The sequence below is a fragment of the Pseudomonas sp. MD330_10 genome, assembly GCF_042610415.1.
Lineage (GTDB): Bacteria > Pseudomonadota > Gammaproteobacteria > Pseudomonadales > Pseudomonadaceae > Aquipseudomonas > Aquipseudomonas rhodesiae.
In genome coordinates this window covers 1-57,472 of record NZ_JBHGZU010000021.1, presented here as the reverse complement: position 1 = coordinate 57,472, position 57,472 = coordinate 1, and the positions used below count along the sequence as shown (strand labels likewise).

Here is a 57,472-nt window from a genome sequence, read left to right as displayed (position 1 = left end):
TGCAACGAGTTCGGCGTGTCGGTGAGTTCGAGCGCGGCGCACACGCGCTGGCGGGTCGGCCTATCCAACACCTGGTCGTCCAGCGGCAGGGGTTGGCTGCCTACCGGTGTGGGATTGAACACCTGGTCGAACAACGGCTGCGCAGTGGCGCTGGCCTGCAACGGCACGCGATCAAGCCAGGCGCTGAATGCCAGGGGCGTCAGTGCATAGCGGCGATTGAGGTAGCGAAACACTCCCAGCGCACGCAGGGTGCCGTGGCTGATACGCAGGTCGGCGTTGATCGGCCGTTCACAGGCCATGGCGCTGACGATCAAGGTATCCAGTTCGGCAAATGGCAAATCGACCCCGTGTTGCAGGCGAATCATGCGCTGCAGGCGGTCGAAGCGCTCATCCGTGATATTGAGCAACTGCGCGTTATTACTCGCCACTGTCATCGGCGACTCATCGGTGCCGTTGACATAGCGAGCCCCGTAAAGGGGCAACGGCATATCTTTGACCGAGGGGGAGGCATGGGGGGCGAAACGTTCCTCTGCCAGCAACGCGTGCAACTGGGCGGTATTCAGGGCAGTGGCGTCGAGCAGCGCTTGCAGGGTCTGCGGTGCGCCAGCCAGGCCGAAGCAGGTTTGAAACAACGTGCCGGCTTCAAGGGGCGGTTGCAGCAGGAGCGTTTGTAGCCCGGGGTTCAGGTCGCTTAACAGGCATTGCACATCGGGGTTGTGCGTCTGCACCCAGCCATATTGCGCGCTGCCGGCGGCATCGAACGGTAGCCGTTTGCTGATGCGGTAATTCAATTCGCCCACGCGGTGCCGGGTGCCGTCCAGCCCGAGGCGGCATTGATAGTGGTGATGGTGATACGGCAGCGTCAGGGGGTAGTGCTGGGTACTGAGCAGGCGATACAGCTTCTGGCGCGGATGGTGGTATTTGATGTGTTTGCGCAGCATGTCATCGACCAGCGTCAGCAGGGGGCGCTGGGTGAAGGTGCTGTCGTGGTCGATCACCAGTGCTTCCAGATCCGGGCGACGTTGGCTCAGCAGGACTTTATCGCAGGTGCCCACGCCGTTCTGTTCCAGCTGCCGCGCGAACAGGTACAGCGTGCGCAGATAAGCCACCGGCGAATCGAGCGCGGCGAGCGCATCGGGCGCGCAGGCATTGGCCCAGTCTTCAGCCAGCAGGGATGACCCGCTCGCGTCCAGCTCGCGCTTGCTGCGTGCGGGCGGCGTGTCGGTCGGCTGCAGCTCGTACAGCCATTGCAGCTGGGTGGCGTAGGCCAGCGCGGTGTCGTAGGCCTGGGCGCCATCGTCATCGTTGACGCGGCCCAGTTGCCGGATGAAGTCGGCGCGGGGCAGGCGCACAATGTCAAAGACGCTGGTAACGCCGAGTTGATGCAGGGCCGTGCTGAAGTCGACCTTCCCCTCGCCGGGAGGGGCGGGCCGTTCCAGCAGTCTGGCCAACAGGGGACTGCTTAGAGTGTGCATGACAACGATCTTCCAGTGAGCCCACCGGTGGATCCAATGGGCAACGCCTGACGCTATCACGCAGGTTTTACGGCCGAGGTCGGCCAATGCCGCGCGGGTGTCGAGGAAATATCGGCGACTGAGTGTCGATGCGGCGCCGCCGGGGTTTTGCTAGAATGCGCGCCGCGCGGCCTGGCCCGCGTTTTTTTGCATCCGGTTCACCCTTTACGAGGGTAGCCACCTGGAGAGAACACCCATGACTCAACCGATTGTCGTGGCGGCACTGTATAAGTTCGTCACCCTCGAAGATTACGTTGCCTTGCGCGAGCCCCTGTTGCAGGCGATGGTCGACAACGGCATCAAAGGCACCCTGCTGATCGCCGAAGAAGGCATCAACGGCACCGTTTCCGGCAGCCGCGAAGGCATCGATGGCCTGATCGCCTGGTTGAAGACCGACCCGCGCATGGTCGACCTCGACCACAAAGAGTCGTACTGCGACGAGCAGCCGTTCTACCGCACCAAGGTCAAGCTCAAGAAAGAGATCGTGACCCTGGGCGTCGAAGGCGTCGACCCCAACAAGCAGGTCGGCACTTATGTCGATCCCAAGGACTGGAACGCGCTGATCAGCGATCCGGAAGTGTTGTTGATCGACACCCGCAATGACTACGAAGTGTCCATCGGCACCTTTGAAGGCGCGATCGACCCGAAAACCACCAGTTTTCGCGAATTTCCTGACTACATCAAAGCCCACTTCGACCCGGCCAAGCACAAGAAGGTCGCGATGTTCTGCACCGGCGGCATTCGGTGCGAGAAAGCCTCGAGCTACATGCTCAGCGAAGGCTTCGATGAGGTGTACCACCTCAAGGGCGGCATCCTGAAGTACCTCGAAGAGGTGCCGCAGGAAGAAACCAAGTGGCAGGGCGACTGCTTTGTGTTCGATAACCGCGTGACCGTGCGCCACGACTTGAGCGAAGGCGACTACGATCAATGTCATGCCTGTCGTACACCGGTCAGTGTCTCCGACCGCGCATCCGAACACTATGTGGCCGGCATCAGTTGCCCGCACTGCTGGGATAAGCTGCCGGAGAAAACCCGTCGCAGCGCGATCGACCGGCAAAAGCAGATTGAGCTGGCCAAGGCCCGCAACATGCCGCACCCGATTGGCTACAACTACAAGCAAACCCCTTCCGAGGCCTGAGCCATGTCCGCGCGCCTGCTCTACGTAATGGACCCGATGTGTTCCTGGTGCTGGGGCTTTGCCCCGGTGGCGCAGGCCCTGGTAGAGCAGGCCCAAGTGGCCGGCGTCGACGTACATCTGGTGGTGGGCGGCCTGCGCACCGGCAGCGGCGCGGCGCTGGAACCGACCACGCGGCGCTATATTCTCGAACACTGGCAAGCCGTCACCGACGCCACCGGCCAGCCGTTCAAGCGCGAAGGGGCGCTGCCCGATGGCTTTGTCTATGACACGGAGCCTGCGTGCCGCGCCATCGTCACCGCGCGTAGCCTGGCGCCGGATTGCGCATGGAAGCTGTTGGGGCTGATCCAGCAGGCGTTCTATGTCGAAGGCCGCGACGTGACCCTGGCCAAGGTGTTGGTGGAGCTGGCCGAACAGGCCGGCATCCCGCGTATCGAGTTTGCCGGCGAGTTCGATCGCGCCGAGCAACACGCCGCCACGGCCGCCGATTTTACCTGGGTGCAGGATTTGGGCATCGCCGGTTTCCCGACGCTGCTGGCCGAGCGCGACGGCCAGTTAGCGCTGCTGACCAATGGTTATCAGCCGCTGTCCGAGTTGTCGCCCTTGCTGGCCCGATGGCTGAAGCGAGGCGCCTGTGCATGACCAGCCCGCCACGCCCGAGCAGCCCAAGCGCACCGACCGACTGACCTGGGCGGAAATTCGCCGCCTGGCCCTGCGTCACAAGAAATCCCTGTGGATCGCCAATGGCGTCGCCGTGCTGGCGACCCTGTGCAGCGTGCCCATCCCTTTGCTGTTGCCGTTACTGGTGGACGAAGTCCTGCTGGGCCGTGGCGATGCTGCGCTCAAGGTGATGAACCACGCGCTGCCCCTGGGTTGGCAGAAAGCCGCCGGCTACATAGGCCTGATGCTGCTGGTGACCTTGCTGCTGCGCTGCGGCGCGCTGCTGTTCAACGTGGTGCAGGCGCGGCTGTTCGCACGGTTGGCCAAGGACATCGTGTACCGCATTCGCGTGCGCCTGATCGAACGGCTCAAACGCATCTCCCTGGGCGAATACGAAAGCCTGGGCAGCGGCACGGTGACCACGCACCTGGTCACCGACCTGGACACGCTGGACAAATTCGTTGGCGAAACCCTGAGCCGTTTCCTGGTGGCGATGCTGACGCTGGTCGGCACCTCGGCGATCCTGGTGTGGATGCACTGGCAACTGGCGCTGCTGATCCTGCTGTTCAACCCGCTGGTGATCTACGCCACGGTGCAATTGGGCAAGCGCGTCAAACACCTGAAGAAACTCGAAAACGACAGCACCTCGCGTTTCACCCAGGCCCTGACCGAAACCCTCGACGCCATCCAGGAGGTACGCGCCGGCAACCGCCAGGGCTTCTTTCTAGGGCGGCTCGGCCAGCGCGCCCAGGAAGTGCGCGACTACGCCATCCACTCGCAATGGAAAACCGACGCCTCCAGCCGCGCCAGCGGGTTGCTGTTCCAGTTCGGCATCGACATCTTCCGTGCGGCGGCGATGCTGACCGTGCTGTTTTCCGACCTGTCCATCGGCCAGATGCTCGCGGTGTTCAGCTACCTGTGGTTCATGATCGGCCCGGTGGAGCAATTGCTGAACCTGCAATACGCCTATTACGCAGCGGGCGGTGCGCTGACGCGCATCAATGAACTTTTGGCGCGTGCCGATGAACCGCAGTATGTCGGCGGCGAAGACCCGTTCAGCGGGCACGACACCGTCGGCATCGAAGTGCGCGGGCTGGATTTCGGTTACGGCGAAGAGTTGGTGCTCGATCAGTTGAACCTGAGCATCGCGCCGGGTGAGAAAGTCGCCATCGTCGGCGCCAGCGGCGGCGGCAAAAGTACGTTGGTGCAACTGCTGCTGGGGCTTTATACGCCCCAGGCCGGCTCCATCCGTTTTGGCGGCGCGACCCAGCAGGCGATTGGCTTGGAGACCATCCGCGAGCACGTCGCGGTGGTGTTGCAGCACCCGGCGCTGTTCAACGACACGGTGCGCGCCAACCTGACCATGGGCCGCGAACGCAGTGACCAGGCTTGCTGGCAGGCGCTGGAAATCGCCCAGCTGGACGCCACCGTCAGGGCCCTGCCTCAGGGGTTGGACAGTGTGGTGGGGCGTTCCGGGGTGCGTTTCTCCGGCGGCCAGCGCCAACGCCTGGCGATTGCGCGGATGGTGCTGGCCGAGCCCAAAGTGGTGATCCTCGATGAAGCCACCTCGGCTCTGGACGCCGCCACCGAATATAACTTGCATCAGGCGCTGGCGCGGTTTCTCAGTGGCCGTACTACACTGATCATCGCCCACCGTCTGTCGGCGGTAAAACAGGCGGACCGGGTATTAGTGTTTGATGGCGGGCACATTGCCGAAGATGGCGACCACCAGCAGCTGATCGCCGATGGCGGCCTTTACGCCAAGCTTTATGGACACTTGCAACAAGTACGTTGATTTAGCTTAGGCTGTGGCAGGGAAGCGGGTTTTAGCGTGCGTATTGAGCAGTGCATATGCAAGGGACTTCATGAAGCGAAAGCGGACTTTCGGAACGCCTCGGCTGCTGGGCATTGTGTGGCCCTTTATCGCAGTCGTGCTGTTTCAGGCATTGCTGGGCTGTGGCAGCCTGTATGTGCTGTCGGCTGTGCGTGGTTACGTGGGCGGCGAGAGTCTGTGGTCCAAGGGCCAGAAAGACGCCATCTATTACCTCACGCTGTACGCCGATAACCGCGACGAAGCCACCTACCTCAAATACCAGCACGCCATCGCCGTACCTCAGGGCGGGCACGAACTGCGCGTTGCCCTGGACCGCCCAACCCCTGACCTCGATGCCGCACGCCTGGGAATACTCAAGGGCGGCAACCACCCGGACGATGTGTCGAGCGTGATCTGGCTGTACCTGAACTTCCGGCATTTCAGCTACCTGGAAAAAGCCATCGAGTTGTGGACGGTGGGCGATGGCTACCTGGTGCAGCTGGATAACCTGGCCCAGGAGATGCACGCCGCGATCAGCGCCGACCAGGTCAACGCCAACGATGTGCGCCAATGGAAGGCCCGTATCACCGCCATCAACGACGGCGTGACCCCCGCCGCCAAAGCCTTCAGCGATGCCTTGGGCGAAGGCTCGCGGGTGATCCTGCGCCTGCTGTTGATCACCAACCTGACCACTGCCCTGGGCTTGATCGTGCTGGCGTTGTTGCGCACCCACAAGTTATTGAGCCAGCGCCATGCGTTCGCTACAGCGCTGCAGGTGGAAAAGGAACGGGCGCAGATCACTCTGGCGTCGATTGGCGACGGGGTGATCACCACCAACGTCGACGGTGCCATTACCTACATGAACCCGGCGGCCGAGGCACTCACCCATTGGAAGTCGAGCCAGGCCCAGGGCTTGCCCCTGGCGGCGCTGTTCAACCTGCTGGACGACGATGCCCAGCCTGACGGCTTCACCCTGATCGAGCAAATCGTAAAGGGCCAGCTCAGGGGCGGTAGCGAGCATGCCAAGACCATCCAGCGCCTGGACGGCAGCACGGTGTCAGTCACCTTGGTAGGCACGCCGATTCGCAGTGGCGATCGGGTCAGTGGTGCGGTGCTGGTTCTGCACGACATGACGCAGGAGCGGCAGTACATCGCCAACCTGTCGTGGCAGGCGACCCATGACGCCCTGACCGGCCTGGCTAACCGGCGTGAATTCGAATTCCGTCTGGAGCAGGTATTGTACCCGTTGGCGCATCAGCAGGTTGGGCGCCACGCCTTGATGTTCCTCGACCTGGACCAGTTCAAACTGGTCAACGACACCTGCGGGCATGCGGCGGGCGATGAACTGTTGCGGCATATCTGCGCGCTGCTGCAATCGGACCTGCGCGAGGGCGATACCCTGGCGCGCCTGGGCGGCGATGAGTTCGGCATCTTGCTGGAGAACTGTCCACCGGCGGCTGCGGAAAAGATCGCCGAGAGCCTGCGCCACACTGTGCAAAGCCTGCATTTTGTATGGAAAGGCCGGCCATTCGTGACCACCGTGAGCATCGGTCTGGTGCATATCTCCCATACCCCGACCACCCTGGAAGCGTCGCTGCGCGCTGCCGACATGGCGTGCTACATGGCCAAAGAGAAGGGGCGCAACCGCGTGCAGGTGTATCACGCCGACGACTCCGAGTTGTCCGTGCGCTTCGGCGAAATGGCCTGGGTGCAGCGCCTGCACATGGCCCTGGAAGAAAACCGCTTCTGCCTGTATTCCCAAGAAATCGCTGCCTTGAACCACACCGAGGGCGGCAGCGGGCATATCGAGATTCTGCTGCGCCTGCATGACGAATCCGGTCGCATCATCCTGCCCGAGAGTTTTATTCCGGCGGCCGAGCGCTATGGCCTGATCACTTCTCTGGATCGGTGGGTGGTGGAGAATGTGTTCGCGATCATTGCCCGCTGCCTGCACGAGCGTCCGGGCCGGCCCATGGCCATGTGTGCGATTAATCTGTCAGGTATTACCATCGGCGATGACGATTTTTTAGGATTTTTACGAGATAAGTTCGCCTCCTATCGCATCCCGCCAGAAATGATTTGTTTTGAAATTACCGAGACTAGTGCGATTGCCAATTTGGCCAGTGCAATTCGTTTTATTAATGAACTCAAAGCCTTAGGTTGCCATTTCTCACTTGATGATTTTTGTGCCGGAATGTCCTCATTCGCGTATCTGAAACATTTACCTGTAGACTTCCTGAAGATCGATGGAAGTTTCGTAAAGGATATGCTGGACGACCCGATTAACCGCGCCATGGTCGAAGTGATCAACCACATCGGCCACGTCATGGGTAAGCGCACAATTGCCGAGTTTGTCGAAACACCCCAAATCGAACAGGCACTGCTCGAAATAGGAGTGGATTACGCTCAGGGTTACCTGATCGAACGACCGCAGTTGTTTACCTTTGATAGCTTGCAATGTCGACCTGTGCGGCCGCAGCCCCTGTTATTCAAGGCGCCCGGCACATTCCGCTGAAACATTTGCCGGTCTGTAAACATCACACTTAAAAAGGAGCCTTATAGTGATCGACACATTCAACAGAACCGGCCCGCTGATGGAAGCCTCAAGTTACCCAGCCTGGGCACAGCAATTGATCCAGGACTGTAGCGAGAGCAAGCGCCGGGTTGTCGAACACGAACTGTACCAGCGCATGCGCGACAACACGCTCAGCGCGCGGACCATGCGTCACTACTTGATCGGTGGCTGGCCCGTGGTAGAACAGTTTGCCCTGTACATGGCACAGAACCTCACCAAGACTAAGTTTGCCCGCCATCCTGGGGAGGATATGGCGCGGCGCTGGCTGATGCGCAATATTCGCGTGGAACTCAACCATGCCGACTACTGGGTCAATTGGGCGCACGCCCATGGGGTGAGCCTGGAAGAGTTGCAGGCCCAGCATGTGCCGCCGGAGTTGCATGCACTGAGCCATTGGTGCTGGCATACCAGCTCGGCCGATTCGTTGATCGTGGCAATTGCCGCCACCAACTACGCAATCGAAGGGGCGACTGGGGAATGGTCAGCCGTGGTCTGCTCCACGGGTGTCTACGCCGCGGCCTTTCCTGAGGAGGAGCGCAAACGGGCAATGAAGTGGCTGAAGATGCACGCCCAGTACGACGACGCGCACCCGTGGGAAGCCCTGGAAATCATCTGCACCCTGGCCGGGATGAACCCGAGCAAGGCCTTGCAGGTGGAACTGCGCCAGGCCGTGTGCAAAAGCTACGACTACATGTACCTGTTCTTGGAAAGCTGCATGCGTCTTGAGAAAGACAAGCCTGTCAGCCTCGCCAGCGCCGCCGTGCGCGAGCGCCAGGAGCGTGTCGCCAGCGAAGCCTGATGTAACGCGGTGGCGGGGTGCTTACCCCGCCATTGCCAAGCGGTTGCGGCCTTCGCGCTTGGCCACGTACAACGCATTATCGGCCCGGCGCAGCAGGCTTTCGGCCGACTCGGCGGCCAGCAATGTCGAGCAGCCCAAGCTCACCGTCAATTCAATCCGTTTACCATCGGCCCAATAGTCCTGGGCCTGGGTCGCTTTGCGCAGGCGTTCCCCGACCACCGCCGCCGCCTCCCGGCTGGTGTTGGACAGCAGGATCAGAAACTCTTCCCCGCCGAACCGGAACACCATGTCCACGTTACGCAGCTGCGCCTTGATGACAGCCGCCACCTCGCGCAATACGTCATCGCCGGCGGCGTGGCCGTGGGTATCGTTGATGTGCTTGAAGTGATCGATGTCCAGCATCAGCAAGGACAGTGGGTTCAGGTGCCGGCGAGCCATGTCGATTTCCCGTTGCAGCGTCTGATCCATGGCGATGCGGTTGCCGGTCTGGGTCAGCGGGTCACGCAGGGCGCTGCGAGTGGCCGCGCGGTAGAGCAGGGCATTGCGCATGGGATAGAGCAGGGTGGCCAGCAGCGATTCGAGCTGGCCGAGTTCTTCTTCGCTCAGGCGTTGGTTACGGCGAAAGATCAGTTCTCCCAGATGCTCGCCCTCGTGGCTCAGGCTGTAGCTCACCGAGTGATGGCCGCGCTGGCCGAACTCCAGGCGCAGGTCTGCGGCGTCGTGACGATAATGCAGGGCATCCAGGGGCACCAGGCGTTGGATCTCACGGAAGAACACACTGAGGATGCGCTCCGGTTCCAGACTGGTCTGCAATTGCAGGCCCAGTTGCTGGCGCAGTTGAGCAACGGTAGTGGGGCGGCGGGGTGGCGGGAGCGGCTGGCCGAAGCCCAGACGTTGCAATTTGGCTGTGTCGAAATCAATTGCGTTGGTCTGGGTAGGTGTTTTCATAACCGTTCGGCCTCTAAGAGTCTTACAGGCCCGATGCGTGTGGCGAGTGCCGGGGTCTTACTGTTCCGTCAGTTTCGTAAAACATTGAAACAGTCTAAACCGCTTTACAGAGGGTTTTAACCCCTGGGCACCGCCGCACGTCTTGTCATCGCTGGACCTGCTTGGAACAGGTTAGAGCGAGATTCATGCCACTTCGTTTAATTTAATAAAAAACCTTACGAATCAATGGTCGCTGTAGCAGGCCAGCCCCAGGTGTGGAGGGCCCGCGCCGGTTATTTGGCTGCTTGTACCAAGGTGTCGGCGTTAATCTGCTCGATTGAAGTCACACCGGTCAGGGTCATGGCTACGCGCATTTCCTTAGCGAAAATATCCAGCAGGTTTTCGACCCCGTGCTGGCCGTCGGCGGCCAACGCGTAGGAGGGCGCGCGCCCCAGCAGGCACGCTTTGGCGCCCAGGGCGAGCATGCGCACTACGTCGAGGCCGGAGCGGATGCCGGAGTCCACCAGCACCGTCAGGTCATCGCCCACGGCCTCGGCAATCGCCGGCAACGCTTTGGCGGTGGACAGCACGCCATCCAATTGGCGGCCGCCATGGTTGGACACCACGATGCCATCGGCGCCGAAGCTCACGGCGTCCTTGGCGTCCTGGGGGTCAAGGATGCCTTTGATGATCATCGGACCTTTCCAGAATTCGCGGATCCACTCCAGGTCGCTCCAACTGATCGACGGGTCAAAATTGTTGGCCAGCCAACCAATGTAGTCTTCCAGATGAGTGGGTTTGCCCAGGTACTTGGAAATATTGCCCAGGTCATGGGGGCGACCCATCAGGCCCACGTCGAAGGCCCACTGCGGCTTGGTCACAGCCTGCAGCATGCGCCGCGAGGCCGCGTACGGCCCGGACATGCCCGAGTGAGCATCGCGATAGCGCGCCCCCGGCGTGGGCATATCCACGGTGAACACCAACGTCGTCACCCCGGCTGCCTGCGCGCGTTCCAGCGCGTTGCGCATGAAACCGCGGTCCTTGAGTACATAAAGTTGGAACCAGATGGCCTGCGGACTTTGCGATGCCACTTCCTCAATGGAGCACACCGACACCGTCGACAGGCAGAACGCAATGCCCTTGTTGGCGGCGGCCTTGGCTGCCTGTACTTCGCCACGGCGCGCGTACATGCCGGTCAACCCTACCGGGCTGAGAATCACCGGCATCGCCAGCTTCTGGCCGAGCACGGTGGTGTTGAGGCTGAGGTTATCCACATTGCGCAGGATGCGCTGGCGCAGGCTGATGTCGGCCAGGTCCGCGCTGTTGGCCCGCAGCGTGTGCTCGGCGTAGGCACCGCCGTCGATATAGTCGAACAGAAAACGCGGCAGTTTGCGTTGGGCGGCGGCGCGGTAGTCGGAGGCGGACGAAATGATCATCAACGGTCAATCCACAGGGCAAGGTGGCTCCACCATAAGCGAACTTCTGGCATGATAAAAACAACTTTTATCACTGGCTTCCAGTCGCCAAAGGAATACCGATGAATCTGCGAACACTGCGCGCCTTTGTCGAGGTGGTGCGCCAGGGCGGTTTTTCTCAGGCAGCCGAGGTGGTGTCTCTGACACAGTCCACCGTGAGCAAGGCGGTCAAAACCCTCGAAGAGGAACTGGGCATGCCGCTGCTCAACCGCCTTGGGCATCGTAACCAACTGACCGCCGCCGGCGAAATTGCCTACCGTCGCGCCCAGGTGTTGTTGGCCGAACACAGCGACCTGCTCGGCGAAATCAACGACCTGCGCGGCCTCAAGCGCGGCATGTTGCGCATCGGCTTGCCACCGGTAGGCTGCGGCGTGCTGTTTGCGACCATGTTCGCCACCTACCGCAGCCGCTACCCGGACATTGACATTGAGCTGACCGAATACGGCAGCAAGCGCCTGCGCGAATGCCTGGAAGAAGGGGAGGTCGACCTGGCGGCACTGTTGTTACCGATTGACGAGGGCTTCGACTATCAACCGGTGCGCAATGAGCCGCTGATCGCCGTGCTGCCCATGAACCATCCCCTGGCAGGGCGTGAGTGTATCGACTTCACCGACCTGGCAGACTCGCCCTTCATCCTGTTCGAAGCCGGTTTCGCCCTGAACGCCAAGATCCTCGCGGCCTGCGAGCGCAAAGGCGTAACCCCCCGCGTGACGGCACGCAGCGGGCAGATCGATTTTATTGTCGACCTGGTCGCGGCTGGCCTGGGCGTCGCCTTCCTGCCACGAATGTTGGCGCACAAGCATCAACACGCCGGCATTGCCTTGGTCGCGTTGGACGAGCCCCATACCGATTGGCACATCGCCCTGGCCTGGCGCGCCAACGCCCACTTACCACCGGCCGCCCGCGCCTGGCTGGACCTGGCTGCAGAACAGCCGCTGACGGGCGAGCCGGGGAATTAATCCTCACGTTTGCCAGGCAATGCTTGACTTCTCCTTTTCAATCAGTAACATACGGCGCATTCCGCGATAGCTCAGTTGGTAGAGCAAATGACTGTTAATCATTGGGTCCCTGGTTCGAGTCCAGGTCGTGGAGCCAGATAGGGAAAAGCCTGCAGCGATGCAGGCTTTTTTTTGCCTTGGATTTTTCCGGGTGATTCGAGCGCACAGCATAAGCGCGTCTCTAAAACCGCCACAAACGGCCGTGGCCTGCTACGTTCTCGCCACCCCCGGCACATCCATATTGATCTTGCGCCAGAAGGCTTCAGAAAAACTGTAAGCCGAGAAAGCGATCAGCCCCAAGGCCATTACCATCAAAAGCAACCACCCAGCGGGTAGGTTCTGGAGGGCGTCCAGCGCCTCCTTCATGCCGGGTGGGTCAATGGCTTGATAAGTGGAACCGCTGATGGCCAATAACACTGCAATCTCTAAAAACACCACGCCGCGGGCGATCAATCCGAATCGCGATACGGGGCGCACGTAGCGCATGACATCTTCATCGGCCTCAAAATATTTTTCGAACGATGCCTTCCATCCCTTGATGATGTGAGCAATACCGACCCCAAGCGGAATGAGGGCGATCAGGTAAACCAACATGTTCGAATGTTCCCAGGACAATAGATGGGACAGCCAGTCTTTGGCCTGCCCCCCGGAATTACCCGAGCTTTTAATGCCGCTTATAAGCAGGCCCAATGCAAAAAACGCCAGCGCGCCATTAACGACGCCTCCGGCAAACAGGCCGGTTCGAATCACCAAACCCTTGAGTTCTTTGCCATGATGATCGACATCACGGGTAGCCTGCAGCATGCGCCAAGAGGCAAATGAGAGCAGGCCCGCCACCACAACCCCAATTAAAAAATAGCCGAATGGTTGGCTGAGCAATGCTTCCAGACTTTTGTGGCTATCCTTCGGTTTTGTCGAGTCCTGTGCTGCCAGCAGCGCGAAGATACCGATGATCAGATACAGCACTCCCCGAGCGGCGTAGCCTCCTCGAGCGAGCATGACAAGACTGTTTTGCGCTGACATTCGACGTATTCCTGAGATCTGATTCAAGAGCAGACCCTGCTTGCAGAGCAGGGTTCTATCCCGATACGCCCTCAAGCCAACCTTTAAATGCCAGAATCCCCGCACTAGATCGTTCTGGAGAACCCTATGCTTCGTGCATTCGAACAACGCCTCGACCCTTTCCCGCCCGACGAGGCGCCTCCACCCCCCGAGGGCCTGGCGCGATTTTTGTGGGCCTGCACCCGTGGTGCCCGGGGTTATATCGTTGCGCTCGCGCTGCTCAGTGCCAGTGTGTCGATCTACGAAGCCTGGTTGTTTGCTTTTCTCGGACAGGTGGTGGACCTGCTGTCGACCTGGCAAGCCGGCGGCGATGCAGGCGGGCAGGAAAGCCGGGTGCTGTGGGGGATCGGTATCGTGCTGGTGACCAGCATTGCGCTGGTAGCGCTGCGCACGCTGGTGCAGCACCAGGTATTGGCGATCAACCTGCCGTTGCGGCTGCGTTGGGATTTCCATCGGCTGATGCTGCGACAAAGCCTGTCGTTCTTCTCCGACGAGTTCTCCGGCCGTGTCACCACCAAGGTCATGCAGACGGCGCTGTCGGTGCGCGAGGTGCTGTTCACCCTGATCGAGATGGCCCCCGGAATCGGTGTGTACTTCATCGCGCTTATCACACTGGCCGGCGGCTTCGACCCGAAGCTGATGCTGCCTTTCATTGCCTGGTTGGCGTTGTTCGGCCTGGCCATGGGGTACTTCGTGCCGCGCCTGGGCAAAGTCGGGCAGGAGCAGGCGAATGCGCGCTCGTCCATGACCGGGCGTATTTCGGACGCCTACACCAATATCACCACGGTCAAGCTGTTCTCCCATTCCAAGCGTGAAGCGCATTTCGCGCGCGCGGCGATGGAGGACTTCAAGCAGACCGGTTTTCGCCAGATGCGCCTGGTCAGCCAGTTCGAGATCGTCAATCAGGCACTAGTGGTCGCGTTGATCATGGGCGCGGGCGGTTATGCCTTGTGGCTGTGGCACCAAGGGGCAGTGGGCACCGGCGCGGTGGCGGCCATCACCGCCATGGCGTTGCGCGTCAATGGTATGTCGCATTGGATCATGTGGCAGATGACCTCGCTGTTCGAGAACATCGGCACCGTGCAGGACGGTATGCAAACCTTGACCTGCGGGCCCAAGGTGCAGGACGCGCCGGATGCCGCCACGCTGCTCACCCACGGCGGCGCCGTGACGTTCGACAACGTGAGCTTCAATTACAATGGCGAACGCCAGGTTCTCGATGGCCTGAGCTTGAGCATCCGCCCAGGCGAAAAAATCGGCCTGGTGGGGCGCTCCGGTGCCGGTAAATCCACGCTTATCAATCTGTTGTTGCGCTTCTATGACGTGGACAAAGGGCAGATCTGCATCGATGGGCAGAATATCGCCCACGTCACCCAGGACAGTCTGCGCAGCGCCATCGGCATGGTTACCCAAGACACATCCCTGCTGCACCGCTCGATTCGCGACAACATCGCTTACGGGCGCCCCGATGCAACCGATGAGCAAATCCGCAGTGCCGCCGCGAGTGCCCAGGCTGACGGCTTCATCAGCCAACTGAGCGATAAACAAGGCCACTGCGGTTACGACACGTTGGTGGGTGAGCGGGGCATCAAGTTATCCGGCGGCCAGCGCCAACGGGTCGCCATCGCCCGCGTGATGCTCAAGAACGCTCCGATCCTGCTGCTTGACGAGGCCACCAGTGCGCTGGATTCGGAAGTCGAAGTCGCCATCCAGGAAAGCCTGGATGAAATGATGAAGGGCAAGACCGTCATTGCCATCGCCCATCGACTGTCCACAATCGCCGCCATGGATCGACTGATCGTCATGGATAACGGTCGCATCATCGAGCAAGGTAGCCACGCCGAGTTGCTAGAGAAGAACGGCACCTATGCGCGGTTATGGCATCACCAGAGCGGCGGGTTTCTGGGGGAGGATCAGGGCGTGGCCGAGACTGCGGAATAGACCTGTTCTGATATCTCATTCCGAGGGGCCAAACAGCCGTTTGTCGGCAGGAAAATTTTTTTTGGGTCGTCGCTTGAAATTTTTTCCCCTGAACCTACTTAGGTTTTACGCGATGCCGAATACGGGTCGCGTATCAAATCACTTGGAGAAAACTCAGGAGATTTTGCAATGGCTACTACTCTCTCGTTGGCCCCACTGTTCCGCCACTCCGTTGGCTTTGACCGTTTCAACGACCTTTTCGAATCGGCGCTTCGCAGCGAGGCCGGTACCACGTACCCACCCCATAACGTCGAGAAGCACGGTGATGATCACTACCGCATCGTGATCGCCGCTGCCGGCCTGGTGGAAGACGACCTGGATATCCAGGTGGAAAAAGGCGTGTTGACCGTCGCCGGCGGCAAACGCGAACACGACGAAAACATCACCTACCTGCATCAAGGTATCGCCCAGCGCGCGTTCCGCTTGTCGTTCCGCCTGGTCGACCACATTGAAGTGCAGGGCGCGCAGCTCTCCAATGGCCTGCTGAGCATCGATCTGCTCAGAGTGGTGCCGGAGGAAGCCAAGCCTAAACGCATTGCGATTGGCGGCGCGAACAAGGCTGAAGTGAAGTCGATCAGCGAGCAGTAATACAGCAATGAATAAAGGCGCTCTTCGGAGCGCCTTTATTTTGCGCCACCGACTTCAGGCTCAGCGGCCGGCACGGAAGAAGCCGCAGCGTCCCACGTCACCAACAGTTGGCTGATCGCGGCATCAAGGATTGCATGGGGCACGTTATCCCGCGCCAGGATCGATACTCCCTGCAAAAAGCTGTCAAACACGGTAGCCATCACCGCAGCTTCGGTTGTTTCAGGCAACTGACCTTCACGCACGGCCCGCTCCACACACGCCACAATCCCCGCCCGCGTGCGCAGTCGCGATTGGGTCAGCGCATTCGCTACCCGCGCGTTTTCCGGACTGGGCGCACTCATCACGCCAAGTGCAACCATGCAGCCCTTGGGGTGACCGTCTTCGCATTGCATACGCACCGATTGGCGCAGCGCGGTTTCGATGGCTTGGCGCGGCGGTAGGGTTTCGTCCCACAAACATTCGGTGACTTGGGCGTAGGTGGACAGGTAGCGCTGCACGCACTCCTCGAACAGCGCTTCTTTGGAGCCGAAAGCGGCGTAAAAACTCGGCGCGGAAATGCCACCGCCCAAACCCGCTTTGAGCTGGGCAAGGGACGTGGCGTCATAGCCGTGCTGCCAGAACAGATGCAACGCCTGTTCCACAGCCTGTTCGCGATCAAAATTACGCGGGCGGCCCATCTGTGCCATGTGAGGTCTCCTTCGGAAAGCGAAATAGATACTAGTCGATACATAAGTCGTTGACAACGCGCTGCGCCCGCCTGCTACATTTGTATCGATCAGTATTTAAATCAATTTGCCCAGGAGTTTCCCGTGCCCCCCTCACTGACGTTATCGGCTTCGTCCGACCGCTTGCCCGTCGGCGCCTTGCTCGCCCTGGCGATGACCGGCTTCATCTGCATCGTCACCGAAACCCTGCCCGCCGGCCTGTTGCCGTTGATCAGTGACGGCCTGGCGATTTCGCCGTCAATGGCCGGGCAGATGGTCACCGCGTATGCGCTGGGTTCAGTACTGGCGGTGATCCCCATGACCATCGCCACTCGTGGCTGGCGCCGACGCAACGTATTGCTGCTGACCATCGCCGGTTTCCTGCTGTTCAACTCCATCACCGCGTTGTCCTCCCACTATGGGGTCACGCTGGTGGCGCGTTTCTTCGCCGGGGTGGCGGCAGGGTTGGCCTGGAGCTTGCTCGCCGGTTATGCCCGCCGGATGGTCGCGCCGCAGCAACAGGGTAGGGCGCTGGCGTTGGCCATGGTCGGTACGCCGATTGCGCTGTCGTTGGGTGTGCCGCTGGGCACTTGGCTCGGTGGCCTGCTGGGTTGGCGCACCACTTTCGGCCTGATGTCGGGCGTGAGCCTGGTGCTGATCGGCTGGGTGCTGGTGAAGGTCCCGGACTTTGCGCCACAGCCCGCGCATCAGCGCCTGTCATTGCGCAAGGTGCTGACCACGCCCGGCGTGCGCCCGGTGCTGGCGGTGGTGATCAGTTGGATGCTGGCCCATAACATCCTCTACACCTATATTGCCCCATTCGTGGCACCGGCGGGCTTGGCCGAGCGGGTGGATCTGGTGTTGCTGGTCTTCGGCATCGCTGCGTTGGCGGGGATTTGGGGCACGGCCAGACTGGTCGAACCGTTGTTACGCAACACTGTGCTGGTGAGCTTGGCGGCGTTTGCGGCGGTGAGCGTGCTATTGGGCTTACTGGGGAACGTGCCACAAGTGATCTACCTCGGCGTGGCGGTATGGGGCCTGAGTTTCGGCGGCGCTGCGACCTTGTTGCAAACCGCCCTGGCGGACGCGGCGGGTGATGGCGCGGATGTGGCGTTGTCGCTGAACGTGGTGGCATGGAATAGCGCGATTGCGGGCAGCGGCGTAGTGGGTGGCGTGCTGCTGGACACATGGGGCGTGGCCGCATTTGCGTGGGCGATGCTGCTGTTGGTCGGCGTGGCGTTTGCCATTGCCTGGGCGGCCAGCGCCCATGGCTTCAGGCCGGGCGCGCGGGGTGCGGGAAAACCTACGTCGCTCGGGCACTAATCTGACATCTGTTAGTCCATAATCCTCGAAATATCATTCACTTGGCTCCGTACGCGGAGCCTGCCGCGTCGCTCTCTGTCGAAGATTCAATCCATGTACCTACGCAAAATTGCAGTTGGGCTATCGGCCTTTGTTTTGTTTTCGGCCGGGGCACATGCCCGTGGCGCGATAGACCTTTATTCCACCCAGGAACGGCAGTTGTCGTTCGACACCTGCGCCGATGTATTCCCCGGCGCAACACCGATCAAAACCGCGACCGTCCCCGCCAGCCTGAAACCCCTGGCGCTGTGCTCCGACCATTTTGCGGTGCTGTATTCGCAAACCAGCAAGACACCGCTGGTGGTGGTCGAGCGCCTCAACGCCCGCCAGCTCAAGGACGCCAAAGGCGAAGAACGAACCAACCATTTCTATGCGGACCCGCGCATTCCTAAGGGCGCGCGCGCGGAGTTGAGCGACTACCGTGGCGTGCAGCCGGCGATGGACCGCGGCCACCAATCCCCGGCCGCCGACGCACCCGATGCCAAGGCCATGGCCCAGTCATTTGCGTTGTCGAACATGGTGCCGCAAGACCCTACCAACAACCGCAAGATCTGGAGCAAGGTCGAGGCGGACGTGCGCAAGTTCGCCCTTCGCGCCGGCGGCGATGTGTATGTGTTCACTGGGCCGCTGTTCGATGAGGGGCACGGCACCATCGGTGCTAACCGGGTGTGGGTGCCGACGCGGCTGTTCAAGCTGGTGTACGACGCATCGTCCCAACGGGCGTGGGCTTATGTGCTGCCGAATGCTGAAACAAGGATTCAGCGGCCGATGGATTACCCCACTTTTGTGAAGAGCACCGGGCTGAAACTGTTGGGGAATCTGCCGGTGTCGGGTGCGATTGGCCGCGGCTGACACCAGACGGCTTCGGGCTTATCTATACTGTCGCCCTTGCCCCTCATTTATTTCAACCCGCGAGAGACCCATGAACGCCTCAATTCCCCTGACCCCCGCGCGCGCACCCGTCGCGCCGCTGGTGGCCTTTGCCCTGCTGGTGCTGGGCGCGCTGTTCCTGCACAACGTTGTCGGCTCGCGCCAGATGCTATTGCTGATGGTCGGCGCGGCCCTGGGCCTGACGCTGTACCACGCCGCCTTCGGTTTCACCTCGGCCTGGCGGGTTTTTATCAATGATCGTCGTGGCGCCGGCCTGCGTGCGCAGATGGTGATGCTGGCGTTGGCGGTGCTGTTGTTCTTCCCGGCGCTGGGGGCGGGCACGTTGTTGGGTCAGCCGGTTGTCGGGCTGGTAGCGCCGGCTGGAGTGTCGGTGGTGTTCGGTGCGTTCATCTTCGGTATCGGCATGCAGTTGGGCGGCGGATGTGCCTCGGGCACGTTGTTCACCGTGGGCGGCGGTAATGCGCGCATGCTGGTGACCCTGTTGTTCTTTATCTGCGGCTCGCTGATCGCTACTCACCACGTGGATTGGTGGTTTGCGTTGCCGGCGTTCCCGGCGGTGTCCATCGTCAAAAGTTTCGGCGTGGTACCGGCCTTGATCCTGAGCCTTGCGGTGTTTGCGTTGATCGCAGCCGTCACGGTGCGCCTGGAAAAACGCCGCCACGGTCAGCTTGAAGAGGGTGTGAAAAGCCCGCATTCAGGTGTGCGCCGCTTTCTGCGCGGGCCGTGGCCGCTGGTGTGGGGCGCCGTTGGCCTGGCATTGCTGAACTACGCGACCCTGGCGTTGGCCGGGCGGCCGTGGGGCATTACTTCGGCGTTCGCACTGTGGGGCGCCAAGGTGGCGAGCGGTGTGGGCGTGGACGCCAGCGCCTGGGCATTCTGGCAGATGCCGGGTAATGCCAAGGCCCTGGCCGCGCCGGTGTGGGAAGACATCACCAGTGTGATGGACATCGGCATCGTCCTCGGTGCGTTGCTGGCCGCCGGCCTGGCCGGACGTTTCGCACCGAGCCTGAAGATCCCAGCCCGTTCGTTGATCGCGGCGGTGATCGGCGGGTTGCTGCTGGGCTACGGCTCGCGCCTGGCCTACGGCTGCAACATCGGCGCGTATTTCAGCGGCATCGCGTCCGGCAGTCTGCATGGCTGGATGTGGTTGGTGGCAGCGTTTATCGGCAACAGCGTGGGTGTGCGCCTGCGGCCGTTTTTCTTTGCCGGTGAGCGGCCGCAAGTGGCGTTGAGCGGCTGCTGAGTCAGGCTTCGGGGGACGGGCTGGGCGCCTCGGCAGCTTCAGCCGCCAGCCTTTCCCGCTCGGCCTTGCTGATGTAGCGATCCTTGGATTTGGGCGCCAATTTGGCGCTGGCTTTCTTGGCCTTGGCCTTGAACAGTTGCTGGAGTTTTTTCTGGCGATTCATGGGTTTTTACCGGGGCTGTCAACGCGCGGATCATACCAGCTAAGCAAGCTGCACCGTGGGGCCTAGGCGCAATCCAGGCGTAGATCGCGCTTTGGCTGTATCGTCCGGGTGTTTCATAAGGAGGAACATCCCCCAGGCCCAAGTATCAGTTGTGAAATGAACGCTGCAGGAATGCATCGATCAGGTCGACCACCTGCTGCTGGACCACTGACCGTGGCCTCGCCCCGTTGCCGTCCTGGCAGATCATCCCATCGCCCGGCGAATCCGCTTCAATCAACGCCACGGCGCCTGGTTTGCAGATCGACATAAAGCTGAAGTGGGTGGCGTCGGCGATCTCCATATATTGAGTCGTGGCTTTTGGCAGGCGCTTGACCATATTGGCGGACTCCAACTGCGGGTCCATGTCCTCGGACGGCACGCCTCCCGCAATCACCAGCACCGGCACTGGCAATGTCGCCAGGCTGGCATCGGTGAAGCCGCGCGACAGGCCCAGGTCCAAGGACACAATGGCGGTGACGCGCTGGTCGCTTAAATCCGCAGCCAAGCGCGCTTTACCCTCTGGCGTACCGGCGGGGTTCATTTGCCGGTAACCGAGGCAACCGCCGAGCTTAGGGTGAACGGTGCAGTCTTGGGCAAACCGGTCGGGATCGAACCGCGCGCCGGCCATTTCCAGGACAGTCCAGCCGCCCAGGGAATGGCCCATGGCGGCAATCTGGCCTTTGGCGACCACACCGAACCGGCCCGGCTCGGCCAGCACCCCATCGATCGCCCGGCTCAAATCCCTGGGCCTTTGCCATAACTGCGCAGCGGCGGCGGGGCTGCGGTCTTTGCTGGTAGTGCCAGGATGATTGACCGCCGCCACGATATAACCCCGCCGTGCCAATGCACTGGCCAACCACACCTGATTGCGCCAATTGCCGCCGTAACCGTGGGAGAGCACCACCAGTGGATGCTCCCCAGCCACCACCGGCGCGTTCGGCACCGCGAGAGCGCCGACGAACACCGTATCGTCGGCGATCGGTTCGGGGGCCGCAGTAGTAGCGGCGGGATACCAGACGGTCAGTTGCAATGGGCGATTGTTTTGCGCATCGGGGAGGGTGGTGGTCTGAAATCCGATAGGGATATCAACTGCAAGCACAGGTCCGGCAAGGCAAGTCAGCAGCAAAGCGGCGAGGCTGATTTTCACTTTTTATCGTCCTTGAGGTGAGCGAGGCATCATGCACGGCATCATGACTCCAGCGCCATGGTGCGGGCTATTTTTGATCAGCACATGGGTAAACCTTCGGGATACGGCAGCAAGTCGATCACTGGTTTTTTGAAATTCCGCGTTTGAAGTGACGGTCGCCAGATGGCTTAAAACAGGCGGTTTTTATAGTAGAGAGGCAGGACTAGGAAGTTGCTGGCGGCTTCCTTCTTGAATGTCTTACAGATGGAGACTTCGTGTTTTTAGGAGGTTGATGCCTTTATTTGGTTTAAAAATCTTGCAATGTTAGGGCGAACTTTAAGTTATTGAGCCGGGACTCATGCAGCACTATGGCTGCTTCCTTAAGAAAGGAGCGATGTTCATGGTCAATCTCAATCCTGATGCGTCCTCTTCTTACCGTCATTTGACAAGCACTTCCGTCAGTGCGGCTAACGACTACGCGGCTATGCCTGCCCATGAGCGTGCAAGTGTGCGTGTTTCAACCAATAGTCACCCAGCTACCGAGACCGTTTCGACCCTTGCGCGCCAGTTAAGTGAAGCCGCAACGCACGCTGAAAACCGTATCGTTCAGCAAGGCTCCAATCTGGTCGACCCAATTACAGATGGCAACTACTTCGCCAACAAAGTGCGGCACGACGCACAGACCCCCGATACCGATGACCCGGACCTCCTGGCGCGTGCTCGGCAGGCCACCGGCTTCGTCAACGGTACTGACATCAACCCGTTCAAAGACCTCGCCCGCGACCACCTGAGCTTGATCGCCCACGACGACGGCGGCACTTTCACCATGAATGAGCGACGTGCAGCTTGGTTGCAGATGCAGTCTGCGGTGTCCCCCGCAGCACCCAGCTCAAGGTCAGTAGCTGGCCGTGACTTGATGATTGCGCGCTTGTTCGGTAGCCACGAGCCGCCGGTCGCCCTGCCGCCTGCGACCTACGAAAATGCAGGCCAGAACGTTTTTGAATTTTTACGTCACGATGATCGTGCACTGATCGCGGATATGTTCGCTTACGCACAGGAGGAGGGTGCCAGTCTGGGCTATGTGGATCAATTGGCTCATTCACTCGGCAGCTATCGTCGTGCAAGCGACGGGCGCCAGCAGTTGAGTTCCAATAACGGCTACGATGCACAGGGGTATCGCGTAACGTTCAACTTTAAGCAAGAAGACGCGGCAACGGCCTCACGAATTCTGAACGGCACGGCCATCACCAGTACCCGACTTGATCAGGGCTATTTGCGACATATCCTCAATCCAGATTACGGGGCGCTTTCCAATATTGGCGGCCTGCCGTTCCTGGAAAAAATGGTGAATAGGTTTTCGGACGAAGGTGGCAAGCAACCTGGGCTCGGCGATGAGTTCACCACCTTTAAAGTGACTCCGGTCGAAGACAACATCGTCGTTACCACCGACGAATCCATAAGGCGCCCGCCCTCCGAGGCGCTCGCTGATAACGTAAACGGCGTCTGGACCCTCACCGAAAAAGGCAAGGCAGCGGGGTATACGATAGACCCGGCCACCGGCTCGTTGATCAAGCCAGTCGAACCTTCTGACGTTCCAGGTCCGCAGCGCTCAGAGCCGGGCCTTGTCTCAGGCTTAGCGCGTGAGCGCACCCTACTTGATGCGCTTTCGGACAACCGCGAAAGGCCCAGCGCGCGTTGGGTCTGGACCCGTCAATTGTTCAGTCTGATCAGACATTACAAACCTTGAAGTGGCCTATCAGCCAGGTGCGGCGGCTAATGGCGGATCAACGTGCAGCCCTGGCGACCCGACGGATGCCTACGCATGTGTAAGCCCTGTCAACGTATCGGCAATTGTCTTGGTCCGCTGCGCCGTGCCTTCGGTGGCGCGGCTGGACGCCTCCAGAGCGTCGAGCATTTCGCGCAGTGCGCCGACCCCGGTGGATTGGTCCTCGATCTGCTGGGCAACGCGCTGGATCTCACTGGACAGCAGGTCAATATCCACGCCGATTTCCGCCGCATTCTTACGGGTGATTTCCGCCAGTTTGCGTACTTCGTCCGCCACTACGGCAAAGCCACGGCCCAAGTCACCGGCGCGTGCCGCTTCAATGGCTGCGTTGAGCGCCAGCAGGTTGGTTTGCCCGGCGATCTGTTGGATCACCTGCACGATCGACTGAATACGCAAACTCGACCCCGCCAGCGTACGCGCACCTTCCACCGCCACGTCCGCCTGGCTGGACAGCCCCTCTACCGTAGCCCCGGCCTGGGCGGACACGGTGTTCTGCTGGCCGATGGTCCCCACCAGTTCATCCATCGATGCGTGCAACTCACCCGAGTAATGCTTGAGCTGCGCAGCGATGTCTTCCTGCTGACGCTCAGCCTGGGCCAACACCATGCCCAAGTCCGCCAGCCCTTCGAATACCGGCAGAATATTGCTGTCCAGCCCCCGGGTATTGAGGGTGTTGGCGAAGTTGTTGTTTTTGAACGCGGCAATCTGCTTGACCACCACATGGTTCAAACCGGCCAGTTTCTTCACCTGGCGACGTAGGAAAAACGCCTTGAATTCGCCGTAATGGGCGATGAAATTGTCCACATACTCGTCGGTGAAACTCGCGCCTTTGCCCACTCGGAAAAAGAAAATCGCAGTCAGTGTCTGGTTGAGGTTCAAACCCAGGATTTCCCCAAAGGTGGAGAACCCTGCCAGCGGTACATCGCCGAACGTGCCGGCCATACTGCCCAGCTCGGCGCCATTGTTCAGCCGCCGCAAGATGCAGTCATTCAAGATGCCCGCCACTGGCTGGCCACCCTTGCCGCGCAAGAACTGCTCGTAGTCACGGCGCGTCGCCTCCCGCAACGGCGTACGCCGCACCATCACCAACTCTTCGCCCGGCGCCACGTCGCAAAACAGCTGCACAATCTGCTGTTCATAGTCGATGCGTGCGATGGAGCGCACAAACAATTCACTGCCCACGCGGATAGCAAACGAATAATCCGCCAGCTTCGGCTCCAGCGCCTGGGGCGAGCAGTTGAAGGCATCGCACAGCGCCTGCACCATGCTCTTGATGTTGCCGCTGCTGTCGATGACCTGGTCAATAGTGCGGTCTTCCACCGAAGCGGTCAGCACACTGAAGGTCAGGTCGGCAGGTTTGAAATTCTGACTTTTGAACACGCCAAAACGCACATCCGCCGCGGTTTTCACGAACACGATTTGCGCGTGGTTTTGATAACTGCGCTGGCCGTCATGAATCAGCGTCTTCTGGAAATCCGACTTACCCCCGGCTGATCCCCCTACAAACAAACACGGGAACCGCCCCGACTCGTACAGCGCCTCCATAAAAAACGACTCCGACGCCGACAGCCCGTCGAACACCACGTACGCCAAGGTATCGCGATGATCGATTGGTGTATTCACCTGCACCCGCTTGATATTGGCCACCAACTTGGCAATCCGCTCCTGCATTTTGAGGCGCTTGCCACCGCTGCGGATGTCCTCGCACTCCAACGGCACCATCACCACCTCGGCCGAGGCGATCACACTGGCATCGAACAACTGCAACACCATCCGATCCCAGCGCTCGCCGGTGCTGCAGTAGAGAGCATTGGGTGCGTTGCACAACTCGCCGGAGGTGGTGCACAGACTGATGGTGGATTGCGGGAAACGGCGCTTGAGCTTGGCGGCGATGGCGTCGATGTCCAAGTGCGGCGAGATGAAGCCCGTGATCAACGTCGGCGTGAGGCGCTGGGCGGCTAAAGCGGCGTCCAGGTCGCTGGCGGTACAGGTGAGGGTGGTGGTGCCTTGGCGAGCGGGCCGGGTTTTTTTTATGAGGGCGAGTGGATTCATGGGGTGGGCTCGGTCGGGTGGGGAAGCGGGGTAAGGCATGTGGTTAGTAGGGTTATCGGCAGGTTGGATGGGGGCTGGAGGGGGAGGGTGGGGGGATGCGACGGATGGACGCGGGTCGTAGGTGGGGATGCATACGGCGGCAGCTCTAGGTCAAGGCTATGAGAAAACCCGTGGGCCGTTTTAAAGTCTTTCGGCTACGTAAAGTCCACGAGCTATTGGTTGATGCCCTCGACTTTGCTTGAGCGTCGGCAGCTCTCTTGATGAACGCCGACCAATCTTATGCTGGGCTGTGGCAGCAGACACAAAGCTTGTTACCGTCAGGGTCTCGAAAGTACGCGCCGTAATAGTCGGGATGGTAGTGAGGCCTTAATCCAGGCGCGCCCTCACACGTTCCGCCTAAGGCCAGTGCGGTTGCGTGGCTTCTTCTTACCGCCTCCAGATTGGGTGCAAGTAGCGCCACCATATTTCCATTGCCGGGCTCGCATGCGTTGCCGTCAAATGGCTTTCCTATGACGAAAAGGGGGCGAGATGAGGTTTTTGAGACCCAACCGGCCCACGGCTTACTCGCTTCGCAGAATTTTAAAGTGAGGTCTAAGTCGGCCATTATTTTTGAGTAGAAACAAAGGCCCGATCAAAATCACCTACGCCTAAACAAACATGGGAAATCATGGTGGCTACCACTGCGGCTATGAATACGCATGAGTCTGGCCCGAAACGACTACCGGTGAAAGGGCCCAATCGGGCTCGCATCGCAGGCTTCACCGCGAAAGGCCCAGGTATCTACATCAGTCTCAAAGACTGAAAAATAAATCTGTGGTGAGCACAGCAAGTCTGCTCATCACAGGAACCTCATCTCTCAGGTGATGTTTTCACCCAGGAGGTGTAGATACCTCTGCCCCGATGGGATCAAAAATGATCCCGTACAACCAAGCTACAACAGTTGCCCGCCCGAGATATCAAACGTCGTCCCATTAGCCCAGGCCATGTCATCGGACAAGATCGCTGCAACCGCAGCGCCTATATCATCCTGCAGACCAACGCGGCCCAGGGAGATACGGCTGGCGATTGGTGGCCCAGCGGTCGTTTTTCCGCGATCCAGCTTGGTATTGCCCGATATCACCCCATAACTATCCCCATATCCACCAAGCGCAAGGACACACCATGACCAACCCAACCGAAACCGCCATCCTCGCCGGCGGCTGCTTCTGGGGCATGCAGGACCTGCTGCGACGCTACCCCGGCGTGCTGCGCACTCGCGTCGGCTACACCGGCGGCGATGTGCCGAATGCCACCTACCGCAACCATGGCAACCATGCCGAAGCGATTGAAATCGTGTTTGACCCGGCGGTGATTTCCTACCGACAGATCCTTGAGTTCTTTTTCCAGATCCATGACCCCAGCACGCCGAATCGGCAGGGCAATGATCTGGGGCCAAGCTATCGTTCGGCGATTTACTACCTGAGCGAGCAGCAACGGGAGATTGCCGAAGACACCGCGGCTGACGTGGATGCTTCCCAGCTATGGCCGGGGCCTGTGGTTACGCAGATAGAGCCTGCAAGGGAGTTCTGGGAGGCGGAGCCGGAGCATCAGGATTACCTGGAGCGGATACCCAACGGGTATACCTGCCACTTCATTCGGCCGAATTGGACGTTGCCCAAGCGGAGCTAAGCGTGAGTAGCGCTGGGGAGAGGCCGTGAATTCCGTGGTGAGCCCGTTCACCACAGCGAGCCCGTTCACCACAGCAAGCCCGCTCACAGGGTTATGCGTCAGCCTTTAAGACTTGTGTGGATACCTGTGTCTATCGGAGCAAGTCGAATCGTCGCTCCGCCCCTTCCACATTTATCCGCTTTACCTGAAGGCTTCAGCGCACCAGGCAAGGCTGCTTATTATCAAACCGCCACCCCGGAATCAGGAACTGCATCGCCACGCTGTCATCCCGCGCGCCGAGGCCCATGCCTTTGTACAGTTCATGGGCGTGGGCCACGGCGTCCATGTCGATGTCTACCCCCAGGCCGGGCCGGGTCGGCACCTTCACATAACCCCCTTCGATTTTCAGCGGCTCGCGGGTCAGGCGTTGGCCGTCCTGCCAGATCCAGTGGGTGTCGATAGCGGTGATGTCGCCCGGTGCGGCGGCGGCCACTTGGGTGAACATCGCCAGGGAAATATCGAAGTGGTTGTTGGAGTGCGAACCCCAGGTCAGGCCCCACTCGTGGCACATCTGCGCCACGCGCACCGAGCCTTGCATCGTCCAGAAGTGCGGGTCGGCCAGGGGGATGTCCACCGATTGCAGCTGGATCGCGTGGCCCATCTCGCGCCAGTCGGTGGCGATCATGTTGGTGGCGGTCTTGAGCCCGGTGGCGCGGCGGAATTCGGCCATGACTTCGCGGCCTGAGTAACCGTTTTCGGCACCGCAGGGGTCTTCGGCATAAGCCAGTACGTGGTGCTGGTCGCGGCACAGGCGGATGGCTTCTTTCAGCGACCAGGCGCCGTTGGGGTCGAGGGTGATGCGTGCCTCGGGGAAGCGTTCGGCCAGTGCGGTGACCGCTTCGATTTCGGCATCGCCGCTTAGCACGCCGCCCTTGAGCTTGAAGTCATTGAAGCCATATTTGGCCTGGGCCGCCTCGGCCAGGCGCACTACCGCCTCGGCGGTCAGGGCGGTTTCATGGCGCAGGCGGAACCACGCATCATCGCTGTCGGCCTCGTTGCGATAGGCCAGGTCGGTGGCCGTACGGTCGCCGACGTAGAACAGATAGCCCAGCATTTTCACCGCATCGCGCTGCTGGCCTTCGCCGAGCAGTGCGGCCACCGGCACTTCGAGAAACTGCCCCAGCAAGTCGAGCAAGGCGGCTTCCATGGCGGTCACCGCGTGGATGGTGATGCGCAGGTCAAAGGTCTGCAGGCCACGCCCGGCGGCATCCCGCGAGGCAAAAGTGCTGCGCATCCGGTTGAGGATGCGCTGGTACTGGCCGATGGGTTGGCCGATCACCAGGCTGCGCGCGTCTTCCAGGGTTTCGCGGATGCGTTCGCCGCCGGGTACTTCGCCGACGCCGGTGTGGCCGCTGCTGTCCTTGAGAATCACGATATTGCGCGTAAAAAATGGCCCATGGGCGCCGCTGAGGTTGAGCAGCATGCTGTCGTGGCCGGCCACGGGGATGACCTGAAAGTGAGTGACGATTGGCGTAGTCATGGCAGGTTCCTGGTTGAGCTTAAAGAGGTTTGCTGAGGGCGGCGCTGGGCACGCTGCCGGGCGCGGTCAAGGTGGACGAGGGCGAGGTCTTGGCGAAGAACACCAGGATCGCCGCCAGTACCGAGGTGCCGGCCAGGCCGTAGAGGCCGCCTTGGATCGAGCCGGTGGTCTGCTCCAGGAACCCAAACGTGGTTGGCGCAACAAAGCCGCCCAGGTTGCCGATGGAGTTGATCAGCGCGATCACCGCCGCGGCGATGCGCACATCCAGATAGCCCTGGGGGATCGGCCAGAACAGCGAAGACGCCGACTTGAAACCAATCGCCGCGAAGCAGATCGCCACAAAGGCGAAGATCGGCCCGCCGGTGGTGGACATGAACATGCCCGCCGCCGCAATCAACAGCGCCGCCGCGACCCAGGCCTGCTGGAATTTGAACTTGCCCGACAGCGAGGCGAAGGCATACATGGCGATGATCGAGATCAGCCACGGGATCGAGTTAAAGAAACCCACCTGCACATCGCTGAGGTCGCCCATCTTCTTGATGATGCTCGGCAGCCAGAAGGTTGCGGCGTAAATGGTCAGTTGGATGCAGAAGTACAGCGCGCAGAACAACAGAATCTGGCGGTCTTTGAGCAGTTGGCCGAGGGTCGGCTTGACGCTGGTCAGTGCCTCGCGCTCGCGCTGTTCCTGGTCGATGGCGTCCACCAGTGCGTCCTGTTCTTCGCGGGTCATCCATTTGGCGTCGTGGGGCTTGGAATCGAGCCAGAACCACACGAAGAACCCGATGGCCACCGAGGCCAGGCCTTCGATGGCGAACATCCACTGCCAACCGTGCAGGCCAAACCCTTCGATCTGCAGCAGTGCACCCGACAGCGGGCCGGAGATCAGCGAGGCCACCGCCGAGCCGCTGAGGAAAATCGCGATGGCTTTGCCGCGCTCCACACCCGGCAGCCAGCGTGTGAAGTAGTAGATCACTCCTGGGAAGAAACCAGCCTCGGCCACTCCCAGCAGAAAACGCAGAATGTAGAAGTGGGTTTCGTTCTGGATAAACGCCATCAACGTGGCGACGATGCCCCAGGTGAACATAATGCGGGTCAGCCAGATACGCGCGCCGACCTTTTGCAGCAGCATATTGGAGGGCACTTCGAAGAGGGCATACCCAATGAAAAACAGCCCGGCGCCAAAGCCATAGGCGGCCGCGCCGATGCCTAGGTCATGCTCCATGTGCGTTCGCACGAAGCCGATATTGACCCGGTCGATGTAGTTGAGGATGAACATGATCACGAACAGTGGGAGCACATGGCCCTTCACTTTGCTCACGGCGCGCGCGAGGACCGGACTGCGTTCTGAAGCAACAGCTGCGTGGTTTGAATTGTTCACAATTCAAGACTCCCCCTGATTATTTTTATGCGGGTTTGTGCGTTTTGTTGATAGACATCATACAAGTAGTTTTCTTGGGGTCGCAATGCACAGCTCGGGATTTGTTCTTATAAAGCCCGCCATTCAGTGAGCATTTTGGTTGTTTATCAGCTTTCGTTGGGTTTTTTGGCGGTTGTTAAGCCCGGAGTGTAGTCTCTCTCAAAGGACCCTAATAGGTCTTGATGTGTAGTGTTGTCATACAAGTGAGAGGGTTTCGGATTCGTGTCACGCCGAACAGGCAGAATGTTAAGCTTCTCCCCAGCCCAACCCCGTGGACCCGTCGCAATGCCCATCCAACCCCCAGCCACCCCACGCAAACGCTCCACCAACCTGGCTCAAGGCGTGGTCGATGATCTGACCCAGCGCATCCTGTTGGGGCAGTTGAAACCCGGTGAAAAACTGCCGTCCGAATCCACCATCGTTCTCGAACACGGCGTGAGCCGCACGGTGGTGCGCGAAGCCATTTCCAAGCTGCAGGCGTCCGGGCTGGTGGAGACGCGTCACGGCATCGGCACCTTTGTGCTGGAGCCGCGCGCCCAGCAAGGCTTGCGTCTGCATGTGGACACGGTAGCCAGTGTGCGCAACATGCTGGAGCTGCGCCTGGGCCTGGAGGTGCAGGCGGTGGCGTTGGCTGCGGGGCGACGCTCCGATGCGCAACTGGCCCATATGCGCCAGGCCCTGGATGACTATCAGGCGTCCCTGGCCAACAACGACAGTTGTGTGGAAGAAGACAAACGCTTCCACCAGCTGATTGCCGAAGCCACCGGCAATACCTTCTTCACCGAGATCATGCAGCACCTGGGCAGCGCTATGATTCCGCGCAGCCTGGTCAAGGGCGCCGAGCGCGGTGGCGCGGACTTCGCGAAGCTGGGGCAGTTGGCGCACCTGGAGCATGAGGCGATTTTTAACGCGATCAAGCGTCAGGATGCGGACGCGGCCCGCGCAGCCATGGTGCTGCACCTGACCAATAGCCGGGACCGGTTTTCCGGCGAGTAAGACGCTCGAACGCGCCCATAGGACCCTCAATTGAACGAACACACTTTATCCATGCGCCTGGAACGCGTGGCGGCGAACGTGCCGTCGGGCGCGCGCCTGGCCGATATCGGCTCGGACCACGCGTACCTGCCGGTAGCCTTGTTGCGTCGTGGCGCGATCAGCTCGGCGGTTGCGGGGGAGCTGGCGAGCACGCCGTTCCACGCGGCCCAGCGCACCGTGCGCGATAACGACCTGCAAGCGCACATCAGCGTGCGCCAGGCCAACGGCCTTGCGGCCATCGAGCCCGACGACGTCATTACCGCGATCAGCCTGTGCGGCATGGGCGGCGAGACGATTCGCGACATCCTGGACGGCGGCAAGGCGCGCTTGAGCGGCCGCGAGCGCCTGATTCTGCAACCCAATGGCGGCGAGGCACCGCTGCGCCATTGGTTGATGGATAACGCTTACACGATCCTCAACGAAGAGCTGGTGCACGAAAACCGCTTCTACTACGAAATCATCGTCGCCGAACGCGCCGGGCCGGTGGCCTACAGCGCCGAACAACTGTACTTCGGCCCACTGCAGATGCAGGCGCGCAGCCCGGTGTTTTTGGCTAAATGGCAACGGGCGTTGCGTCTGAAGCAGAAGGTGCTGGCAGGCCTTGAACAGTCGGAGCAGGGCGCTCTACACGGCAAGCAACAACACATCGCCCGGCAGGTGCAATGGATCCGGGAGCTGCTGGGTTAAGCACACCTCATCGCGTCTTCAAGTTTGCGCGGTAGGCAGCCGATAGCCTGCCTATGACGGCGGATGGTTGAAGCGTGTGCTTGTCCGAACATCCCCGTGCTTGTCGTCCCCGGCGGTGACACCGTCACTGCCAGGACTGAGTGCTTTCGCCCCATTTTCGAGCACGCTACGGCGCGTTTTTGCACATCGCCTGCCCTGTTTCGGGGCTGTGGCTCAACGGCCCGTATCTTGCTAGTCCCAGAATAATCAATGACATGGCGTTTTGCCGTTAGTCATTTCAAGGTTTCCCCCAGCGCTGCACCGCCTGGGTGGTTTGAGGGAGTAGTCGGACATGCACAGTTTGTTATCACCCGGTATCCGCCTGCTCGGACAGTTTGGTTTCGCGCGCAAATTCCAACTGCTGTTTTTGCTGTTCATGCTGCCCTTGGCGGGTAGCCTGTGGATGATCGGTCAGGACTACCGGGACAAATTAAGTGTGATTTCCAGCGAGCGTTCCGGTGTCAGCCAGTTGTTGGCGCTCGATAGCCTGGACGCGCAATTGACCGCCCAGCGCAACCTGGCTGCGCGCTGGAAGGCCGTGGATCTGCTGCGCGAGCCCACACCCGCTGCGAAGGCTGCCATGGCCGCCTTGGATGCCAACTACGCACCGATCCAACAAAGCCTGCAAACCTTGGGTGAAACACTCAAGGCGCAGAACGTCAGCGCGGACATTCAGGCACGCTTCGACACCTTGCAAGGCGCGGTCAAGGGCCTGGACAGCCAATCCCTGCGCGCCGTGGGTTGGTGGCCGGATGGCTACGACCGCTTCACGTCGGCGCTCGGTGCCATGCAGGCATTGCGCGAGCAGATCGCGCTGGATACCGGCCTGATCCTCGACCCCTGGTTGGAAACCTACCTGACGATGCAAATCGCCACGCAGCAGACGCCCGACCTGATCGAGCGCATCGGCCGCATGGCGGGCATCGGCCAGTCGTCCATCGCGTCGGGGCAGTTCACTTTGCAGAGCCGCTTGCAGATGCGTGACCTGCGCAGCCGCATCGGTGATGCGCGGGATCAACTGATCAAGGCCGCCGTATCGCTCAAGGCCAAGCCTTACGCGGGTATGGAGCCGTGGACCGCGCAGTACGACAACAGCCTGCAGGTGCTGGACAACGAACTCAAAGTGCTGGACGACGGCGTGTTCGGCGGCACGATCAAACTCGACACCGCTGCTTTCGAGCGCAGTGTCGACGCCATGCTGAGCAGCCTCGGCGCACTGCGCAACCAGTCGCTCAATTCTCTGGACGCGCGCCTGGCGTATTACCACGATCGCTCACTGCAGCAATTTATCCCGGTGGCGGCGACATTCGGCCTGCTGGCCTTGGCGGCGCTGTACCTGTTTATGAGCTTGCAAGCTTCTATCCGGCGTAGCGCCAGTGGCATCACGACCCTGGCCGAGTCCCTGCGCGACGGCAATCTGTGCGTGGAAGTGGCGGTGCAGGGGCGTGACGAATTGGCGGCGATCAGCACGGCATTGAACGTGGCGGTGATGCAACTGCGCACTAGCCTGTTGGGCGTCAATCACGAAACCCAGCAGCTCGGCTCGGCGGTGATCACCCTCAACACCCAATCGGGTAGCACCCTCAGCGAAGTCGAAGACCAGCAACATCAGATCAGCCAGATCGCCGCCGCCGCCACGCAGCTGGCCGCTACCTCCATGGGGGTCGCCAGAAGTTGCGAACAGGCCTCCGGCAGCGCCCAGCAAACCCGGCGCATCGCCGAGGACAGCAGCCGCGACAGCGAGCGCACCACGGCCAGCATCCAGCAGCTCAACCAGCGCCTGATCGACACCGCCGCAGCGTTGCAGCAAGTCAGCGATCAGGGCCAGCAGATTCAATCGGTGGTCGACACCATCCGCGGTATCGCCGAGCAGACCAACCTGCTGGCGCTCAACGCCGCCATTGAAGCGGCGCGCGCCGGTGAGCAAGGACGCGGCTTTGCGGTGGTGGCCGATGAAGTGCGCAGCCTGTCCCAACGCACTCAAGCATCCACCGCGCAGATCGCCGGCACGGTAGACAGCCTGCGCGCCACCGTGACCCAGGCCGTCACCCTGATGGGCGCCGCGTGCGAACAAGCACTGAGCGATGCCGAATCGGTCACCGGGCTGGGCGTGCGATTGGGCGAGATCGCCGGCGCGGTGCAGAACGTCACCGACACCTTGGCGCAAATCGCCACGGCGGTAGAGGAACAAGCGACCACGGCGGATGAAGTCAGCGGCAATATTCAACAAGTCGACCAGGCCGCCGGGCGCTTGCTCGACGGCGCCCGCGCGGTGAACCGCGCGGCGGACACCCTGAGCAAGGGCAGCCAGGCGCTGAGCGATAACACGGCGCGGTTCCGCCTGGATTGAGACAAGCACCTGACGGAGATTGCGCGCCACTCCCACGTTTTAGGCCCGACCGGTACGGCGTGATCACCCACCCAGGATGCAGGCTGAGACCCGCGAACGCATTGTAGTGGGCGGGCTTGCCCCGCGCTGGGCTGCGAAGCGGCCCCAAGACCGGCAACGCGGTGTACCTGAATCAACGCGGCGTGTGTAAGAGGGGCTGCTTCGCAGCCCAGCGCGGGGCAAGCCCGCTCACCACAGAGACGCGCTCGCCACAAATAAAACGCATGGACGTACACCCTCCCAGATGTTCCAAAGCCCGCTGAGACATCAGAGCCAGGCGGCGTCCCATAACGAAAAATCTCCAACCCGCTCCACCAGGCCGGCCCGCAGGGGATTGGCAATGATGTAACGAGCCATCTTGCACAAATCGTCCTGCGCACGCACCGCCCTGTCGTGATAACCGGGCTGCCAAACCCGCTCCTTGCTTTGGCGGCGTCGGTTGATGGTCAGCGTACTTCGTGACTTCACGCGCCTTATCACATCGGGCAAATTCCGTTGCTTCAACTCAAATAGCCAATGCACATGGTCTGGCATCACGACCCAGGCCAAAGAATCAACTAGGCCCAGTTCATGCGCCTGCCGCAGCTCGGCAACCAGCAGCCGACCCAGATAGAGGTCAGTGAACAAACGGCGACGGTGGTTCACAACGAAGGTCACTAGGTAGCTACGTCCATGTTCCGAATAGCGACCGTGACGCAGGCGATGGGATTGAGGGGGGAAGCGCATTGCGTTGCTCTATATGACTGTTCTGAAGAGCTTTAACGCTAGCCCGAGATGAGTGACGAGCATCTGTCAGTTGATGACCAGATGTATCCAGACTTGCTCGCCTGCAGCCCTGCAAGCTGACCGTAAGCAGCGATGCCCTTTCTGTTGATCAGACTCGTTATGGTGAACGGGGCTTTTTGTGGTGACCGGGGCTCTTGTGGTGAAGGGACTTTTTTGTGGTGAGCGGGGCTCTTGTGGTGAAGGGACTTTTTTGTGGTGAGCGGGCTTGCCCCGCGCTGGGCTGCGAAGCAGCCCCTCATAAGACCACCACGGTCACCCAGACAAACCGCGTCGCTGGTTTTGGGGCCGCTTCGCAGCCCAGCGCGGGGCAAGCCCGCTCACCACAGAAAGCCTAAAGCCCGCTGACCCCATCAAGCTCTCCCAATCCAACAAGGCTGTTCATAGCAGCAAGTCCTCTCAGCACAAACAGAGGTTCGGGTGTCGTTTCAGGAACCTTCGAGGCTGAGGGGGCTCACTTGTTGGGTCGCTCTTTTTTTTGCTGAAAGGACTCTGCATGCCTTCCACTCCGCCAGCGCTCCCTGAGCACGGCCCTATCAAACGCGAGCTGAGCCTGCGCGCCGTCGTCACCGGTACGCTGCTCGGTATCCTGCTCACGCCTTCCAATGTCTACGCCGGGCTGAAGATCGGCTGGTCGTTCAATATGTCGATCATTGCCCTGCTGGTCGGCTACGCGATCTGGCAAGGCCTGGCCCGGCGTTCGTCCCAGGCGCTGCCGTGGACGTTGCATGAAAGCAATATCAACCAGACCGTCGCCTCGGCCGCCGCGTCGATCATCTCCGGCGGGCTGGTGGCGCCGATTCCGGCCTATACCTTGCTGACCGGCAACCAGTTGGACGCGTTGCCGATGATCGCCTGGGTGTTCTCGGTGAGTTTTCTGGGGATCTGGATCGCCTGGTACCTGCGGCCCTCGTTGCTCAATGACAACGCGCTGAAATTTCCCGAAGGCATGGCCACCCTGGAAACCCTGCTGCACATCTACAACCATGGCCGCGAAGCCGCGACGCGCTTGAAAGTGCTGCTGGGCGCTGCGTTGCTGTCCGGGCTGGTCAAATGGGTGGACACGTTTCTATGGACCCTGCCGCGCTGGTCGCCGAGCGCCCACTTGGAGCGCCTGACCTTCAGTGCCGACCCGTCGCTGTTGCTGGTGGGGTTTGGCGGCATCATCGGCATCCGCGTCGGCCTGACCCTGTTGCTCGGCGCCGTGCTCGCCTGGGGTGGGCTTGCGCCATGGCTGCTGGCCGAAGGCTTGGTGATCGTGCCCGCCGGCAGCACCGGCCCGCAGTTTGCCGCGCTGGTGGAATGGCTGTTGTGGCCGGGCGTGAGCCTGATGGTGTGTTCGACCTTGGCGTCTCTGGCCATTCGGTTGTGGGCGCTATATGCTTCCAGCCGCTCTACCGGGGCGCAGGCTTGGCGTGTGCCCAAGCCCGGTCCGGCCGCTGGATTCGTGCTGGCGATTGCCTTGGTGGTCAGCCTGCAGGCGCTGTTGTTCGGCATCAACCTGTGGATGGCGCTGCTGACCATTCCGTTGGCGATCTGCCTGGCCGCGGTGGCCGCGCGCGTGGTGGGCGCCACTGGTATTCCGCCGATTGGCGCCATCGGGCAGTTGTCCCAGCTGAGTTTTGGCATCGTCGCGCCGGGCCAGGTGCCGATCAACCTGATGAGCGCTAACACCGCAGGCGGTTCAGCCGGGCAGTGCACCGACCTGATGAATGATTTCAAGGTGGGCAAGGCGATTGGCGCCACACCGCATAAACAGGTGATCGCGCAAATCCTGGGGATTTTTATCGGCAGCATCGTCGGCGTATTCGCTTACCTGGCGCTGATCCCCGACCCACAAGCCATGTTGTTGACCGAGCAGTGGCCTGCTCCGGCCGTCGCCACCTGGAAAGCCGTGGCGCAAACCCTGACCCATGGGCTTGACTCGTTGTCGATCAGTATCCGCTGGGCGATTGGGTTGGGCGGCGTGATCGGGGTACTGCTCGGCATTCTGGACAGCACCTTGCCCGCGCACCGTGCGCGTTACCTGCCCAGTGCCGCTGCGTTGGGCCTGGCATTCGTACTGCCGGCGTCGGTCTCGCTGATGATGGCCCTCGGCGCCGTGCTGACCTGGCTGGTGAGTTGCCGTTGGCCGAGCCTCACCGAGCGCTTTGCAATCACCGCTGCGGCGGGGTTGATCGCCGGGGAGAGTATCACCGGGGTCGGCGCTTCGCTGTGGGCGATGGTCAACGGCTGAGGTCGATACGGCTCGGCCTGCACCGAGCCGCTCGCCACACTCACGCGGTTGGTTAATGCACGGCACTCGGCCGCGTTGGCGTAGTCTGTTGCTACACACCTACTGTCGCCCGCGGAGTTTGTATGATCACTGTCCACCATCTGAACAACTCGCGCTCCCAGCGCATCCTGTGGCTACTGGAAGAACTGGGCCTGCCCTACGAGATCAAGCGTTACCAGCGCGACTCCAAGACCAACCTCGCGCCGCCTGAACTCAAAGCGGTCCACCCACTGGGCAAGTCCCCGGTGATCGAGGACGGCCCCCATGTGGTGATCGAGTCCGGCGCCATCGTTGACTACCTGATCCGCCGCCACGGCCAGGGCCGCTTGCAGCCCGATCCGGCCAGCGCCACCTATGACGAATACGTGCAATGGCTGCATTTCGCCGAAGGCTCGGCGATGCTGCCGTTGATGCTCAACCTGTATGTCGGCCGCCTGGGCGAGGCCGGCGCGCCGTTGCATCCGCGTATCGAATCGGAACTGGCCAACTACCTGGGCTACCTCAACGACGTGCTGGCGCGCACCCCGTACCTGGTGGGTGAAGCCATCAGCGGCGCGGATATCCAGATGAGTTTTATCGGCGAAATCGCCCAAGCCCAAGGCAAATTGCAGGCTTACCCGCATCTGGCGGCGTGGCTGCAACGCCTGCAAGCGCGCCCGGCCTACCGCAAAGCGGTGGAGCAGGGTGGCGAGTACGCGTTCGCAAAATGACCGTGTGATGCAGGCGGCATTGTCGTCGAGGAATGTTCAGATCCACACATCATTCGTCGCCGTGCGATCGCCGCCTTCATGCCCGGTGTTCAACACGCCACGCGGCTCGATCATCAGCAACCGGGCTTCGCCCTCCGAAGCCGTGCGGTGCTGCATGCCACGCGGCACCACATACAGTTCGCCTGGCGCCACATACACCGGCCCGTCCGGCAGATCGATGCGCAAGGTGCCTTCGAGCACCAGGAACGCTTCGTCGGTTTCCGGGTGGGCATGCCAGATGAACTCACCTTCAATGCGCACCACTTTGAATTGGTAGTCGTTCATTTGCGCAACGACCCTGGGGCTCCACTGTTCAGGGATAAGCGAAGCTTTGCGGGTGAGGTTGATCGGTTGTGCGGTGGGGTTTGACTGAGCCATCACGAAGCCTCTGATCATTTATAGGATGACCAGACTATCGACGCGATGGCCAAACGGGCTTGCACGATTGTGCGCGTCAGCGCACCCGCGTGCGGCTCTGCACCGCCAGGTCCAGGGCCTTTTGCATGTCCAGGCGGGCCGAGCGTCCTACGTCTTTGTCGTCAAGCTGGTAGTTGCGCTCCGAGGGCAGGATTGGCGCGGTGAGGTCTTGGGCGTCGCTGCGTTCGAAATCATGCTGATCACCGATGGTCATGGCGCTACGGCGCAGCAGCATGCGCAGTTGCTCGGGCTGCAACTGCGGGTTAATCGACAGCATCGCCGCCGCGAGGCCGGCCACCATTGGCGTCGCGTACGAGGTGCCGCAATGCACGGCGCCTTGTTCGTCGGCCCCCGGCGTCGAAGCGTGGGTGCAGGCTGCGGCGGTGATGTCCACGCGCATATCCACGTTCGATGAGCTGCGGGTGACCGCATAGCCTGGATCATCCACCCCCACGTCAGTGCGCTCGCTGCGCTGGTGCCCGCCCACCACCAACAGTTGCTCGGTGATAAACGAGGAGGGCAGGCGATAGTCATCGGTGCCGGAGAACGCCGAGCCATTCCCCGCGGAATTCACCACGATCACGTCGGGATGTTCCTTGCGCAGCCACAGGAAAAATTCCTCCAGCAGTTCCTCGTAGCCGCTCATGGCGATGCCCGAGCGCACCAGGGAATCGACCTCCTTGCCGTTGACGTCTTGAGTGCCGACGCGATGGATACCCCAGCTCCAGTTCAGCACCCGCACGCCGTCCTCCACCAGGTTGACCGAGGCGGCGATGTTGGCGGTGATGCCGGCGTCGGAGTTGCGGTCAACGATGACCTCGAAGCCGCCGCTGGCCTTATCCAGACCGCTCAGCAAGCCCCGGTTGCCGCCCTTGTCCCAGCGCGCCGCGAGGATGCCGGTGACGGTAGTGCCATGGCTGTCGGGCTTGGAGGTGTCGCGAGCGTACACGCAGGTACGCTTCCCCGTGCATGCGCCGAGGTCGTCGGCGAAGTCCGCGGTGTCGAAATCCACGCCGCGTTCGATCACGCCGATGCGAATTGGTTGTGGCGTGATCGGTGTGTGGTGCCCAGGGATGCGCCGCTGATAGTAGGCCACCGCGTCGAGAAAACGGTTGGCGGCCCACTCATCGGAGTCCGGCGCAGGCTTGCTCGGCGTGGCCTGTGGCGCGGCCTGCTCCTGTTCTTCGGCGCCCGACTCTTCGATCACCACCGCATCTACCCCGGTCTCGCTGCCCAGGCGCAGCACCAGCGCGTCACGCTGCATCAGGTCTTTGGCGGGCAAACGTAGTTGGTAGACATTCAGCGGCGCGATGGCACCAACCACCGTCGCCCCGTATTTACGGGCCAGGCGCTCGGCTTCCTGGCGGCCGTTCTGGTCTTCCTCGATCAGCACGCTGACCAGGTCCACATAGGTGGTCAGGCCGTCCATGTTCTTTGCCACTTCATCCGGGCGGGCGGCCATCACATGGCTGTGGCGCAGAGTGAGCCATGCCGCGTTACTGGTGCGCGGGCCGTCCTCCAGCCATAACGGGCCGCTCTGGTAGTGGCTGCTGTCGAGGCGCAGGCGCAGGGTGTTGCTGTCACGCACGACGGTTGGCGCGGGCAGGGCCTTACCCGCCAGTTTCAACTGCGGCGTGGCAGCGCCCAGCCCGCGGACGCTGAGGCACCAGTCCTGCTCGCGGTTTTCCAGCAGGTCGCCGCAGCGCTTGAGGTTTTCCAGGCGCAGGGGCTCCTGGGCACAGGCGGCTGCGCTGGCGGCCAATGTGAAGAGGGTTGCGAGGGCGGAGGATTTGAAGGGCATGGGCCAGGTTCTTTGCCGGGAGGTGTTGTTCCGACTACGGCAAGGTGTGCCGCGTTCCAAGACTTTGAACTCCTGCGGCGCCGCTTGGCTCCTATTTCGTAAGGTTCTGCACCAGGGATGTCGCGATGACCGATCTACACCTGCCCGCCGGTAAGCCCGGCACCGTCTTTGAAACCGACCTGCCGGCGCGCCTCGACCGCTTGCCCTGGGGCCGCTTTCACACCTTGCTGGTGTTCGCGCTGGGGATCACCTGGTTGCTCGACGGCCTGGAGGTGACCTTGGCCGGCTCAGTGTCCGGCGCGCTGAAGGCCAGCCCCGAACTGCGCATGAGCAATTTCGACATCGGCCTGGCCGGCGGCGTGTACATCGCTGGCGCCGTGCTCGGGGCGCTGTTGTTCGGCTGGCTCACCGATCGCCTGGGGCGGCGCAAACTGTTCTTCATTACCTTGTGGCTGTACATCGGCGCTACGGCGGCCACCGCGTTTTCATTCAGCCTGGAGAGCTTTTTGCTGTTTCGCTTTCTCACCGGCATGGGCATCGGCGGCGAGTACACCGCGATCAATTCGACCATTCAGGAATTCACCCCGGCGCGTTATCGCGGCTGGGTCGACCTCACCATCAACGGCACCTTCTGGCTGGGGGCGGCGCTGGGTGCCGGTGGGGCCATTGTGTTGCTCGACCCTAACGTGGTCGGCGGCGACCTCGGCTGGCGCCTGTGTTTCGGCATCGGTGCGGCCCTGGGCCTGATTATTCTGGTGATGCGCCTGTGGTTGCCGGAAAGCCCGCGCTGGTTGCTGATTCACGGCCGGCACGACGAAGCCCTGCGCATCGTCGAAGGTATCGAAGCCCGCCTGCGCGACCAGGGCCACACACTGCCGGCGGTCAACAGCCCGGCTTTGCGGTTGCACCCCCGCGATCACACGCCCTTGGGTGAAATCTTTTACACCCTGTTCGTCAGCTTTCGCCGCCGGGCGCTGGTGGGCATGACCCTGCTGACCGCCCAGGCGTTTTTCTACAATGCGATCTTCTTCACCTACGCGCTGGTCTTGACTGACTTCTACCAAGTGCCCGCCGAACAGGTTGGCTGGTATGTGCTGCCGTTGGCCCTGGGCAATTTCTGTGGGCCGCTGCTGTTGGGGCGGCTATTCGACGTGATTGGCCGGCGCGTGATGATCAGCCTCACCTATGCGGTGTCTGGCGTGTTGCTGGCCCTGAGCGGTTACGCCTTTGCGCAAGGCTGGTTCGATGTGACCCAGCAAGCCATAGCGTGGATGGTGATCTTCTTCTTCGCGTCGGCTGCGGCCAGCTCGGCCTACCTGACCGTTGCCGAAACCTTTCCCCTGGAAATCCGCGCGTTGGCCATCGCGGTGTTTTATGCCTTCGGTACCGGGCTGGGCGGGATTATCGGGCCGACCCTGTTCGGGCAACTGATCCAGACACAGCAGCGTGGCAGCCTGTTGATCGGCTATCTGATCGGCGCCGCATTGATGTGCGGCGCGGCGCTGGTGCAGGCGATCTGGGGCGTGGCGGCGGAACGGCAAGCATTGGAAAGCGTGGCCAGGCCGTTGTCACAGGCCAAGGATTGAAGCGCGGCGGGCGAGTCAACGCCGCCGGCGCGATTCAAGCCCTTCGAATATTCCCATGCCCACCAGCATGGCGAGTACGAACACTAGCACCTGCCACTGCCCCGTCAGCACCAGCGCTATCGCCGGCCCGGGGCACAAGCCGGCAATCGCCCAGCCCATGCCGAACAGTAGGCTGCCCAGCACCAGGCGTTTGTCGATGCGGCTCTGCGTGGGCATCTGCATCGGCGCGCCCAGCAACGACATGTTGCGCCGTCGGGCGAAGTAGAACAGCACGCCGCTGACCATCAGCGCACCGCCCATCACCCATGCCAGCGAAGGGTCCCATTCGCCTGCGAGATCCAGAAACCCCATGACTTTGGCGGGATTGGTCATGCCGCTCAGGTACAGTCCCAGGCCGAAGATCAGGCCAGTCAGTAACGCCGTCAGTCGACGCATGTTCAAACCCCCAGCCAATGGCGGATCACATAGACCCCGACAAAGCCACTGCCCATAAAACACCCCACTGCCACCATCGAACGTGGCGACAATCGCGACAGCCCGCAGATCCCATGCCCGCTGGTACAACCGGCGCCATAGCGCGTCCCGATCCCCACCATCAACCCTGCCACCACCAACCCAAAACCGCCGACCGGAAACGACGAAGCCGGCAGTTCACCGAACAGCGACCACAGCCACGGAGAAACCAGCAGGCCGGTCAAGAACAGCGCTTTCTCGCCACGGCCCTCGCCATGGCGTGACAGCAGGCCGCCCAACAACCCGCTGATACCGGCGATGCGGCCGTTAAACAGAATGAACAGCCCGGCCGATAACCCAATAAGGGCACCGCCGAGCAGGGAGGACCAAGGGGTGAAATCTGGGGAGAGGGTCATGGGGTAGGACCAGTGGGGGAGGGTGATGTACCGCTAGCATAGTTTGGATGCTTGAGCCTGTGAAAGCTGGCTTTCGGTCGCATCCTTGAGACGTCGCCAGCAGAGGGGACCTTCACGATGACGGCGCATCAGCCCCCCTGCCTCAAGCGCAGTGCCGACGGTTCAGCAAGCCTGCGCCACCAACCCATTACTGACCCTGCGCCCCAGCACCAGCACCGTGGCGAAGCCCAGCACCACCAGCCCCGTAGCCATACTGAGCAGCACCGAGCTGCCCATCTGATCAACGATGCGCCCACCAAAGAACGAGCCCAGGGCGATGATCACCTGGAACAAGGCGACGAACAGCGGCATGCCGCGCTCCACGTCCTTTGGGGCGACGACGAACATCCAGATACTCGCGCAGGCCGGAAAGGCGCCGAAGGCGAAGCCCCACAAGGCGATCAGCATGGCGGCGCCGGTCAGGCCGGTGGCGAAGTACGGGAACAGCGCGGTGCTTGTGCCGATCATCAGCGCCACCAGCAACAAAGTGTGGCGCACGCTGCGGTTGGCGGCGAAGCCGGCGAAGATATTGCCCATCACGCCTGCCACGCCATACAGCAATAACAGCGAGCCAATGGTCGGCCCGTCGAAGCCGGAGCTGTGCTTGAAGAACGGCGCCACATAGGTGTAAGCGGCAAAGTGCGCCAGGCCGATCAGCAGCACGGCAATCAAGCCGACCCGGGCCTGTGGGTTGATGAACAGCGCAGGTAGATCACTGATGCGAATGGCTTTCTCCGGGGTGAGCCGGGGCAGCAGGAAGATCTGCGCCAGCAGCACCGGCACGCCCACCAACGCGGTAACCAGAAACGTCATGCGCCAGCCCATCAGGCCGCTCAGCCAGGTCCCGACGGGCACGCCCAGCACGGTGGCCAGGGTTACGCCGACCATGATGATCGAAGTCGCCTGCGCCACGCCGACCCCTTTGGGCGCCAGGCGCCCGCTCAGCGCAATGGCCGTGGCCCAGAAGCCGCCGATGCTGATGCCCAGTAACACACGACCGAACAGCAACAAGCTGAAGTCGCTGGCATAGGCCACGACGGCGTTGGCGATGATCATGATCAGCGTCAGGCCGATCAGCAGATAGCGCCGGTCCATCGCGCCGATACTCACCGACAGCAACGGCGCTGCCAGCGCGGCCATGATGCCGGGCAGCGTCACCATCAGCCCGGCGTGGCCGGCGCTGATGCCTAAGTCGCTGGCGACGTCATTGAGCACCCCCACCGGCAGAAATTCGCTGGTAACCAGGGCGAAGGCGCCCACGGCGACCGACAGAATCGCCAACCACTGTTGTTTGACGCTTTGCTGATTATGTTCGGGAAGGCCACGAGGGGCCTGGCTGGCGCTTGGCATAAGTTGGGTTCCGGGAGAGGGCCGACTGAAGTCAGTCGACGGGGACGCGGGGAGGAAAGTGGAGGCGATTATAGGAAGCCGGTCTGGCGATTAAACAGGTCGGTGGTTCGATAGTGATCATCACTGCAATTAATGCGCGCTGCTCAACGAAGCGCTTTAAAGCGATAACGCGTAAATGTTTCGCAAACATCAAGGCGGAACGTACGCAGTTGCTGCTCCACTACAAAGGGACGCTTCGAAAGAAGCGGTTTGTATTTTTCCCGTCAATACAGTGAGTCCCAACACATGACTACGGTTAACAGCACGCCAACGACATCCTCTACCTCCCAGGCCAGTTACGTCACTCCAGGGGTTGACGACTCGACGGCCGCGTCGCGGCTCTTCGACGATCTTAATTCCTCTGTTGCGCTAGAGGGGGGGCTGTACGAGACCGCCAAGCAATCGGCCATCCATGGTTCTATTTTGAACAACTTCAATCCCCTGCCCACGCTTGAACAAATGCGTCTTCAAATCAGTGATTCTGATTGGAACTCAGTGGCAAACGTTCCCAGTGCTCGCCTGGGCGCGCTGCTCCATACGCCTTTGGGCAAGGAGCTGGGAAAAAAACTGGGAGAAAAGCTCAAGAGCCAGCTTGGCGGTGATCAATCTCCGACGAGTTTTGACCTCACGGCGGCGGGGGCCTTCAGTCTGTTGGAGAAAGGCAGCTCCTCCGAAGCGTCAGCCAACCCCACAAGCCCCACTCATTTTGCGGGCATTCAACTGAAGCCATTTGCTTCTAGCACCCCGCAAGAGGTATTCGACAACTTGGCCAGTAATCTCGTGCGCAAGGGCCTCGTCTCGCAAGCGTTGGCGCCTGCCGCGGCGTATTTGGTTTTGTGGAAAACCATGCCCGAATACCTCATTAGAGACATGCCTGCCAACTTCGATTTCAACTCCGCTGAAGGGATGAAGTTCACCGCCCAGGTACGCAAGATGGAGGCCGATGCGCCGGTGTCTGGCATTCAGCGTACGTATCAAGAAATTGAGGACCTGATGTATCCCGAGCGCGCAGAAACCCGGCGAGCCCAGACGGTGATTTAACTTCGCCGGGGATAGGTTTTCTGAGATAACGCTGGCATGGCCCTGAATTATCCAATAGGTTCTGGCTTTATTGTCCTGCGCCATCAACTCCTTCGGAATTCGCCCCATGCTTCTGCGTTCCAGCCTGTTATGCCTGTGCTTGTTCAGCGGTCTGTCTCAGGCCGCTGTCGACTGCTCCGCGATGGCGGAAAAAATCTCCGGCACGGCGCCTGAATTTCATCCTGCGGTGCAGGGCAAGGTTATCGGCACCGGGCGCGCGCATTTTCATACCGCGCCGGATGAGGCTTGTGCCAACAAGAAGCTGTTCGTGATCCCCGGTGACGGCCTGACGGTCTACGCCATGCTGGAAGACCAGACCTGGGTGCAAGTGAATTTCGTGGCCAAGGATGGCGAGGACTACACCGGTTGGCTCAAGGCCGACCGGGTTGAGATTGGGGAGGCGTACGGCGCGCCGTCGGACGAGGTGGAGTGATCGGCGCCATGGAGGGCGCGAGCAGTCTGTCCAGGTAACCGCGAGGAGCTGTGCAATGGTGAACGACTGGAAGGGCCAGGTCGCGCTGGTGAGTGGCGCTGGCAGTGAGCAGGGGATTGGCCTGGCAATTGCGCGGCGGCTGGGAGCGGCGGGGGCAAAGCTGATCATCACCGGCAGCAGTGCCCGCATCCACGAGCGCGTCGCGCAATTGAGCGAGGAGGGTTACGAGGTGCAAGGGCGTGCGGCGGACCTCACCCAAGCCGATCAGGTCGCGCAATTGGTGGCGTGGGCTGAGTCGTGCTGGGGTCGAATCGATGTGCTGGTGAACAACGCGGGCATGGCGATGCAGGGCGACGCCGAAGCTTTCGCTGAGGTGGCCAGCATGAGCCTCGATGCTTGGAATGCGTCAATCGCGCGCAACCTGACCACGGCGTTTCTGCTGACTCGCGCGGTCCTGCCGGGGATGCAGCAGCGTCGTTACGGGCGCATTGTACAGGTCAGCTCCACCACCGGCACCCGGGTCAGCAACCCTGGCGAGGCGGCGTATGCGGCGGCCAAAGCCGGCATGGTGGGTATGAACATGAGCCTGGCGTTGGAAGTCGCGCCCTTTGGCATCACCGTGAACTCGGTGGCGCCGGGGTGGATCGCGACGCAGTCCAGCACCGCCGAAGAAATCGCCGCCGCTCAGTATGTGCCCGTGGGGCGTGCCGGCAGGCCGGATGAGGTCGCGGCAGCGGTGGTGTTTCTGGCGTCGCCGGAGGCCAGCTACATCACCGGCGAACTGCTGGTGATCGACGGCGGCAACTGCCTGTCGGAGAACAAAGGCCCGCGTTGAGGTTCAGGCAAATGCCGCCACCATAAACGCCTCAAGCCCTTGCTCCTCAAGGATTTCGATGGAGAAGTGCCCGAAACGCTTGGGCAGCCAGATGATGCGCGTGCCCGCCGGCGATTGCAGGTCCTCCAGGGCCAACGGTAGGCCGTTTTCGTCCTCGGGCTGCACACCCTTGGCGACCAGTTCGGCGTAAGCCACCTCGATGTCCGGCGTGGTGTAGCAATGCCGGTAAATCATGCCCTCACCGTGAGTGTCCAACAGCATCCGCAGGTTGCCGGCCAACGGCTGTACCAGCATAAAACGCTCCTGGCCCATCAGCGCTACCGCATAGCGCACATGCAGGCCGCCGCGTTCCCAGACCTGAGTCGTGGAGATGCGCGCATTAAGAATGTTGGCGTAATAAGCGCACGCCTCGTCGAGGTCCTCGACCAAGATATCGACGTGACTGAATTTCAGATCCATTGCTGGCCATCCGGCGAAAGAGGGAAGCCCACGACAGTAGCCGATTTGCGTGCCCCAAAACACCTTGTGCCAATTCTAGGATTCAGCCCCCGGCGGATGACCGAAATACGCCTTATAGGCATGGTTGAAGTTGGCAGGGTTGGCGTAGCCCAGGCGGTGGGCAATCTGCGCGACGTGCCATTTGCGCTGGCGCAGTAGGGTGCGCGCCAGTTCCAGGCGTTGTTGGCGCACGTAATTGAGCATCGACTGGCCGTACACGCGGCTGAAGGCGCGTCTCAGGGTGGTTTCGCCCACGCCCAGTTCCCGTGCCAGCGCCAGCGTACCGGGTGGGTTCATCAGGTTGGCGTCGAGCTTGAAGCGTGCCTCGTGTGCCAGGTCCGAATGGCTGCGCAGCGGGACCATGGGCTTGGCTGGCTGCGGCGCCAGATGCGTCGCCAACTCGACCAGCACGGCCAGGCTCAGGCTTTCCTGATTCAGCCGCTCCAACGCCCCTTGGTAGGGCGAGTGATAAAGGCGCTCGAACAAACGCCCGACGGCGCGACAGCCATGCAACTCCGAAAAGTGCATGCCATCGTCGAGCAGCCTGGCCAGCGGTTGCAGTGACGGGTCTTCTTCGGCCAATTCGCGTAGATAGTCGCCGCCGATGCGCAGCCCCGCCATGCGCGCACGGCTGCCGGCAGGCATCTGGTCCATGGCTTCCATGCTTTCGCTCAAGCCCAGTACATGGGGCGCGCCGGGGGTGTATTGATTGAGCCGACCGTCCACCCGATGCTGCCATTGACCACCCAGCACCTGCACGATGCACACGCTGTCGGGCAGCACTTTGTGGATGCGCAACGGCTCGGGAAACTGCAAGTCGCAGTCGAAATATTGCACATGTGGCCGCACCGTCTGCGCGCGGTAATGGCCGATCGCGCTGCCCATGACCTGCCGTGCGCTGTCATCGAATACACCGGCCTGGTCCAGGGCCTCCGGGTGATCGAAGCAGAAGCGGGTGTCCAAGTAGGGGTTGCGGCGGTCCATTGGCAAAAGCGTCCGTTAGAGCTGGTGGGCAGCGTTGCATGATATCGACATCGGGCAGGCCGATCAGTTGTTGTGAGTCACGGCCTTATTGTTGTGCGCCACGGCCGGCCCGCTTGGCAGGCGGCCAAGCGTTGATTTCAATGGTCGGCTTTGAACTGTCGAGGAAGCCGCAAATGTTGATGTATCGCAAGTGGGCAGCGCTGCTGGGCTTGGTTCTGGCCGTGATCGCGGGGCTCGCCCATGCTGACAACCGCCCGGAAGTCGCGGAAAAAGTGCTGGCCTATGCCGGTGAAGGCGGCGTGAAAGTCTGGACCCTGCGTATCGGTGCGCGCAGCGACAATCAGGCGCTGGTGCAGCTAGAGGGCGTGGACCATGACTGGAACATGAAGATCCAGAAGATGGCCGTGGAAAAGACCAGCAAGGACACCCGCTATTCCACCACCGTGGACGGTCAGAAGTTCGTGGTGCTGGTGCTGCAACAAGGTTGGGGCGAACTGTACTTGCCCGGCGAGTCGCAGACGCTGAACGTCGGTTATGACGAGTTCCTGTCCAGCCAAGGCAATGCACAGGCCTTTTTGACCGATTATTTGCAGGCCAACTGAGCCATGGGCCGATTCGCGCGGTGGTCGTGGCCGCTGACGATGTTGCTGCTGCCGCTGGTATTGATGGGCTGGGCCAGTGTGCAAAGCGGGCGTGTCGATGACGTGCTGCGCGAAGCACAGAGTGTCGGCAGTGACTATGCCTGGCTGCGCGTGCGTCAGGTGCTGGCTGGGTTGGCCTACTGGCTGGCCCTCGCCGCATTCGTGGCCGGGCCCGCGACGTGGCTCAAGCTGCGGCTGGATGCCTGGCGCGCGCTGAAGTCCAGGGATTTTCTCTACCACCGCCTGTTTCTCTGCTGGCGTGCCTTGGGGCATTGGCTGGCGGCGTACACCGCGCTATTGGTGGGGGCATTGGCCTTGAGCCTGTTGTATGAACTGAGCTGGGGCTGGAGCCACTTCAAGGCCGGTGGCTGGTTCATGCTGCTGGTGGCAGTGCCGGTGGTTGCCGTGCTGTGGGCCGGATGCTTGCTGATCGGGCGTCTGCGCCAGCAATGGCATGCCCTGGATAGCCCGTCCTCGGCGTTTCTGGGGCAAAGCATCGGGCGCGACAAGGCTCCGGCCTTGTGGGCGTGGATTGAACAACTGGCCACCGCCACCGGCGCGCCGGTGCCCGACCATATCGTGGTGGGCATCGACCAATCGTTTTTCGTCACCAGCGTCGATGTGCTCTTGCAACCGCCCGGCGACTCGCTCAGCGGGCGCACCCTTTACCTGCCGCTGACCTACCTCTCGACCCTGAGCCAGGCCGAGACGGCATCCATCATCGGTCATGAGCTGGGCCATTTCAGCAGTCGCGACACCGAGCGCGGCAGCGAAATCGGCGCGCATTTCAGCCTGATGTGTCTGCACTGTGCGTTTATCCGCGCTGAAGATGCCGACCCGGCCTGGATCGAGCGTCCGGCGATCTGGATGACGCAGCGTTTCCTGCACCACTTTCAACTGGCGGTGCATCACTGGGGCCGCGCTCAAGAACTGGTCGCGGATCGGGTGGGCGGCAACATCGGTGGCGAGCGGCTGTTCTGCCAAGCGCTGTTACGGGTGATCGCGCTGGACGCTGAAATCAACACGCTGCTCAGCGAGCGTCACCCCAACCTGATCCAGGCATTGGCCGACCATCTGCGCCATACCCCGCTGCGCCTGAACGAGGCAGCACTGGATCACGCCATCGCCCACCCTTTCGATACGCACCCGCCCACGGCATTACGCCTTCAGCAACTGGGCGTCACGCTGGATGAAGCCCTGCTGGCCGAGGCCACCCGTGTGCCCACCGAACACGACCGACACTGGTTCAGCCAACTCACCCGTACGGCGTCGTCGGCTGCCACACAGCCCGTATCACCGCCGATATCAACCGTCCAAGGAGAATGACCATGACCCAACCCACCGATCCGCTGGCGGATCTCGCCGGTGCACTCAGCCAGGAATATGCCGACTCCCGCGACGCTCAACGCAAGCGTGCGGTCGCCGAACTTGAGCAGGTTATCCAGCGCGTACCCGAGCAGACCGAATTCACCAACTCGCGCCGGTACAAGGTGCGCGGTCCGCTGTTTTTACTGATTTCCCTGGCGCTGCTGGGGTTCGCGCTGCACCGGGGCTCCACCGGCCTTGGCGTGTGTGCCGCAGTGATGGCCGTGGTGTTCGTGCTGCTCACCTGGCAGCACCGCAACGCCGGGCAACACGCCTTTATGCGCCTGACCCGCCGCCAGCTGTTTGTGGACACCCTCAGCGCGCCAGTGGATCTGGTGGACATTGTCGACGTCTCCATCAGTGAGGAAGGCTGGCTGACGGTGCAGAAACTGATTTTGCGTGCCGATGCGCCCCTGCCTGTCCATCGCTCCGCGCGACAGCTGTTCGGCAACCAGGCCCTGGCCCTGAAAAAGCCCCAGCCGCAGATCCGCATCCAGTCCGCCGGCCTGATGCAGGGCGGCCGCACCCTGGACTGCGACCATATCGCAGAGATCCTCAACGCCTATTGCCAGGCCGCCCATGCGCAACGTCACCTCGATGCGTTGCGCCAGGAAACCCAGCGGGCTTGATCGGTCCGCTAGCGCAGCGGCACATACACATCGGTCTGCCATTGATCCTGCGGCGTCTCGGGGTAGACGCTCAGGTAATGGAAGAACAGCGGGTGGTCGCGAAGCTCCTCGCCGCTGGCAGGCAGCCAATCGCGGTAAATCGGATAAATCGTTTCGCCGATATGATCCGGCGAGCCCACATGCCGCACCACCACGCAGCGCCCGGCAGGAATGATGCGCGCATGCACGCCAAACCCATTCGGCGCCACCGCCTCGTCAATCTCGCCACAGATAGCAAAGCGAAACGCCTCGGGCGCAGTGGTATCGGGGTTGTTATAGGGAATGCCAAACGTGCGGCTCGACGCCACCGGCGACTGGCCGCTCTGCTTGCGCCATTGGATAAATCGGCTGGTCGTCTGGTCGACCAGCCCGGCGGGCCCGCAATGCTCAAGCGCGGCCACCTGGGTGTGGGGAAATTCTACGATGCGTAATTGCATGATGATCGTCCTGGAAAAGTGAGGGATAGCGAACACCGCATTCCAGGTCTGCCAGTTCGGCGCCTTCCTGAACGCACTCGGCGCCATACCGAACGCCCGCCGGAACGCCCGGCTAAATGCCTCCGGGCTATCGAAACCGGCACTGAGCGCGGCCTCCAGCACCGAATAATCGGCAGCGGTTGCCAGGCTATGGGCCGCACGACGCAGGCGCATCAGTTGCACATAACGCGACACCGGCACGCCGACAAACGCGGTGAACTGTCGATGGAAGTGAAACACCGAAAAATTCGCCACCCGGCTCAACGTATTCACCGACAGGTCGCCTTCGAGGTTGGCCTGGATGTAGGCGAGGACGGCGTTGAAGCGCTTGGTGTAGGCGCGTTGGGTCGGCGTCTCGGACACTGGGAGAAACTCCTGGAAGGGCGGTCGGCGATAGAGTCGACTATAGCGGGGCGCGCGTGCCTAGCCGGGTTTGCTCAAGGTGCGATTGGGGTAAGAGTCTCTACACAACCCGTTCAGTGAAAACATAACCTGAGAACATCAGGTTTTTGTGGTGAGCAGGCTTGCCCTGCGCTGGGCTGCGAAGCAGCCCTGAGACCAAACGCTGAGTACCAACAGAAGAGTTCCAATACCTTTATTGGGCCTGCTTCGCAGCCCAGCGCAGGGCCAAAACGCTCACCACAACGTTATTTGTCGCCTGTGAGAGTGTCGTGTGAATAGCTAAGGCGCGATTGGCGCAATCAAACATCACGCGCCTAGACCTCGTTACAAAAGCGCGTCTTCTCGTCCCAGCTGCGTTCTACCCAACCGGGTTGCCAGTGGATGGTATCGATATGAATCACCGGCAAGCCCGTACGCTGGCCAAGCTTGCGCGCTAACGTACTTTTGCCGGAACCGGGTTGACCGACGATCATCACGCGCTGCATTGGGACTCCTTTTGGGTTGAGCACGTTGAGTGGTTGGTGGGGGATTTTGTGTTAATGGCGGTGTGTGTCAACAAAAGGGAGGTTGGTGGTGTGGGGGGGGCGTTTGACATATGGCGGTTGGGAAAGGCAGCTTTCGGCCGATTCTGTTGAAAAAGTCGGATTTACCGCTCGCCTGAACTCAGGCACTAGAACCAACTCACCACATTGAGTGGTTTCTCGGCCCTTCGTTGACCGTTGCTGCTCAGTTAGTGGGTTAATTTGAGGTTTTTTGCTGAGTGCGGGCGCACCTATCCCGTGGCAGGTGGCCCTTGAGATGTAAATTTAGCCAGCCGTCTCAGGTTCTGCACCGCAGCGGCCAGCGTGAATTCATCCGTCGCGCCACTCATGCCACGTAGTCGCAAGCGATCCAATTTCAGGATGCGCTTGAGGTGGGCAAACAACATTTCGACCTTCTTACGTTCGTGGCGAGAGCGCACGTACGCAGGTGTCGTTGCGATTCGCCGAGCCACATCGCGCGCGGCTTCATGGACGCTGCGGGCGATCTTGCGGAACGCAGTGTTCGGGCAGCACTTGGCTTTCATCGGACAGGCAACGCAGTCGCTCTGCCTGGATCGGAAGATGATGGTGTTGGCTTTGGTGACGTGCGAACGCTCGTTCTTGAAGGCTCGCCATTCGCTACGTAATGCATTGCCAGCCGGGCAGCAGTATTCCTCAGTCTCTTCATTCCAGCGGAAATCGTTGCTCGAAAAACTGTCGTTCTTGCGTTCGGTTTTGTCCCACATCGGCACATGTGGCTCGATGTTCTTTTCCTCCACCATCCAGGCCAGCATCGGCGCGGTACCGTAAGCGGTGTCGCCAATGAGGCGTTCCGGCTTGATGTCGAACTGCGCTTCGACCCGATCGATCATTGTCTTGGTGCTCTCGACTTCTGCGGTTCGATGAGCCGGTGTGGGTTCCACATCCATGATCACGCCGTGCTCGGTATCGATCAGATAATTCGTGGAGTAAGCGTAGAACGCTGGGCCACCTGGAGCTGCGGTCCAGCGGGCCTGAGGATCCGTCAGCGACAGGCGTTTCGGTAGCGTTTCGGCCAAAGCCTCCTCATCGAGGCCTTCAAGGTACTCACGCACAGCGCGAGTGCTCAGGGCCGGATCGCTCCAGTTGATCTGTTCATCACCCGGTACGCCGCGCTGCCGACTCGCATCCGCCTTGATGATGCTGGCGTCCACGGCAAAGCCTTCACCTTTGACCAAGCCTGCGTCCATGCAACGACGCAGCACTTCATTGAACAACCAGCGAAACAGATCGCTGTCCCGAAAACGGCCTTGTCTATTTTTGGAAAATGTCGAGTGGTTGGGGACTTCATCTTCAAGGCTTAACCGGCAGAACCAGCGATACGCCAGGTTCAAATGGGCCTCTTCGCACAGCCGCCGCTCTGAGCGAATGCCGTAGCAATAGCCCACGATCAGCATGCGGATCATCAGCTCAGGATCAATCGACGGACGCCCAATCGGGCTATAGAAATCGGCGAGGTAATGGCGCAGGTCGCTCAGATCGAGACACCGATCAATGCTGCGCAGAAGATGATTGGCTGGGATGTGATCTTCAAGGTTGAACGAGTAAAACAGCCGATCCTGCCCACTCGATAACTGTCCCATCATGCTCTGTGATCCCCCGCCGGCCAATGAAGCAATTTTGCCGCAGGTCAAACAGGGGAGCTACTTTTTCAACAGAATCGGCCAGAAGCGGACGTCTGTGAACCACCATTTACAAGCTGATCCGGTCTTTTGTTGCCTGAGCTTTTGGCAAGCTGGACTATGCTGGGGCTGGCCGGGTCAGTCGGCCTGGTCTTCCTCAAGCCTATTGCGCAGGTGGTTTAGAACCTGATGGGTAGTCTGGATAGCATCGATGTCCAACCCCTCCGCCAGCTCATTAATCCAGGGCGTCTGAAGATTCATCGCCAGATCGAATGCTTCTCTTCCAGCTTCAGTCAGGACAACCAACTGCGCCCTGCGGTGGTGTGGGTTCGGCTGAAACTCCAGCAGTCCATCCTTCACCAGATCGTTAACGATCCGCTGAACGTTTTGCCGATTTGCCCCCATGTCGCGAGCAATCCATGAAACCGGTTGTGCTCGTTCGGCGTAAACAATAGTACCCAGTAGTTGCCAGCGGGCGCTTGTCAGACCTAGCTCTGCGACGAGTCGATCGCCTGCAGTAAGCAGACGCGCACTTGCTCGAAAGATCTCAAGAGCCAGATCGCTCATCGCGCGTCCTGGGGGGCTGTAGTTTGTCTTTTTCATGGCGCGAATCCTTCCACGTTGACACCATGATGTCAATCGCAGTAGGTTTGGAACCTGAAACCCAAATTGTCATCATGATTACAATGTAGAGGTCGCCATGCTTTCTATCCGCCCCCTTGATCCGATCGTGCCCATTACTCAACAGCTGCAATGCAGCGAAGCTCCAGTGGTATTGATCAACCTCTTCACTGTCGACGCAGACGATATACCTGACCTCCTTTGCGCATGGGAGCTGGATGCCAACTGGATGAAACAACGTGCCGGTTTCATCTCCACGCAGCTCCATCAGGCCATCGGTGGCAGCAACATGTTCTTGAATTACGCCGTATGGGAATCGGTAGAGCGGTTTCGCGATGCTTTCAATCATCCAGAATTCACCAATGCCTTAGCGCGGTATCCCTCAAGTGCCTTGGCCATGCCGCATCTGTTCACCAAGGTAGCTGTGTCGAATATCTGCACGGCCTGAGTATTAACCAACTGTCTGACGGTATTAGATAAATGCTTAGACGATTACATTTGATCTCCAGCACGCTGGCACTGACCTGCATCGCCACCTTCTTTCTGTCGACTATTTTTGTCGAACTCATCGGATCCGGACACTCGATAGCCTCACTCAAGCACCTGATCGTGAGTCCCGGGCTTTGGATACTGGTACCGGCAATGATTGCGACCGGTGCAAGTGGAGTGCTAATGAGTCGGAAACGACAAGGACGACTGGTCGCTTTGAAGAAGAAACGCATGCCATTCATTGCCGCCAATGGCCTGCTGGTTCTGATGCCGTGCGCCATTGTGCTTAACCAATGGGCGTCGGCGGGAAGCTTCGATACGCGTTTTTACCTCGTACAGGTAATCGAACTGATCGCAGGGGCCACCAATCTCGCATTAATGGGGCTGAATATGCGTGACGGCCTGCGCCTCAGCGGCCGACTGCTGCGGGTTGCACGTCACAGACAGTAAGCTGAATACTTGTTTCTGCTTGTCTTAAAAAGCTGGGCCGAAATCCGCCGTTTGTGACCGCTAGCTATCGGCCAGAAGTGGACTGTTACCCAATAGGTAACTCTGTCCCCTATTCCGTGCAAATGAACGATGGATCTATACGGATCAGCCAGTAGTGAAAGGCAGCCAGGGGTGGCTGGTGAGAGCTGTGGACATCCACTCAGCGCCTAGGCATATGATCTATTAGAAAAAAGGGGTCTGATACGCCCCGCAGAGGCTCTAGCTCGGTCTCAAGCCAGGTTTGTACACGCCCAAAAATCTTTGTCCTCGCCTAGAGTAGATGAGGAAGGTGTTCCCGTCGTCGCCTATGCTCCTTGCTGTCAACAATAATGGCCCAAAGCCACTTAGAAAAAGGGAGTCAGGATGTGATCACGGAATTGAATATCGATGGCGTCGCTAGCTACAAATCCAAATCTATTCTCTCTCCAACCAGAAAGACATCGCTAATTTATGGGCTTAATGGAGCCGGGAAAAGCACTATTTCCGAGTTTCTATATAACCAGAGTGAGCCGCGGTTTGCTAAATGCAGTGTAAAATTAAGTCAGCCGTGTGATTTTCTAGTCTATAACCAAAGCTTTCTCAACGACTACTTCTACGAAGAAGATAATTTAAAAGGAATTTTTACTCTTTCGAAAGAGAACAAGGTGGCACTCCAAAGAATTGAAGCAGAAACGAAAGAGCTGGACAAACATCGTGCTGCGCAACAGGAAAACTCCGCAGCCTCTTCAGCAAACTCTGCCAAATTAGGCCAAGAGAAATCGAAAGCGAGCACAAAGATCTGGGAAATAAAAACGAGGTATGCTGGTGGAGATCGTGTATTGGAGTTCTGCATGGATGGTTTGAAAAAGACAGATCTTCTTTTTCAGCACGTTCTTGGGCTTCCCTTGCCAGAAGCTGCACCGGAATACACGGCCGATGATTTAAAAGCTGAGGCCTCATCAATCGAAGGTGAAGGTGCTGTTACGTATAATAAAATTCCAAACATTTCTGCTGGTTGGCTAAGTATTGAGGACAATTCGCTCTGGTCGAAGATCATTGTAGGCAGTCAAGAAGGTTCAGCCGCCGAGTTCATAGCCAAGGCAGGTAATTTTGATTGGGTGAAAGAGGGCCTTCAGTTCGTTTCGAATGACAAAGATCAGCAGGAATGCCCCTTTTGCCAGCAAGAAACGGTCACCAAAAGTTTTATTGAGTCCATAAGTTCAGTATTTGATGAGGCTTACAAGGCTGATGTTAACTCGCTGGAGTCAATGAAAAGTACCTATGAAACACTGACCTCTAGCTTGAACCTCCACGACATCTCAAACGCTGCGCTTGCGAGTAAAGAACTAGTAGAAACATGGAATATCGCATCTGAGGCTTTGAGAGCATCAATACGCGAGAACGTCCTGCTTATTGGCAGCAAGGTCAAGAGCCCGAGCGCGGCAGTTAGTCTTACCGACACCAAGGCAACTGTTGATGTGCTTAACGGTTTGCTCAACGACCTGAACACATTGATCGAATCGCATAATGACAAACTCACGAACAAGAAAAAAACTCGGGACGATATAAAGGCTCGTTTTTGGGCTTTGATGCGTTGGGACTACGATCAAACCATTTCTGCCTACTCTCAATCGGCCACTGACATTAAATATGAGGCCAGCCAAATCAGCCAAGCCGCCAGCAAAATAAATGAATCTATCGGAGCCTCCAATCTCAAAATTTCTAATCTTAGAAAACAAACTGTTAATATCGAAGAATCTATCGAAAATATAAATCGCGGACTGGTAGAGATCGGCATCGATGGTTTTTCTGTGATACCACATGGCGAGAACTTCTATCGCGTTTCAAGGGCCAGTGATCAAGGGAACGCATTTCACTCGCTAAGTGAGGGCGAGAAAACAGTCATTAGCTTTCTGTACTTCATTGAGCTTTGTAAAGGGCAGAAGACGGCCGATGCCGTCCCGCAGACGAAAGTAGTGGTGATTGATGACCCGATCTCAAGCCTTTCACACCTTTATGTTTTCAATGTCGGGCAGTTGATTAAAAGATACTTCATCAATGATAAAAGCTATGCCCAAGTTTTTGTCCTGACTCATAGCCTGTATTTTTTCTATGAGCTAACGCACACTAACAAAGAGAAACGGGCCGAGACGCAGCATCTTTTCAGGATTATCAAAAATGCAAATGGAAGCTCTGTAATTTCAATGAGCTATGAGGGAATCCAGAATGATTACCAGTCTTACTGGTCAATTATAAAGGACCAAGCCTCACCGCCTGCGCTAATTGCAAACTGCATGCGCAACATTGTCGAATACTTCTTTAATTTTGTTCAAAAGAAAGACTTTAATAATGTTTTCCAAAAACCAGCCCTGTCAGGCGATAAGTTCGTGACGTTCTACAGATATATGAATCGAGAATCCCATTCGTTGGGACAAAATATTTTTGATATCAAAGAATTTGACCATCAAATATTCAAGGACGGCTTGAGGTTGATTTTCGAAGAGTCAGGATATGGAGAGCATTACCAGGCGATGAATAAGTAAATCCGACATGAGACGGGCACTCACCATATGGCGAGTACTCCGTCTCATCGGCAATTAGCCAGGCTCTCTCCGTCAGGACGGGTGAAGCCAGCCCCATCACGAAACCAGGTGGGTGGAAAAGGGGGCAGATTTATTCACTGGGTGACCGTCCGCTTTTGGCCCAGAGTGTGTAAAAACGCCCGGACATACCCTTGCTATGATTTCTGAGAATTTCATCGCAAGGGAAGCCCATG

General features: G+C 60.2%; 49 protein-coding genes, 1 tRNA gene and 2 pseudogenes (1 of these 52 cut by a window edge). 29 read left to right on the top strand and 23 right to left on the bottom strand.

All coding sequences use genetic code 11. The features are described from left to right. Positions 1-1,475 carry the 5' portion of a Tc toxin subunit A gene (locus ACFZPT_RS23595; protein WP_034114625.1) on the bottom strand. It extends 1,228 nt beyond the left edge of the window, so 1,475 of the gene's 2,703 nt are visible here — the first part of the coding sequence; the start codon lies at positions 1,473-1,475; the stop codon falls past the left edge of the window. A gap of 235 nt (positions 1,476-1,710) precedes the next feature. Here ACFZPT_RS23595 and ACFZPT_RS23590 point away from each other — a divergent pair, with 235 nt between their 5' ends. The 5 genes from ACFZPT_RS23590 to ACFZPT_RS23570 all read left to right on the top strand — a co-directional run bounded on the left by ACFZPT_RS23590 (position 1,711) and on the right by ACFZPT_RS23570 (position 8,496). Further along, positions 1,711-2,652 carry a rhodanese-related sulfurtransferase gene (locus tag ACFZPT_RS23590; protein ID WP_034099294.1) on the top strand — a complete coding sequence of 314 codons (942 nt, stop codon included), beginning with the start codon at positions 1,711-1,713 and terminating at the stop codon, positions 2,650-2,652. A gap of 3 nt (positions 2,653-2,655) precedes the next feature. Continuing rightward, entirely contained in the window at positions 2,656-3,291 is a 636-nt protein-coding gene (locus ACFZPT_RS23585; RefSeq protein ID WP_034099292.1) for a DsbA family protein, read from the top strand. Further along, positions 3,284-5,104, top strand: a complete 1,821-nt coding sequence (locus ACFZPT_RS23580) for an ABC transporter ATP-binding protein (RefSeq protein WP_034099290.1) — start codon at positions 3,284-3,286, stop codon at positions 5,102-5,104. The genes ACFZPT_RS23585 and ACFZPT_RS23580 overlap by 8 nt, the downstream gene beginning before the upstream one ends. Positions 5,105-5,174: 70 nt before the next feature. Further along, positions 5,175-7,637: an EAL domain-containing protein gene (locus ACFZPT_RS23575; RefSeq protein ID WP_034114623.1), complete on the top strand. Its 2,463-nt coding sequence runs from the start codon at positions 5,175-5,177 to the stop codon at positions 7,635-7,637. 79 nt (positions 7,638-7,716) lie between these two features. Next, positions 7,717-8,496, top strand: a complete 780-nt coding sequence (locus tag ACFZPT_RS23570) for a TenA family transcriptional regulator (protein WP_371918469.1) — start codon at positions 7,717-7,719, stop codon at positions 8,494-8,496. Positions 8,497-8,517: 21 nt separating this feature from the next. Here the strand turns inward: ACFZPT_RS23570 and ACFZPT_RS23565 are convergent, their stop codons facing one another. Both ACFZPT_RS23565 and lldD read right to left on the bottom strand, forming a co-directional pair. Next, on the bottom strand, positions 8,518-9,444 hold the full coding sequence (locus tag ACFZPT_RS23565) for a GGDEF domain-containing protein (RefSeq protein WP_034114620.1): 927 nt from the start codon (positions 9,442-9,444) through the stop codon (positions 8,518-8,520). Between the two features lie 272 nt (positions 9,445-9,716). Continuing rightward, entirely contained in the window at positions 9,717-10,859 is a 1,143-nt protein-coding gene (lldD, locus tag ACFZPT_RS23560; protein WP_034099282.1) for an FMN-dependent L-lactate dehydrogenase LldD, read from the bottom strand. Between the two features lie 101 nt (positions 10,860-10,960). On the opposite strand from lldD, the gene ACFZPT_RS23555 reads away from it, so the two are divergent. Both ACFZPT_RS23555 and ACFZPT_RS23550 read left to right on the top strand, forming a co-directional pair. After that, positions 10,961-11,857 (top strand): LysR family transcriptional regulator, encoded by an 897-nt coding sequence (locus ACFZPT_RS23555; RefSeq protein WP_034114616.1) that lies wholly within the window; start codon positions 10,961-10,963, stop codon positions 11,855-11,857. A gap of 60 nt (positions 11,858-11,917) precedes the next feature. Continuing rightward, positions 11,918-11,993: transfer RNA gene (locus ACFZPT_RS23550), tRNA-Asn, on the top strand. Between the two features lie 113 nt (positions 11,994-12,106). Here ACFZPT_RS23550 and ACFZPT_RS23545 read toward each other — a convergent pair. Continuing rightward, positions 12,107-12,919 (bottom strand): DUF1206 domain-containing protein, encoded by an 813-nt coding sequence (locus tag ACFZPT_RS23545; RefSeq protein ID WP_034099279.1) that lies wholly within the window; start codon positions 12,917-12,919, stop codon positions 12,107-12,109. Positions 12,920-13,045: 126 nt separating this feature from the next. Between ACFZPT_RS23545 and ACFZPT_RS23540 the strand changes: the two genes are divergently transcribed. Next, complete coding sequence (locus ACFZPT_RS23540; protein WP_379555790.1) at positions 13,046-14,899, top strand: ABC transporter ATP-binding protein; 1,854 nt, start codon at positions 13,046-13,048, stop codon at positions 14,897-14,899. 168 nt (positions 14,900-15,067) lie between these two features. Then, the gene (locus ACFZPT_RS23535; RefSeq protein ID WP_034099277.1) at positions 15,068-15,526 is read left to right on the top strand and encodes an Hsp20 family protein; all 459 of its coding nucleotides are present in this window, start codon (positions 15,068-15,070) and stop codon (positions 15,524-15,526) included. A 35-nt stretch (positions 15,527-15,561) separates the two neighbouring features. Here the strand turns inward: ACFZPT_RS23535 and ACFZPT_RS23530 are convergent, their stop codons facing one another. After that, entirely contained in the window at positions 15,562-16,212 is a 651-nt protein-coding gene (locus ACFZPT_RS23530) for a TetR/AcrR family transcriptional regulator (protein WP_034114612.1), read from the bottom strand. 123 nt (positions 16,213-16,335) lie between these two features. Between ACFZPT_RS23530 and ACFZPT_RS23525 the strand changes: the two genes are divergently transcribed. From ACFZPT_RS23525 to ACFZPT_RS23515, 3 genes are all read left to right on the top strand, one after another. After that, positions 16,336-17,553: an MFS transporter gene (locus ACFZPT_RS23525; RefSeq protein ID WP_034114610.1), complete on the top strand. Its 1,218-nt coding sequence runs from the start codon at positions 16,336-16,338 to the stop codon at positions 17,551-17,553. Positions 17,554-17,646: 93 nt separating this feature from the next. Continuing rightward, complete coding sequence (locus ACFZPT_RS23520; protein ID WP_034114608.1) at positions 17,647-18,444, top strand: DNA/RNA non-specific endonuclease; 798 nt, start codon at positions 17,647-17,649, stop codon at positions 18,442-18,444. Positions 18,445-18,514: 70 nt separating this feature from the next. After that, complete coding sequence (locus tag ACFZPT_RS23515; protein ID WP_034114607.1) at positions 18,515-19,726, top strand: YeeE/YedE family protein; 1,212 nt, start codon at positions 18,515-18,517, stop codon at positions 19,724-19,726. Position 19,727: 1 nt separating this feature from the next. Here the strand turns inward: ACFZPT_RS23515 and ACFZPT_RS23510 are convergent, their stop codons facing one another. Continuing rightward, positions 19,728-19,889 carry a DUF2986 domain-containing protein gene (locus ACFZPT_RS23510; RefSeq protein WP_080758769.1) on the bottom strand — a complete coding sequence of 54 codons (162 nt, stop codon included), beginning with the start codon at positions 19,887-19,889 and terminating at the stop codon, positions 19,728-19,730. Positions 19,890-20,034: 145 nt separating this feature from the next. Beyond that, positions 20,035-21,075, bottom strand: coding sequence for an alpha/beta fold hydrolase (locus ACFZPT_RS23505; RefSeq protein ID WP_034114606.1), 1,041 nt, complete (start codon positions 21,073-21,075; stop codon positions 20,035-20,037). 379 nt (positions 21,076-21,454) lie between these two features. On the opposite strand from ACFZPT_RS23505, the gene ACFZPT_RS23500 reads away from it, so the two are divergent. Then, positions 21,455-22,801, top strand: coding sequence for a hypothetical protein (locus ACFZPT_RS23500; RefSeq protein ID WP_143506422.1), 1,347 nt, complete (start codon positions 21,455-21,457; stop codon positions 22,799-22,801). A gap of 69 nt (positions 22,802-22,870) precedes the next feature. Here the strand turns inward: ACFZPT_RS23500 and ACFZPT_RS23495 are convergent, their stop codons facing one another. Beyond that, the gene (locus tag ACFZPT_RS23495) at positions 22,871-24,892 is read right to left on the bottom strand and encodes a methyl-accepting chemotaxis protein (RefSeq protein WP_052202232.1); all 2,022 of its coding nucleotides are present in this window, start codon (positions 24,890-24,892) and stop codon (positions 22,871-22,873) included. Between the two features lie 931 nt (positions 24,893-25,823). Further along, positions 25,824-25,958: pseudogene (locus ACFZPT_RS23490) on the bottom strand (3-oxoacyl-ACP reductase); the annotation flags it as partial. Positions 25,959-26,053: 95 nt separating this feature from the next. On the opposite strand from ACFZPT_RS23490, the gene msrA reads away from it, so the two are divergent. Continuing rightward, complete coding sequence (msrA, locus tag ACFZPT_RS23485) at positions 26,054-26,560, top strand: peptide-methionine (S)-S-oxide reductase MsrA (RefSeq protein WP_034114605.1); 507 nt, start codon at positions 26,054-26,056, stop codon at positions 26,558-26,560. Positions 26,561-26,753: 193 nt separating this feature from the next. Here the strand turns inward: msrA and gudD are convergent, their stop codons facing one another. Together gudD and ACFZPT_RS23475 are read right to left on the bottom strand one after the other, a co-directional pair. After that, positions 26,754-28,079: a glucarate dehydratase gene (gene gudD, locus ACFZPT_RS23480; protein ID WP_034099269.1), complete on the bottom strand. Its 1,326-nt coding sequence runs from the start codon at positions 28,077-28,079 to the stop codon at positions 26,754-26,756. Positions 28,080-28,098: 19 nt separating this feature from the next. After that, on the bottom strand, positions 28,099-29,457 hold the full coding sequence (locus tag ACFZPT_RS23475) for an MFS transporter (protein ID WP_040268929.1): 1,359 nt from the start codon (positions 29,455-29,457) through the stop codon (positions 28,099-28,101). Between the two features lie 324 nt (positions 29,458-29,781). Between ACFZPT_RS23475 and ACFZPT_RS23470 the strand changes: the two genes are divergently transcribed. The 3 genes from ACFZPT_RS23470 (at position 29,782) to ACFZPT_RS23460 (ending at position 33,607) form a co-directional block, all read left to right on the top strand. Further along, positions 29,782-30,492, top strand: a complete 711-nt coding sequence (locus ACFZPT_RS23470) for a FadR/GntR family transcriptional regulator (protein ID WP_034114601.1) — start codon at positions 29,782-29,784, stop codon at positions 30,490-30,492. A gap of 30 nt (positions 30,493-30,522) precedes the next feature. After that, positions 30,523-31,218, top strand: coding sequence for a tRNA (adenine(22)-N(1))-methyltransferase TrmK (locus ACFZPT_RS23465; RefSeq protein ID WP_034114600.1), 696 nt, complete (start codon positions 30,523-30,525; stop codon positions 31,216-31,218). A 331-nt stretch (positions 31,219-31,549) separates the two neighbouring features. Beyond that, positions 31,550-33,607, top strand: a complete 2,058-nt coding sequence (locus ACFZPT_RS23460) for a methyl-accepting chemotaxis protein (protein WP_034114599.1) — start codon at positions 31,550-31,552, stop codon at positions 33,605-33,607. 306 nt (positions 33,608-33,913) lie between these two features. On the opposite strand, the gene ACFZPT_RS23455 is transcribed toward ACFZPT_RS23460, so the two are convergent. Continuing rightward, on the bottom strand, positions 33,914-34,372 hold the full coding sequence (locus tag ACFZPT_RS23455) for a transposase (RefSeq protein ID WP_034114598.1): 459 nt from the start codon (positions 34,370-34,372) through the stop codon (positions 33,914-33,916). 553 nt (positions 34,373-34,925) lie between these two features. Between ACFZPT_RS23455 and ACFZPT_RS23450 the strand changes: the two genes are divergently transcribed. Continuing rightward, positions 34,926-36,665 carry an OPT family oligopeptide transporter gene (locus ACFZPT_RS23450; protein WP_034099260.1) on the top strand — a complete coding sequence of 580 codons (1,740 nt, stop codon included), beginning with the start codon at positions 34,926-34,928 and terminating at the stop codon, positions 36,663-36,665. A 122-nt stretch (positions 36,666-36,787) separates the two neighbouring features. Further along, on the top strand, positions 36,788-37,414 hold the full coding sequence (locus ACFZPT_RS23445) for a glutathione S-transferase family protein (RefSeq protein ID WP_034099258.1): 627 nt from the start codon (positions 36,788-36,790) through the stop codon (positions 37,412-37,414). A gap of 36 nt (positions 37,415-37,450) precedes the next feature. Here ACFZPT_RS23445 and ACFZPT_RS23440 read toward each other — a convergent pair whose 3' ends face one another. Both ACFZPT_RS23440 and ACFZPT_RS23435 read right to left on the bottom strand, forming a co-directional pair. After that, entirely contained in the window at positions 37,451-37,831 is a 381-nt protein-coding gene (locus ACFZPT_RS23440) for a cupin domain-containing protein (RefSeq protein WP_034114597.1), read from the bottom strand. A gap of 76 nt (positions 37,832-37,907) precedes the next feature. Next, the gene (locus ACFZPT_RS23435) at positions 37,908-39,671 is read right to left on the bottom strand and encodes a S8/S53 family peptidase (RefSeq protein ID WP_034114595.1); all 1,764 of its coding nucleotides are present in this window, start codon (positions 39,669-39,671) and stop codon (positions 37,908-37,910) included. A gap of 125 nt (positions 39,672-39,796) precedes the next feature. On the opposite strand from ACFZPT_RS23435, the gene ACFZPT_RS23430 reads away from it, so the two are divergent. Then, a complete protein-coding gene (locus tag ACFZPT_RS23430) occupies positions 39,797-41,257 on the top strand; it encodes an MFS transporter (RefSeq protein ID WP_034099255.1) in 1,461 nt (486 codons plus the stop codon). Positions 41,258-41,272: 15 nt separating this feature from the next. On the opposite strand, the gene ACFZPT_RS23425 is transcribed toward ACFZPT_RS23430, so the two are convergent. From ACFZPT_RS23425 to ACFZPT_RS23415, 3 genes are all read right to left on the bottom strand, one after another. Next, positions 41,273-41,692, bottom strand: coding sequence for a YeeE/YedE family protein (locus ACFZPT_RS23425; RefSeq protein ID WP_034114593.1), 420 nt, complete (start codon positions 41,690-41,692; stop codon positions 41,273-41,275). A 2-nt stretch (positions 41,693-41,694) separates the two neighbouring features. Then, complete coding sequence (locus ACFZPT_RS23420) at positions 41,695-42,126, bottom strand: YeeE/YedE family protein (RefSeq protein WP_034099251.1); 432 nt, start codon at positions 42,124-42,126, stop codon at positions 41,695-41,697. A gap of 162 nt (positions 42,127-42,288) precedes the next feature. Beyond that, positions 42,289-43,515, bottom strand: coding sequence for an MFS transporter (locus ACFZPT_RS23415; protein ID WP_034099249.1), 1,227 nt, complete (start codon positions 43,513-43,515; stop codon positions 42,289-42,291). Between the two features lie 285 nt (positions 43,516-43,800). Between ACFZPT_RS23415 and ACFZPT_RS23410 the strand changes: the two genes are divergently transcribed. The 3 genes from ACFZPT_RS23410 (at position 43,801) to ACFZPT_RS23400 (ending at position 45,902) form a co-directional block, all read left to right on the top strand. Further along, positions 43,801-44,595 carry a hypothetical protein gene (locus tag ACFZPT_RS23410; RefSeq protein ID WP_034114591.1) on the top strand — a complete coding sequence of 265 codons (795 nt, stop codon included), beginning with the start codon at positions 43,801-43,803 and terminating at the stop codon, positions 44,593-44,595. A 106-nt stretch (positions 44,596-44,701) separates the two neighbouring features. Further along, a complete protein-coding gene (locus ACFZPT_RS23405; protein ID WP_034114589.1) occupies positions 44,702-45,067 on the top strand; it encodes a hypothetical protein in 366 nt (121 codons plus the stop codon). A 55-nt stretch (positions 45,068-45,122) separates the two neighbouring features. Continuing rightward, the gene (locus ACFZPT_RS23400; RefSeq protein WP_034114587.1) at positions 45,123-45,902 is read left to right on the top strand and encodes an SDR family NAD(P)-dependent oxidoreductase; all 780 of its coding nucleotides are present in this window, start codon (positions 45,123-45,125) and stop codon (positions 45,900-45,902) included. A gap of 3 nt (positions 45,903-45,905) precedes the next feature. Here the strand turns inward: ACFZPT_RS23400 and ACFZPT_RS23395 are convergent, their stop codons facing one another. After that, entirely contained in the window at positions 45,906-46,361 is a 456-nt protein-coding gene (locus tag ACFZPT_RS23395; RefSeq protein ID WP_034114585.1) for a VOC family protein, read from the bottom strand. A gap of 75 nt (positions 46,362-46,436) precedes the next feature. After that, positions 46,437-47,384 carry an AraC family transcriptional regulator gene (locus ACFZPT_RS23390; RefSeq protein WP_034114583.1) on the bottom strand — a complete coding sequence of 316 codons (948 nt, stop codon included), beginning with the start codon at positions 47,382-47,384 and terminating at the stop codon, positions 46,437-46,439. A 173-nt stretch (positions 47,385-47,557) separates the two neighbouring features. On the opposite strand from ACFZPT_RS23390, the gene ACFZPT_RS23385 reads away from it, so the two are divergent. From ACFZPT_RS23385 to ACFZPT_RS23375, 3 genes are read left to right on the top strand one after another with little or no spacing between them, the layout of a single operon-like run. Then, positions 47,558-47,986 carry a hypothetical protein gene (locus tag ACFZPT_RS23385; RefSeq protein WP_034114580.1) on the top strand — a complete coding sequence of 143 codons (429 nt, stop codon included), beginning with the start codon at positions 47,558-47,560 and terminating at the stop codon, positions 47,984-47,986. Positions 47,987-47,989: 3 nt separating this feature from the next. Then, the gene (locus tag ACFZPT_RS23380; protein WP_052229586.1) at positions 47,990-49,351 is read left to right on the top strand and encodes a M48 family metallopeptidase; all 1,362 of its coding nucleotides are present in this window, start codon (positions 47,990-47,992) and stop codon (positions 49,349-49,351) included. 2 nt (positions 49,352-49,353) lie between these two features. After that, on the top strand, positions 49,354-50,019 hold the full coding sequence (locus tag ACFZPT_RS23375; RefSeq protein WP_052229585.1) for a hypothetical protein: 666 nt from the start codon (positions 49,354-49,356) through the stop codon (positions 50,017-50,019). A gap of 8 nt (positions 50,020-50,027) precedes the next feature. Here the strand turns inward: ACFZPT_RS23375 and ACFZPT_RS23370 are convergent, their stop codons facing one another. The 4 genes and pseudogenes from ACFZPT_RS23370 to ACFZPT_RS23355 all read right to left on the bottom strand — a co-directional run bounded on the left by ACFZPT_RS23370 (position 50,028) and on the right by ACFZPT_RS23355 (position 53,721). Beyond that, positions 50,028-50,897 carry a GyrI-like domain-containing protein gene (locus tag ACFZPT_RS23370; protein ID WP_034114570.1) on the bottom strand — a complete coding sequence of 290 codons (870 nt, stop codon included), beginning with the start codon at positions 50,895-50,897 and terminating at the stop codon, positions 50,028-50,030. Between the two features lie 356 nt (positions 50,898-51,253). Continuing rightward, positions 51,254-51,421, bottom strand: a pseudogene (locus ACFZPT_RS23365) (AAA family ATPase); the annotation flags it as partial. A 287-nt stretch (positions 51,422-51,708) separates the two neighbouring features. Beyond that, entirely contained in the window at positions 51,709-53,082 is a 1,374-nt protein-coding gene (locus ACFZPT_RS23360) for an IS1182 family transposase (protein ID WP_034099228.1), read from the bottom strand. 174 nt (positions 53,083-53,256) lie between these two features. After that, positions 53,257-53,721, bottom strand: a complete 465-nt coding sequence (locus ACFZPT_RS23355; protein ID WP_034114568.1) for a MarR family winged helix-turn-helix transcriptional regulator — start codon at positions 53,719-53,721, stop codon at positions 53,257-53,259. A gap of 97 nt (positions 53,722-53,818) precedes the next feature. On the opposite strand from ACFZPT_RS23355, the gene ACFZPT_RS23350 reads away from it, so the two are divergent. The 3 genes from ACFZPT_RS23350 (at position 53,819) to ACFZPT_RS23340 (ending at position 57,239) form a co-directional block, all read left to right on the top strand. After that, positions 53,819-54,187, top strand: a complete 369-nt coding sequence (locus ACFZPT_RS23350; RefSeq protein WP_034114566.1) for an antibiotic biosynthesis monooxygenase — start codon at positions 53,819-53,821, stop codon at positions 54,185-54,187. 50 nt (positions 54,188-54,237) lie between these two features. Beyond that, positions 54,238-54,678 carry a hypothetical protein gene (locus tag ACFZPT_RS23345; RefSeq protein WP_249745108.1) on the top strand — a complete coding sequence of 147 codons (441 nt, stop codon included), beginning with the start codon at positions 54,238-54,240 and terminating at the stop codon, positions 54,676-54,678. A gap of 404 nt (positions 54,679-55,082) precedes the next feature. Next, positions 55,083-57,239: an AAA family ATPase gene (locus ACFZPT_RS23340; RefSeq protein WP_379555797.1), complete on the top strand. Its 2,157-nt coding sequence runs from the start codon at positions 55,083-55,085 to the stop codon at positions 57,237-57,239. Positions 57,240-57,472: the final 233 nt, after the last annotated feature.

Coding starts and splice junctions, on each gene's coding strand:
- ACFZPT_RS23590 (WP_034099294.1), top strand. CDS start 1,711: ATGACTCAACCGATTGTCGTGGCGGCACTGTATAAGTTCGTCACCCTC.
- ACFZPT_RS23585 (WP_034099292.1), top strand. CDS start 2,656: ATGTCCGCGCGCCTGCTCTACGTAATGGACCCGATGTGTTCCTGGTGC.
- ACFZPT_RS23575 (WP_034114623.1), top strand. CDS start 5,175: ATGAAGCGAAAGCGGACTTTCGGAACGCCTCGGCTGCTGGGCATTGTG.
- ACFZPT_RS23570 (WP_371918469.1), top strand. CDS start 7,717: ATGGAAGCCTCAAGTTACCCAGCCTGGGCACAGCAATTGATCCAGGAC.
- ACFZPT_RS23565 (WP_034114620.1), bottom strand. CDS start 9,444: ATGAAAACACCTACCCAGACCAACGCAATTGATTTCGACACAGCCAAA.
- lldD (WP_034099282.1), bottom strand. CDS start 10,859: ATGATCATTTCGTCCGCCTCCGACTACCGCGCCGCCGCCCAACGCAAA.
- ACFZPT_RS23555 (WP_034114616.1), top strand. CDS start 10,961: ATGAATCTGCGAACACTGCGCGCCTTTGTCGAGGTGGTGCGCCAGGGC.
- ACFZPT_RS23545 (WP_034099279.1), bottom strand. CDS start 12,919: ATGTCAGCGCAAAACAGTCTTGTCATGCTCGCTCGAGGAGGCTACGCC.
- ACFZPT_RS23540 (WP_379555790.1), top strand. CDS start 13,046: ATGCTTCGTGCATTCGAACAACGCCTCGACCCTTTCCCGCCCGACGAG.
- ACFZPT_RS23535 (WP_034099277.1), top strand. CDS start 15,068: ATGGCTACTACTCTCTCGTTGGCCCCACTGTTCCGCCACTCCGTTGGC.
- ACFZPT_RS23530 (WP_034114612.1), bottom strand. CDS start 16,212: ATGGCACAGATGGGCCGCCCGCGTAATTTTGATCGCGAACAGGCTGTG.
- ACFZPT_RS23520 (WP_034114608.1), top strand. CDS start 17,647: ATGTACCTACGCAAAATTGCAGTTGGGCTATCGGCCTTTGTTTTGTTT.
- ACFZPT_RS23515 (WP_034114607.1), top strand. CDS start 18,515: ATGAACGCCTCAATTCCCCTGACCCCCGCGCGCGCACCCGTCGCGCCG.
- ACFZPT_RS23510 (WP_080758769.1), bottom strand. CDS start 19,889: ATGAATCGCCAGAAAAAACTCCAGCAACTGTTCAAGGCCAAGGCCAAG.
- ACFZPT_RS23500 (WP_143506422.1), top strand. CDS start 21,455: ATGGTCAATCTCAATCCTGATGCGTCCTCTTCTTACCGTCATTTGACA.
- ACFZPT_RS23495 (WP_052202232.1), bottom strand. CDS start 24,892: ATGAATCCACTCGCCCTCATAAAAAAAACCCGGCCCGCTCGCCAAGGC.
- msrA (WP_034114605.1), top strand. CDS start 26,054: ATGACCAACCCAACCGAAACCGCCATCCTCGCCGGCGGCTGCTTCTGG.
- gudD (WP_034099269.1), bottom strand. CDS start 28,079: ATGACTACGCCAATCGTCACTCACTTTCAGGTCATCCCCGTGGCCGGC.
- ACFZPT_RS23470 (WP_034114601.1), top strand. CDS start 29,782: ATGCCCATCCAACCCCCAGCCACCCCACGCAAACGCTCCACCAACCTG.
- ACFZPT_RS23460 (WP_034114599.1), top strand. CDS start 31,550: ATGCACAGTTTGTTATCACCCGGTATCCGCCTGCTCGGACAGTTTGGT.
- ACFZPT_RS23455 (WP_034114598.1), bottom strand. CDS start 34,372: ATGCGCTTCCCCCCTCAATCCCATCGCCTGCGTCACGGTCGCTATTCG.
- ACFZPT_RS23450 (WP_034099260.1), top strand. CDS start 34,926: ATGCCTTCCACTCCGCCAGCGCTCCCTGAGCACGGCCCTATCAAACGC.
- ACFZPT_RS23445 (WP_034099258.1), top strand. CDS start 36,788: ATGATCACTGTCCACCATCTGAACAACTCGCGCTCCCAGCGCATCCTG.
- ACFZPT_RS23440 (WP_034114597.1), bottom strand. CDS start 37,831: ATGGCTCAGTCAAACCCCACCGCACAACCGATCAACCTCACCCGCAAA.
- ACFZPT_RS23435 (WP_034114595.1), bottom strand. CDS start 39,671: ATGCCCTTCAAATCCTCCGCCCTCGCAACCCTCTTCACATTGGCCGCC.
- ACFZPT_RS23430 (WP_034099255.1), top strand. CDS start 39,797: ATGACCGATCTACACCTGCCCGCCGGTAAGCCCGGCACCGTCTTTGAA.
- ACFZPT_RS23425 (WP_034114593.1), bottom strand. CDS start 41,692: ATGCGTCGACTGACGGCGTTACTGACTGGCCTGATCTTCGGCCTGGGA.
- ACFZPT_RS23420 (WP_034099251.1), bottom strand. CDS start 42,126: ATGACCCTCTCCCCAGATTTCACCCCTTGGTCCTCCCTGCTCGGCGGT.
- ACFZPT_RS23415 (WP_034099249.1), bottom strand. CDS start 43,515: ATGCCAAGCGCCAGCCAGGCCCCTCGTGGCCTTCCCGAACATAATCAG.
- ACFZPT_RS23410 (WP_034114591.1), top strand. CDS start 43,801: ATGACTACGGTTAACAGCACGCCAACGACATCCTCTACCTCCCAGGCC.
- ACFZPT_RS23405 (WP_034114589.1), top strand. CDS start 44,702: ATGCTTCTGCGTTCCAGCCTGTTATGCCTGTGCTTGTTCAGCGGTCTG.
- ACFZPT_RS23400 (WP_034114587.1), top strand. CDS start 45,123: ATGGTGAACGACTGGAAGGGCCAGGTCGCGCTGGTGAGTGGCGCTGGC.
- ACFZPT_RS23395 (WP_034114585.1), bottom strand. CDS start 46,361: ATGGATCTGAAATTCAGTCACGTCGATATCTTGGTCGAGGACCTCGAC.
- ACFZPT_RS23390 (WP_034114583.1), bottom strand. CDS start 47,384: ATGGACCGCCGCAACCCCTACTTGGACACCCGCTTCTGCTTCGATCAC.
- ACFZPT_RS23385 (WP_034114580.1), top strand. CDS start 47,558: ATGTTGATGTATCGCAAGTGGGCAGCGCTGCTGGGCTTGGTTCTGGCC.
- ACFZPT_RS23380 (WP_052229586.1), top strand. CDS start 47,990: ATGGGCCGATTCGCGCGGTGGTCGTGGCCGCTGACGATGTTGCTGCTG.
- ACFZPT_RS23375 (WP_052229585.1), top strand. CDS start 49,354: ATGACCCAACCCACCGATCCGCTGGCGGATCTCGCCGGTGCACTCAGC.
- ACFZPT_RS23360 (WP_034099228.1), bottom strand. CDS start 53,082: ATGATGGGACAGTTATCGAGTGGGCAGGATCGGCTGTTTTACTCGTTC.
- ACFZPT_RS23355 (WP_034114568.1), bottom strand. CDS start 53,721: ATGAAAAAGACAAACTACAGCCCCCCAGGACGCGCGATGAGCGATCTG.
- ACFZPT_RS23350 (WP_034114566.1), top strand. CDS start 53,819: ATGCTTTCTATCCGCCCCCTTGATCCGATCGTGCCCATTACTCAACAG.